Genomic DNA, 57671 nt, shown 5'->3' with positions numbered 1-57671 from the left:
AATATCGATGGAAGGTCGCATTGGGCGTATTAAAGCTCAGCTACATGAAGCAAGTTATAAATTAACGCCGCAACGGGAAGCCACTGTTCGTGTACTCCTTGAAAATGAAAAAGACCATTTAAGTGCCGAAGAAGTTTTTTTATGTGTAAAAGAAATTGCACCTGACACTGGGCTTGCGACTGTTTACCGTACGCTTGAACTACTGACGGAGCTTCGTGTGGTTGATAAGATTAATTTTGGGGATGGGGTTTCTCGTTATGATCTTAGAAAAGAAGGAGCGAAGCATTTTCATCATCATCTCCTTTGTTTAGAATGTGGTTCTGTTGAAGAAGTACAAGAAGATTTGTTAGAAGATGTTGAAAAAATCATTGAAGAGCGCTGGAATTTTTTAGTAAAAGATCATCGATTGACTTTTCAAGGGATTTGTTCTAGTTGTAAGAAGCAAACGAAAAAAGCATGAAAAAATGTAATAAAATGAGCGAAAAACACCTTTATTTTAAAAGTTTGGTAAAAGGCAATATGAAGGACTTCTTCATAACTTATCAAACGTCTGAAATGAACGTGCTTATCGCTCATTTTTTAAAATCCTTAAAAATTCACGTCAAGTAAAATTCATGTTAAAATGGAGTTTGTGGAGGAGAAACAATGAATGAATTAATTGATGATTTTTTACATTTTTTAACGGTTGAACGTGGTCTGTCAGAAAACACGTTAACAGCGTATAAGCGGGATTTGCATTATTTTACTTGTTATTTCAAAGAAAATAGCCATTCAGAAGATCCGGAAAAAATAAAACGAACGGATATTGTTTCTTTTCTTGCGTATGCACGAGAAGATGGGAAGTCAGCACGAACAATTGCACGTTATATTGCTTCTATTCGCTCGTTTTTGCATTTTTTATTGCAAGATCAAAAAATGACGCATGACCCGATGCTTCAAATCGAAACGCCAAAACAAGCGAAGGTGCTGCCAAAAGTACTGAGTTTTCATGAAGTTGAAAAATTGCTCGAAGCACCAGATACATCGACACCTTTTGGCATACGTGACTTAGCGATGTTAGAGCTTCTCTATGCGACCGGGCTTCGTGTCACAGAACTTGTGAAGTTAAAAATGGACGATTTACATCTTCATATGGGTTTTATTCAAACGATTGGTAAAGGGGATAAGGAGCGAATCATTCCACTTGGGAAAATTGCAACCACAGCGTTAACGAATTATCTTGAACACGCGCGTCCAAAATTAAGAAACAAAGCGTATCGCAGCGAAGAAGTTTTTTTAAATCATCATGGTAAAGGGTTAACCAGACAAGGTTTTTGGAAAATATTAAAGAAATTAGCATTAAATTCGGGTATTGAGAAGCCAATTACACCTCATACACTTAGACATTCTTTTGCGACACATTTACTTGAAAATGGTGCTGACTTGCGCTCTGTGCAGGAGCTTCTTGGTCATGCTGATATTTCAACAACGCAAATTTATACACATGTCACTAAACTACGCTTAAAGGATGTTTATAAAGAATTTCATCCTCGTGCCTAGTAGAATATAAATATAGAAAGGTGTTTGAAAAAATGGATAAATTTAAACGCATTCATATTATCGTTATGGATTCTGTCGGGATTGGTGAGGCTCCGGATGCTTCTGAATTCGATGACTTTGACGTGGATACATTTGGTCATATCGCTGAAAAAATGAATGGATTGCATCTACCTGAAATGAGTAAGCTTGGACTTTCAAATATTGAAGTTATTAAGGGCGTGCCAAAAACAGATCATCCGCTTGCTTATTATACGAAAATGCAAGAAGCTTCACGTGGTAAAGATACGATGACAGGGCATTGGGAAATTATGGGTCTTTATATTGATACACCTTTTCGTGTTTTTCCAGATGGGTTTCCAAAAGAGCTAATCGACCAAATTGAAGCACATACAGGGCGTGCTGTGATTGGGAATAAGCCTGCAAGTGGGACAGAGATTATTGATGAGCTTGGCGAAGAACAAATGAAGACTGGCGCGCTGATTGTCTATACCTCGGCTGATTCTGTGCTGCAAATTGCAGCACATGAAGATATTATCCCACTAGAAGAACTTTATGAGATTTGTGAATTTTGTCGCAAAATTACTTTAGATGATCCTTACATGCTTGGTCGAATTATTGCAAGACCTTACATTGGTAAAAAGGGAAGCTTTAAGCGCACTGCAAATCGCCATGATTATGCGTTAAAACCTTTCAAACCGACTGTCATGAACGCTTTAAAAGAGGATGGGAAAAGCGTTATTGCAATTGGAAAAATTAGTGATATTTTTGACGGGGAAGGCGTGACAGAATCGATTCGAACGAAATCAAATATGGATGGAATGGATCAGCTAATCAATGTACTCAGTCAAGATTTTAAGGGAATTAGTTTTTTAAATTTAGTGGATTTTGATGCGTTATTTGGTCATCGTCGTGATCCAATCGGTTACGGAAAAGCGCTTGAGGAGTTTGACGCACGCCTTCCTGAAGTATTTGCCAAACTAGACGAAAATGATTTATTGCTGATTACTGCAGATCACGGGAATGATCCAACTTATCGTGGTACGGATCATACACGTGAATATGTTCCATTACTTGTTTATTCGAAGCGTTTTAATGAAGGAAAAGAATTGCCACTACGTAAGACTTTTGCTGATCTCGGAGCAACGGTTGCTGATAATTTTTCTGTCAAAATGCCTGAATATGGTACAAGCTTTTTAGCAAATTTGAAATAAGAGAGGCTGGCTACAAGAGATGAGTATTGAAAAAGTAAATCAAGCGGTTTTGAAAATTAAAGATGCGTATCAAGGGAAACCTAAGATTGGCTTGATTCTTGGTTCTGGTTTAGGGGTTTTGGCTGATGAAATGGTGGGTTCAACAAAAATAGCTTACGAGGAAATTCCCCATTTTCCTGTTTCTACTGTAGAAGGACATGCGGGGCAGTTTGTTTTTGGAACGATTGAGCAAAAAGAAGTGGTTGCTATGCAGGGACGTTTTCACTATTATGAAGGTTATTCAATGGAAGAAGTTACTTTTCCAGTTCGAGTGATGAAAGCGTTAGGGGTAGAAATTTTACTTGTTACCAATGCTGCAGGTGGCGTTAATGAATTATTTCATGCAGGTGACCTGATGTTAATTGCTGATCATATTAATTTTACGGGAACAAATCCACTTATTGGACCAAATGAGTCGTATTTTGGGCCACGTTTCCCTGATATGTCAGAAGCGTATAGCTTAAGATTACGCGAAAAAGCACGCAAGATTGCACTTTCACTTGATATTCCAACTCGTGAAGGCGTTTATGCTGGATTTAGTGGCCCGACATATGAAACGCCTGCCGAAATTCGAATGATCAGGACACTTGGAGCAGATGCCGTTGGAATGTCAACGGTTGCTGAGGTCATTGTTGCTCGTCATGCAGGAATAGAGGTATTGGGAATCTCATGTATTACCAATATGGCAGCGGGAATTCTTGATCAGCCGCTTTCACATGAAGAAGTAATCGAGACAACAGACCGAGTCCAAAAAACATTTTTAACTTATGTGAAGGCAATCATTGCTAAACTTTAAGTGGATTTTTGGTCAATGAAATGAAGAGGATAAATGGGTTTCACCATATTTTCACTAAAAAATATGGTGAAACCCATTTATCTCCTAAGCTTTTGAATAGTAAAAAGCTTTTATGAGAAAATATTTTATTGTAGGGCGTAGCTTGTTGTGCTACTATAGAAAAGAATTGTAAAAAGTTGAAAATTCCGGTTGAAGAGGTGGGAATAAGTATGACATTTGAACGGTATGGTACAATGAATGTTAATGAAAAAGGACATCTTGAAGTTGGTGGTGTGGATACATTAAAGCTCGCTCAAAAATATGGTACGCCACTTTACGTTTATGATGTAGCGCTTATTCGTGACCGTGCACGGGGTTTTAAAAAAACTTTTGCAGAGATGGAAATAGATGCGCAAGTAGCCTATGCAAGTAAGGCTTTTTCTTCCATTGCAATTTACCAGCTGATGGCTGAAGAAGATTTATCACTGGACGTTGTTTCAGGAGGAGAGCTTTATACGGCAATAAAAGCAAATTTTCCTAAAGAACGAATTCACTTCCATGGAAATAATAAAACAGCCGAAGAATTAAAGATGGCTCTTGATTATGATATTGGTTGTATTGTTCTTGATAATTATGATGAGATTACTTTGCTACAAAAACTACTTGAAGAAAGAAAGCAAAAAATGGCCGTGCTTATTCGTGTTACACCAGGTATCGAAGCACATACGCATGATTATATTTTAACTGGACAAGATGATTCAAAATTTGGTTTTGGACTAACAAATGGTCAGGCTGAAAAAGCGATTCAAGAGGTTTTAGCGGCAGAGGAACAATTTGATTTAATTGGCCTGCATTGTCATATTGGTTCACAAATTTTTGAAACAACTGGCTTTGTTATGGCAGCACATCGTATTATGGAGCAACTTGTTTTATGGCGCGATTCGCTTGGCTTTGAGTCTAAAGTACTTAATTTAGGCGGGGGTTTTGGCGTGCGTTATACACAAGATGATCAACCATTAGATCCAAGCGAATACGTTAGACAAATTGTTCAAGAAGTTAAACAAATGGCAATAAATCATAGGCTAGAAATGCCAGAGATTTGGATTGAGCCTGGTAGGTCGCTTGTTGGTGAAGCAGGTACAACGCTTTATAAAATCGGCTCACGCAAGGAAGTCCCTGGGATAAGAGACTATGTTGCTGTAGATGGCGGCATGAATGATAATATTCGCCCTGCTTTATATGAAGCACAGTATGAAGCGGTTTTAGCAAAGAATCCACTTGGGAAAACAGAAGAGACCGTAGCGATTGCTGGGAAATGTTGTGAATCAGGAGATATGTTGATTTGGGATTTGCGATTACCGAAAGCGTTTAGTGAGGAAATTTTAGCTGTCTTTTGCACGGGGGCTTATGGTTATTCGATGGCAAGTAACTATAACCGGATTCCGCGTCCTGCTGTTGTTTTTGTAGAAGATGGGCAAGATAAGCTAGTGATTAAACGTGAAAGTTACGCTGATTTGGTGCGAAATGATCTTTCATTTATTGAGGTGTAATAGGAATGGTTGAAATAAATTTTAAAGTCGATGCATTTGAAGGTCCGCTTGATTTGCTCCTGCATTTAATCGGTAAGCTCGAAATTGATATTTATGACATTCCAATGGTCGAAATAACTGATCAATACATGGAATTTGTTCATGCGATGCAAATCCTTGAACTTGATATTGCCAGTGAATACTTAGTGATGGCTGCCACCCTTTTAGCAATTAAAAGCCAAATGTTATTACCAAAGCAAGAAATTGAATTCGCCGATGCTGAGTATGAGCTTGAGGCTGACCCACGTGATGAATTAGTAGAACGCTTAATGGAATATAAACGCTATAAAGATGCGGCGCTTGAACTGAAGGAAAAGGAAACGGAACGTAGTTTTTATTTCAGCAAACCGCCGATGGATTTAGCGGAATATCAAGATGAGACGTTGCCCGTAGAAATGAATGTTTCACTTAATGATATGCTTGGTGCCTTTAATAAATTATTGCGACGGCAAAAATTTAGCAAACCGCTTCATACAAGGATTACAACACAAGAGATTTCAATTGATGAGCGTATGAATGAAGTGATGAATCGACTAAGAGAAGCAAGCTGCAAGGTGAAATTTGACATGTTATTTGTTGAACAGAATACAAAAGAACAGATCGTTGTTACCTTTTTGGCGTTGCTTGAATTGATGAAGCGAAAAATGATTTATGTTGAGCAAGATCATAGCTTTGCTGACTTATATGTAGAAAATAGAGGAGAAGTCAAAAGTGGATAAAGAACAACAATTAGGGATTTTAGAAAGTTTGCTCTTTGCTGCAGGTGATGAGGGCATCAAAGTGAAACGAATCACGGAAGTTATGGAAATCACGCATATTGAAGCGCTTGATTTACTAGAAACCATAAGCGAAAATTATGCTCATGATAAAGCGCGAGGCTTGATTTTACTTGAACTTGCGGGATCATTTCAGCTCGCCACAAAAAAAGAAAATGCACTGTATTTACGTAAATTAGTAGAGACTCCTCAAGCAGGTACACTTTCACAAGCATCACTCGAGACACTGGCGATTATTGCTTATAAGCAGCCGATTACTCGAATCGAAGTTGATGAAATTCGCGGCGTTCAATCAGATGGACCAATCCGGACGCTAATCGCAAAAGGGTTAATCACTGATAAAGGTCGCACAGAAAGTATTGGACGTGCTAAGCTATATGTAACGACAACAGAATTTCTCGATGCTTTTGGCTTAAACTGCTTACAAGATTTGCCACAGCTTAAAGAAGCGAACGAGGAACCAGATCAAGATGAAGTCGATCTATTTTTTAATAAATTCAACCAAAAAAGCCAGGTGGAAGGAGAAAAACAGTGATGGAACGTTTGCAAAAAGTAATTGCGAATGCGGGAATTACTTCGCGTCGTAAGGCAGAAAAATTAATTACAGAAGGCAAAGTAACGGTTAATGGTAAAATCGTCACAGAACTTGGCATAAAAGTTTCTTCTTCAGATAAAATTGATGTTGGTGGAACTCCGCTGACAAAAGAAGAACATCGTTATTTTTTATTTTATAAGCCTCGAGGGATTGTTTCAACGGTCACTGACGATAAAGGGAGAAAGGTGGTTACTGATTATTTTATCGATATTCCCGAACGACTTTATCCAGTGGGGCGCCTTGATTATGAAACATCTGGACTTTTGTTGATGACAAATGATGGGGATTTTGCTAATTTGTTAATGCATCCACGTCATAAGATAACAAAAACTTACACCGCTCGCCTAAAAGGAATTCCTGAAAAAGAGGACCTTCGCAAACTAGAACGTGGTATCATCCTAGAAGGAAAAAAAACAGCTAAAGCTAAAGTGCGAATGCGCTCATTTGATAAGTCCAAAAATAAAGCGATTGTCACACTGACCATTCATGAAGGCCGAAATCGGCAAGTGAGGAAAATGTTTGAAGCGATTGGCACCCCTGTCCAAAAACTTGTGCGTGAAGAGTATGCCTTTTTAAATTTGCATGGCATGAATGCTGGAGAGCGTCGTGAACTTAGTCATCATGAAGTGAAACAGCTTAAAAATCTTGCGCAATTCGGTGGAAATAAGTAATATTTGTTAAAGATTAAAGTTAGTATTAGAATATTTTATTAAAAACATGTATAATTTATCTTGAAGCAGTATATTGTGTCAAAATGAGAGAAGTATATGAGTACTTTTTTGGCCATCTTGTCAGTCTGATTAGGAAAAGACACAGCAATGAAGATATAAATTGGGGGATGAGTTCTTATGAGTGATCAAGTAAAAGTGCTCGTTGTTGATGATGAAGACCGCATCAGACGTCTTTTAAAAATGTATTTGGAGAGAGAAAATTTTCAAATTGAAGAAGCAAGCGATGGGGATCAAGCCCTAGAAATGGCACTTGAAACTGATTATGATGTTATTCTGCTAGATTTGATGATGCCTGGAAAAGATGGAATAGAAGCTTGCCATGAACTACGAGAACATAAAGCAACACCGGTTGTTATGCTCACTGCAAAAGGCGAAGAAGCGAATCGAGTACAGGGATTTGAGGTTGGCGCTGATGATTATATTGTAAAACCATTTAGTCCAAGAGAAGTTGTTTTACGTGTCAAAGCTGTGCTTAGGCGAGGCAAACAATCAAATGAAAATCTTGTTGCAAGCGCTCCAGGGGATGTGCTCACATTCCCACATATTTCAATTGATAATGAAGCACATCGCGTGACGGTTGATGGACAAGAAATTCCTTTAACACCGAAAGAATATGACTTGCTCTATTATTTAGCAAGATCACCAGATAAAGTTTATGATCGGGAATCATTGTTAAAAGAAGTTTGGCGATATGAATTTTTTGGCGATTTACGAACGATTGATACACACATTAAGCGTCTACGTGAAAAATTATTAGAAGTTTCAGAGGCAGCTGCTAAGATGATCGTGACCGTTTGGGGATTAGGTTATAAATTTGCGGTACCGGAAGAATAAAGAATGGGCAGGTTGTGAAGGTTGTAAAAACAATCGCTACATAGCCTGTTTATTTATGCTAGGTCCAATTTGAGGTGAATGAATGAAACTCTGGAATAGTATCGTTGGTAAAATTTGGAGCACAATTATTTTGCTCTTGATAGGTGTTATGGTTATATGTGGTTTTTTGGTAGCCATGGTTTATGAAAAAAATAATTTTAGTGAAATTGAAAAAGAATTAGAGCATACTGCAAGTGGCATCATCTCCATTATGGAAGCGAAAAACCAAGTAATGAAAAATCAAGAAAGTGGTTCTGAAGCACTGAATTTGCTCAACAAAACAACAGGGGTGATTGTTGCACAAAATCAAAAAAGTGTCTATTATAACCCATCTCCGGATAAAATTTCTCGCAGTACCATTGATAAGTTGACAAGCGATGCCAAAATTCAAAAAGCTTTACAGTCAGCTGAAAAATTAACCATGAAGTATGATTTCAAAGATAACAGGCATGAGCTTCCTGTCGAACTTACGGTGAAGCCTTTTAAACTCACAAATGGGGAAACGGGCGTTGTCTATGTTTATAAGTCTTATATTGACATTTTAAATGTCAATAAAAAAACAACAAGAACCCTTCTTATTGCTGGGATTGGAGCGATTTTAGTTACATCATTGCTTTCATTTATTTTCTCTTCACGGATGGCTTTTCCGCTTAGGGAAATGAAAAAAATTGCTGTTGCTGTATCCCGTGGGAATTTTGATAATCGGGTACCGAGCTATACACATGATGAAATAGGAGACTTAGGGATTGCTTTTAACAACATGGCACAGCAGCTGAAATATAATATTACTGCTCTGCAACAAGAAAAAGAGCAGCTTTCGAATATTTTAGTTGGTATGGCTGATGGTGTGATTAAATTCAATATTGATAAAACCATTATTTTAAGCAATCCACCTGCGGAAGAATTTCTCCATAATTGGTTCTTTTCCAATGAAAATATTGAACGGGTCTTGATCCCAGAAAAGCTAAATACGATGTTAGATGCGATTTCGAAAACACAAGATGAACAAGTTGGCGAAATTACATTTGGGGATCAAACATATGTTACAATTTTAACGCTGCTTTATAACGGTGAAAATGTCCGTAGTATTGTCGCGGTTATTCGTGATGTAACGGAAGAAAAACGATTAGAAAAAATGAAAAGTGACTTTGTAAGTAATATTTCGCATGAACTTAGAACACCCATTTCGATGCTTCAAGGTTATAGTGAAGCGATTATTGATGGAATCGCTCAAAACGAAGAAGAAGTTCGTGAATTTGCACAAATTATTTATGAAGAATCACTGAGAATTGGCCGTTTGGTAAATGATATGCTCGATCTAGCTAGAATGGAAGCTGGTTTTAATCATTTAGACAAGAAAGAGCAGAAGGTTGTACCATTCATTAAAAAAGTTGTTTCAAATTTTGGTGTATTAGCGCGTGAAAACTTTGTTGAACTTAAAATAGATGCAAGAGATCCAGACCTTGTTTATCAATTTGATACAGATCGGTTGGAACAAGTATTAATTAATTTAATCATGAATGCGATTCGTCATACTGGAAGAAGTGGCTATCATGGTGTTGTCACTGTGAAGGAGTCAGTAGATGAAGTAAACGAACAACTCCTTATCGTCGTTCAAGATAATGGCGTTGGTATACCAGAACAAGATATTCCATATTTATTTGAACGCTTTTATAAAGCAGACAAAGCAAGAACTAGAAGTAAGGCAGGTACAGGGATTGGTCTGGCGATTGTTAAAAATATCGTCGAAGCACATAATGGGAAAATTACAATAGAAAGTGAGCTTGGTAAAGGTTCTTCTTTTATTATCAGCTTACCTCTTTCTACAAAGGAGTAAGGACATGTCTAATCGAGTACAAAAATTTTGTAAAGAGTCATTAGTTATTAAAACGAGTCGGGTTTTTCCGCAAGATACAAATAATCATAATACGTTGTTTGGCGGGAAATTGATGACATATATTGACGATACAGCTTCCATCAGTGCTTCTAGGCATTGTAGAGTAGGAATTGTTACGGCTTCAACCGATTCAGTTGATTTTTTAAAGCCAATTAAAAATGATCACTCGGTTTGTCTTGAATCTTATGTCGCTTCAGTTGGGCGTTCTTCAATGGAGATTTTTGTAAAAGTGATTTCAGAAAATTTGAAGACAGGTGAACGCTATCTAGCAGCAACATCTTTTTTGACTTTTGTGGCTATTGATGACACAGGAAAAACAGTCGAGGTTCCTGAAGTGATACCAGAAACATCCGAAGAAAAAATGATTTATGCAGGAGCCGAGAACCGTGCTCGTGCTAGAATGGAGCGCTTGAAAGGTAGTCGGATTTTAGCTGAATCATTATCTACGGATATCCCTTGGCAAAGGGCATAAACGAAAAAACGGTCTGGGATACTTTCGCTTGATTTGTATCCCAATCTTTTGGTAAACATATTTTAGTGAAAAATTGAACATAAAGTTTTGCTAAAATAAAATTTTATGGTAAAATGAATTGGCATTAAAAAATAATATTCGTTCATCTTCGGGGCAGGGTGTAATTCCCGACCGGTGGTAATAGTCCACGATCTGTTTTTACAGGTGACTCTGGTGTAATTCCAGGACCGACAGTATAGTCTGGATGGGAGAGGATGTTGACAGTCTTGTTTTGGCTTGTCTTCAAATGGACGTTTGGTGCGTTTATTCTTGTGCGCACTAAATTATAAATCCTCCCTAACTTTTTGGTTGGGGATTTTTTGTGGGCTAAGTTAAGGCAGCGCTTCTCTATAGGTGAACATCAAAGGAGAATGGAAAATGAAAAATTATTCGTTAAAAACATTTGTTGGGATTGCTGTATTTGGAACGATTGCGTTTGTCGTTATGCTATTTCAATTTCCACTACCAGGAGTTGCGTCGTTTTTAAAACTTGATTTTGGTGATATTCCTGTTTTAATTGGAGGATTATTATTTGGTCCATTAGCGATTATTTTAATGGAACTCATCAAAAATGTATTGGAGTTCTTAATGTCTGGTAGCCCAGTAGGCGTGCCAGTTGGAGAAATGGCGAATTTTTTATCAGGGCTTTGCTTTGTTTTGCCAATCTATTATTTGCTTCAATGGTCCCGCTCTACAAAAGGAATAATTGTTTCGACAATCAGTGGGACACTTTTGATGACAGTAGCTATGTCGATATTTAATTATTTTGTTTTATTGCCGTTTTATATTAAGCTAGGTGGATTACCAGCGAATACGGATGTTACAGCGATTGTGGTAGCAGGAATCGTCCCATTTAATTTACTTAAAGGAGTCATTGTCAGCATTGTATTTTTCCTTTTATATGCGCCTTTAAAAACCTGGATTTTTAAAAATCAAACACCTAAAGAACGGAAAAAATACCAAAAAAAACATCATGAAACAGCTTGATTCTTTTATCCTGAGAGCAAAAAGAGAGTGTCTGGGCATGATGCGTTTTAAAAAAATACGTAGTGTAGGCGTTATCTTTTGAACACAACAAATCGAGCGAAAGCGTTTGTATTGAAGAAGTCTGGCAAACTTCCTCAATGCAAACGCTTGTCGTTGATTTATTTTGTTTTCAAGGCTATGATGCAAATCAAAAATAGCTTTTTTATCGTTTATCAAAAGGGTAACTCGCTATTTTTATCGATAAAGATGGACAAGCTTGTTCAGCGAGAATAACGTTTTCAATGTCATCAGCGGGAATAGGCTGTGTGCCGGAATTACTATCTAATTGATTAAAAGCTAATCCGTAGACATTATAGTCAAAGACCTTTGGTGCATAAATTGCACAGGCTCCACAAGCAATACAAGTATCTTGATCGACTATTGTATATTTAGGCATAAAAACCAACCTTCCTGTTTAAAAGTTCAAAATTCATTTAAAATAATTATACCATATTTTCGTTAAAAAACGTGTGCGAACACACGTTTCATGTTATGATAGAGATGAGGTGATACCTATGGACTCACTTGACCAATATCTTCTTTTTCTATTAAAGAAGCTTGTGCGACCAAGAAAGTTGCCATTTTTACATGCAGTGATGACTGGTAGAAGGATAGGGCAAACCATTCAGGATATTCATTTGTTTAAAGCAGAAGCCTATTTTGGATTGCTGCCTAATCTATCTAAAGAATTGTTACAAGAGCGTTGCGAAAAATTATTAAGAAGCGGCGCGATCCTTCAAAGTGAAAATGGATTCATCTTAGCAATCGATTTCAGCACTCCTGATTTTTTGCGCAAAGATTGGAACGGATTCCGCGCTTGTAACCGACCACAACAGTTTTTTAAGCGGTTGATGTTACTTGTACAAGTACTAAGTAATAAAAAGTACGATAAAGCCCATTATTTGCCAATTATTCGTGATAAAGAAGTGCAGATCTTTATTAAGCAGTGGTTGAATAGGTACGGAAAAAACGAACAGATAAGAACAAATCTTCATGAAGAGTTATACCGTTTTAGCGCTAACCAACCCTATCCAGAATTATATATTTATCGGTTAAGCGGTGGAGATTGGATTGGTGAAACTGCTGCACAAATTGCTGAAAAATTAGCTTTACCACTTTATGAAAGTTACTTCGAGTGGCGATATGGCTTGGAGCAGCTTATTCTAGCACCGGCAGCCTTTCCTATTTTACAAACGCTGATTGCTCCAGTTTTTTCCAATTTAACCAATTCTAGCTATTTTACTTATGAGAAAATGAAGCAAGGGATGAGCTCTAAGCAATTGGCTAGCATCCGGAACCTGAAATTGAGCACCATTCAAGATCATATTGTTGAAATTGCTGCGACGCTACCTACTGAGTTTCCATTAACGATAAATCAAGAGATCCAAAAAGCGTTACAAGAAACAGAGTATACTTCACTAAAAGAAATTAAACAGCTATTTCCTGAATGGAGTTATTTTGATATTCGCTTAGCAGTGGTTTTGGAAAGGAGTTTAAATGAAGCTAGAGCAAGCACTTAATGAGTATCTAGGTTTTGAGACATTTAGGCCAGGCCAAAAAGAAGTAATTGAAGCAACTTTAAGCGGAGAGAATACATTCGTCATGCTGCCAACAGGTACGGGAAAAACCCTTTGCTATCAGCTTTCTGGACATTTGCTTGAAGGTCTGGTTTTAATTATCTCCCCGCTGCTTAGCTTGATGCAAGATCAAGTAGAGCGAATGAAAGCTTCTGGGGAAAAACGCGTAGTAGCTCTAAACAGCTTTTTGAAACCAGGAGAAAGAAACACTATTTTAAAATCGCTTACTGAATATAAATTTCTTTTTATGTCGCCTGAAATGTTGGCCATTCCGGATGTTAAAAAGCAACTACTAACACAAAAAATAGCACTTTTTGTCATTGATGAAGCTCATTGTATTTCAAAGTGGGGACATGACTTTAGACCAGATTATCTTTATTTAGGTCAGTTTAGAGTAGAGGCAGATAACCCGGTAACTATGGTCTTAACCGCAACAGCTACGCAAGCCGTTCGCGCAGATATTTTAAAACAACTTACATTATCACAATTTAAAGAAATCATTTATTCTGTTAACCGTCCGAACATTACATTGCATGTGGAATGTACAGCGAGTAAGCAAGAGAAAAGCGAGCAAATGCTAGCGCTGATTCAAAAAATAGCACCACCAGGTATTATTTATTTCACAAGCAAAAAACTGGCTGAAGATTTTGCTCAATTAATACGAAAGCAAACAATATTTACAGCTGCACACTACCATGCCGAGATGGATACAGTAGATCGGATTACAATCCAGCAGCAATTTATCAGTGGGCAAATCCAGATTATTTGTGCAACAAGTGCATTTGGAATGGGAATTGATAAAGCGGATATTCGCTATGTATTCCATTTTCATTTACCAGCTGATCTGGAGTCTTATATGCAAGAGATTGGGCGAGCTGGTCGTGATGGGCTTCCAAGTTTAGCTATTTTGTTTTATGCAGCAGGGGATGAACAGATTCAACGTCAACTATTTCATCGTGATCTGCCAAGTTTAGAAGCGCTGCATTTATCAAGCGCGTTAAAAGAAACTTTACCGATAAGCGAGCAGCGTTTTTTGAACTATTTTCTAAATAGTGGTTTGACTGAACAAGAAATGCAAAATAAATTAAGCGAACGCTTAGCTTCAAAAGAAGAAAATTTGCAAGTAATGGTGGGGTACATAAAAACAATGACATGTAGGCGTTCTTACATTTTGAACTACTTTAATGAAAAAAATATAACTGAAACGATGCCTTGCTGCGACATTGATGGGGCTTCATTAGAATCATTTTATATCCAAAACGAAAACATAGATTTACCACTTTATTCGTGGCAAAGTTATTTAAGCTATCTTTTACTATCTGAAATAAAAGATGAATAAATTTACGCTAATTGTTGTTGAATCGTGTATTTATGGGTATAATTAGTCTAAAGCTACTTCACTTCATGATTTTGACAATAAGAAAATAAAAAAAACAAAGTAGTAGCGTTATTGAAGGAGGATAACACTGAATGGCACGAAAAAGTAGAAATGGACGCAATTATCACTCATCCGAAGACGATCAGAAGACACAAAATGATTCTGAGAAAATGGATGAATTTAATAATGAATCACCTATGCTATCTCGATCAGACAGCAGGAGAGGTAAAAAGAAAACCGTTTTTCGCTATCCGTTACTTAATATATTAATCATTTTCTTTTTGCTCATTCCGATTGTCATTATTGTTGTTTTTCTTGCTGTACAACATGCTGGAACAAGCAGCAATGCAAGCGATGAACCAAAATCTAGTGTTGAAGTAAAGAAAAACGATAAAGCAAAAGAAAAAGCAGATCAAGAGAAAGCTGCTGAAGAAAAAGCGAAAAAAGAAAAAGCTGAAAAAGCAGACCAAGAGAAGAAAGCTAAAGAAGAAGAGAAAATAGCCGCTGAGAAGAACAAAGCAGACCAAGCGCAAAAAGAACAACAAGAACAAGCAGAACAGCGCCAAAAAGAAGAGCAACAACAAGCGGATGCTTTGAAGAAACAACGTGAACAAGAAGCAGCAGCAGAACAGAAAAAACAACAAGAAGCTGCACAAAATTCAGCAGGTAGTCATACTGTTCAACAAGGAGAAACATTGTGGCGTATTGCGACAAATGCTTATGGGGGCGCCGGTGCAAAAGCGGGTGTTGAAAAAATTAAGCAAGCCAATGGTTTATCCGGGAATTCTGTTCCAGTAGGGACAAAATTAAAGATCCCTAAATAAAATAAGATTCATTTAAACGCGACAAATCGAGCGAAGGGGTCTCGATTTGTTTCGTTTAAAAGGCTAATTTGAGGTGGAAAAATGGCAAAAGTAGCGCTAATAACGACTGGTGGTACAATTGCAAGCAAAAAAACAGCATCTGGGAAGCTTGCATCTGGCGAACTATCAGGTGAAGAGTTTGTTAGCTTATGTGAGCTACCAAAAGAAATTCAAGTGGATATTTATTCAACTTTTCAACTACCTTCTATGCACATTTCTTTCCATGATTTGCAAACACTAAAGCGACTAGTAGAAACGATTCACATGGATGAAAGTTATGATGGCATCGTTGTTACACACGGGACGGATTCACTAGAAGAAACAGCTTATTTCCTAGATTTAGTCATTGCTGATTCAAGGCCAATTGTCGTTACAGGCTCACAACGTGGCCCAGAAGAAATGGGTACAGATGCTTACGTAAACATTCGTCATGCCATTTATGCTGCTTGTGAGCCCCGTCTAGACAACGTGGGGACTGTTGTTGTGTTTAATGAAAGAATTTTTGCAGCGCGTTATGTTAAGAAGGTGCACGCCTCAAACATTCAAGGTTTCAGTGCTTTTGGATTTGGTTATTTAGGAATTATTGATAATGATCAAGTTTTTATTTATCAGAAACCGATTGAGCGTGATTATTATGATATGAATCTTGACTTGCCAGAAGTAGTGATCATTAAATGTTATCTAGGAGCAAATGAGCTTTTTATTGATGATGCGATTGAAAATGGTGTTCGTGGTATTGTTTTAGAAGGCGTTGGACGCGGGCAGGTAGCACCAAAAATGATGCCTGCTATTATTCGTGCGCTCGAGAAAAGGATTCCTGTTGTGATTACAACCAGTGCGGAAGAAGGGAATATTTATACCGCATATGACTATGAAGGAAGTACATATGACCTTTACAATCGTGGTGTCATTTTAGGGAAAGACTATGATAGTAAAAAAGCAAGAATGAAGCTAGCGGTTCTTTTAGCTTCCAAAGAGACAGTCACACAGGCCGATTTTAGCTAGTTAAAGAGAGGAAAAAAGATCATGAAAAAGATTTGTATTGCGATTGACGGTCCAGCTGCTGCCGGAAAAAGCACGGTTGCGAAAATTGTTGCAAAGGATTTACACTTTATTTACGTTGATACTGGAGCGATGTATCGTGCGGTGACTTTCGCTGCTTATGAGGCTGGAATTCAGTATCAAGATGAAAAGCAACTTTTTGCTTTGCTAAAAAAAATGATCCTTCGCTTTGAGCCGGGTAAAATTCAGCAAGTATTCATAAATGATAAAAACGTTACGGAACTGATTCGTAGTTTAGAAGTAACAAACCATGTTTCCATTGTCGCTGCCCATCCGCTTATTCGTGAGGAGCTGCAAAAAAGACAACAACAATTAGCTGAATTAGGTGGTATTGTTATGGATGGACGTGATATTGGCACGGCTGTTCTTCCATATGCCGAGCTTAAAATTTTCTTGCTAGCAAGTGTAGAGGAGCGTGCTGTTCGTCGTTTCAAAGAAAACCAAGCGAAAGGTTTTCCTGGTGACTTGGAGCAATTGAAAAAAGAGATTGAAGCACGGGATCATTTGGACTATACAAGAAAGCATTCGCCACTTAAAAAAGCTAAAGATGCTATTCAGGTCGATACAACGTCAATGTCGATCAACGAAGTAGCTAATGAAATTTTAACCTTAGCTAAAGTAAAAATGGCTTAAAAAAACTAGTGATATAAAATTCAACTAAATTTAATAAATTTGTATTATAGTTGTTTTTTTTATATAAATACAAGGAAAGTGTGCAAATATGTTGTTAAAAAAGCAATGATTATTTTGAAAATCGGATTTTTTAATGATTTATTTTTTGCCGGGGGCTTGACAAATAAGCCAATTTGTAGGAACTTAGAGTAGAGGATTTTTTCTGTTCCAGTAGTTAAAATTCTTACTAGGATTTCCTTGCAAGTAATCAGTATGACACATGCACGTAACGTTTTTCTAACTTTATGTTGATTATATTTGTTGGGACCACCCAGCTTTTGTCATGAAGGTTGATTAGAAGTGGAGTACTTCTTTTGCTGCGACAGGAAAGTCCTAAACTCGATAAACGAATTGAGGAGGGCTACACATGTCTGAAGAATTAAATAATGTGGAAGTTAAGAGCTTTGATGAAGGAGATAAAGTAACCGGTACAGTTACTAGCGTTGAGGATAAACAAGTTTACGTTGGAATTCCTGATAGCAAACTGGATGGTGTTATTCCGATTAGTGAACTTTCCAATGTACATGTGGAATCAGCTTCTGATGTAGTTAAAGTAGGCGATACATTAGATTTGATTGTTACAAAAGTAGAGGAAGATATTCTTGTTCTTTCAAAACGCAAGGTAGACGCAGAAAAAGCAGTAGATGAAGTAAAAGCAAAATTTGAATCTGGTGAAGTTTTTGAAGCTGTTGTAAGCGATGTTGTAAAAGGTGGACTTGTGGTTGATCTTGGTGTCCGCGCTTTTGTTCCAGCTTCTTTAGTCAGCAACCGCTTTATTGAAGATTTCACTGATTACAAGGGAAAATCATTAACGTTTAAAGTTGTTGAATTTGAACCTGAGAACAATCGAGTTATTTTAAGCCATCGCGCTATTGTTGAAGAAGAAGAAGCCGCTAAGAAAAAGGAACGATTAAGCGAGATTAAAGAAGGAGATATCATCGAAGGAACCGTTGAACGCCTTGCTAAATTTGGTGCGTTTATTGATTTAGGTGGTGTTGACGGGCTAGTCCATGTTTCACAAATCTCCTACCAGCATGTTGCATCTCCTAGTGACATCCTTTCAGAAGGTGAAAAAGTAAAAGTGAAAGTCATTAGTGTTGATCCTGAAAATGAACGCATTTCGCTTTCCATTAAAGATACGCTTCCTGGACCATGGGATAATATCTCTGAGAAAGCACCAGTTGGTTCTGTGTTAAAAGGAAAAGTGATGCGCTTAGTTTCTTTCGGTGCTTTTGTAGAAGTATTTCCTGGTGTTGAAGGATTGGTTCATATTTCTCAGATTTCACATCAACATATTGGCACGCCAAACGAGGTATTAGAAGAAGGCCAAGAAGTTGAAGTCAAAGTATTAGAAGTTGATGAAGCTGAGAAACGTTTATCTTTAAGCATTAAAGTACTTGAAGACGAGCCGGTTTCTGAACCAGAATACGAAATGCCTGAAGAAAACACTGGTTTCCAAATGGGAGACTTAATTGGTGATAAGCTTAAAGGGATTAAAGATAGTAGTGAAGATAAATAAAAATAAGATCCTTTCTGTCTAGGCAGAAGGGGTCTTATTTTTTATTGATCATAAGCAGCAATAAAGTGAGCACAAATCACAATAAACTTTAATTTACCAAAACGATGTACTTTGTGATAAGATAAAAAAGATAGATATAAGTTTGTGAAGGGGTAAAAGTATGGAACAAGTCGATAAAGAAAAAATTGCTCAAGCAGTTAAGATGATACTTGAAGCTGTTGGTGAAAATCCAGAGCGCGAGGGTCTGCTTGATACACCAAAAAGAGTAGCACGAATGTATGAAGAAGTATTTGCTGGACTTAAAAAGGATCCCACCGTTCATTTTGATACCGTTTTTGAAGAGGAGCATGAGGAACTCGTTCTTGTGAAGGACATTCGTTTTTCATCGATGTGTGAACACCACTTAGTTCCGTTTTTTGGCGTTGCGCACGTGGCTTATTTACCGCAAAATGGAAGAGTTGCTGGGCTTAGTAAGTTAGTACGCGTGGTTGATGATATAAGTAAAAGGCCACAATTACAAGAGCGGATAACAACGACTGTGGCTGAAATCATGATGGAAAAATTAAAGCCGCTTGGTTGCATGGTGGTTATTGAGGCTGAGCATATGTGTATGACGATTCGTGGCGTAAACAAAGCTGGGGCAAAGACAGTAACAAGTGCTGTTCGAGGTGCTTTTCGTACAGATGATAAGCTTCGCAGTGAAGTCATGGCGCTTATTAAAGCATAAATAAGTAAAATGCAGCAATCAGATGTCTAGATTGCTGTTTTTTTTGTTTTTTATGTTATAATTTATGTTAGATGAAATGAACAATTAAAGGAGAAATTCAAAAATGACCTATCAAGGGAGCAGAGTGCAGCTGAAGGAAGTGGAGCAATTGGTGGAAGATCAAACTTTATATCAATTTTTAAACGACCATTTTGAAGGACCTAAAACCGATAAAACGCAAATGCTGTGGCTGCATGAAGCAATGTGTGATCGTGATTCAGGACTCTCTGAAACAGAGCGGTATCGTGTGGTAAGCGCCACATTATACGTGATTTTAGCTCATGATACGCATGACGTCATTGATGAAATAAATGATACGCATAAATTAACAAGAGAACAACGAGAATTAACCGTTCTTGCTGGTGATTTTTATAGTGCACTTTATTACAAAACAATGGCTGAACTCAAAATGACTGATTTATTAGCTGTTTTGCAGCAAGGAGTCCAAAAGACAAATACAGCAAAGGCAAATGTGTATCAATTAAATGTTGCAACGGATGCGGAATTAATGGAACAACTTGTTGCAACAAAGGCGGCCATCTTTGCCGAATTTGCGCGTTATTTTAATAAAGATGAAGCATTTATCGATTTTGCAAGCAAGACCATTTTGCTCAAACGCTTGCTTCAAGATAAAGCTTTTTATGTGGAAACGAAAACAAGTTTATTATTAAAAGCATATGAACATGGTTATTTTGCTAAAGCAGGTGTAGCGCAATTTGAAGATTGGTTAACACAAATTATTGCAGATGTAAAGGTAGAATTAAACAAGCTCCTATCAGCATATGAAGGGTTTTCGCCTGCGCTTTTAACCCATTTGAACGAGCTTTTAAATGCTGAATGAAAGGAGGCGATTTAGCGTGACGGAAACAAAAGAGGAAAAAGTACATAAAGTGTTTGAAAAAATTTCAGCTGATTATGATGTCATGAACAGCATTATCAGCTTTAAATTACACATTCATTGGCGCAAACAAACAATGGAGCTTATGCGTGTGAAAAAAGGGGCCAAAGTACTTGATGTATGTTGTGGGACTGCGGACTGGGCGATGATGTCAGCTGAATATGTTGGTAGCAACGGTGAGGTTATAGGACTTGATTTTAGTGAAAACATGCTTGAAGTTGGTCGTAAGAAAGTAGCCCAAGCTGGTTATACAAATGTTAAATTAATTCATGGCAATGCAATGCGGCTTCCTTTTGCTGATGATTCTTTTGATTATGTTACAATCGGCTTTGGACTTCGGAATGTCCCTGATTATTTAACGGTTTTAAAAGAGATGTACCGCGTTTTAAAGCCAGGTGGAGAAGCGGTTTGTCTTGAAACGAGCCAGCCGAATATACCGCTTTGGCGGCCACTGTTTAATGGCTATTTCCGTTATGTTATGCCGCTTGTCGGCAAACTTTTTGCGAAAAGTTATCATGAGTATAGTTGGTTACAAGAATCGACGCGAGCATTTCCCAATATGGGAGCATTGTCGGATATGTTTTATGAAGCAGGATTCGCTCATGTTCGTTATATTTCACATAATGGTGGCGTGAGTGCCTCTCATTTTGGTGTTAAAAAGAAAGAACAAATTGGTGACCACAAATGAATGTTAATTTTTTATATGTAAATGCACAAAAGGACATTGAAAATATTGAGCGTGTGTTAACCAAAGCTGTCGGTGATACAGATAGTGATATGATTTCTGAAGCAGCACTACATTTGCTTAAAGCTGGTGGCAAACGTATTCGGCCGCTTTTTCTGTGCTTTTCATCTAGACTTTCAAAAGAAGCGGATCCTGAAGAAGTAAGGTACGGTGCGGCTGCGATTGAGCTTATTCACATGGCGTCCATTGTTCATGATGATGTAGTCGATGATGCTGCGGTACGAAGAGGGCGACCAACGATTAAAGCACTTTGGGGGAATCATATTGCTATGTATACGGGGGATTTTCTTTTTGCTAAATCGCTAGAATATATGACGCGATTAAAAGATCGACGTGCTCATTTAATGCTTTCGAAGGTAACGGTTGAGCTTGCTATTGGTGAAATTGAGCAAATTAAAGATAAATATAATTTTGAGCAAAGTGTAAAAACGTATTTGCGGCGAATAAAACGAAAAACGGCACTTTTAATAGCAGCTAGTTGTGGACTTGGAGGTATCATTGGTCAATTGCCAAATCGGTTCGATGAAAAACTCTATTTATTTGGCTATTATGTTGGGATGGCTTTTCAAATTTCTGATGATATCCTTGATTTTGTTGGAAGTGAAAAAGCAATCGGTAAACCAGCGGGGGAAGATTTACGCCAAGGGAATGTTACTTTACCAGTTTTTTTTGCGATGAAAGATCCACTTTTAGCTAAACGAATTGCTTGTGTAACAAGTGAAACAAATTCTGATGAGATGAAAAGAATCATTCAAGCGATTATCGACAGTGGTGCGATAAAAAAAGCAGAAGAAGTAGCAACAGCTTATTCGAATAAAGCACTTCAGATTTTGAACGAACTTCCACAAACGAAAGAATTAAAACCATTAAGACAAGTCGTAAGCGCATTAAATAAACGCAGTCATTAAAGGAGGTCTTTTGATGGAAAGAACTTATATGATGATCAAGCCTGATGGTGTTGAACGTGGTTATATTGGTGAGATTATTTCTCGCTTTGAGAAAAAAGGGCTCAAGCTGGTTGGGGCAAAGATGTTACAAATTACCCCTGAACTAGCGAAAGCGCACTATAAAGAACACGCAGGAAAACCGTTTTTTAATGATTTAATCACCTTTATCACGTCAAATCCTGTTTTTGCGATGGTACTTGAAGGTGACCATGCGATTGAATTCGCACGTAAAATGATGGGAAAAACAAATCCGGAAGAAGCAAGTGCTGGAACCATTCGCTTTGATTATGCACTTCATATGAATCGGAATATTATTCATGGCTCAGATAGCCAAACTTCTGCTGAAAGAGAAATTGCTCTTTTTTTCAATCCAGAAGAACTTGTACATTATCAAAAAGCGCTTGATGTTTGGCTTTAAAAAACAAGAAGATGCGAATTTTAGGTAGTAATGCTTTTTATTTCCTAATTCGTGTCTTTTTTGCGGTTTGTGATGCAAATTTTCTTCATTTTTTGCTATGATGGATAAAAGACTAGAAGGTTGTTTTCTTGATAGTGGTATGTTAAAATCGTACATATATACTTTAAAGTGCTAAAATATTTTTAATAAAAATAGCATTTAATCATGAAGGGATGAGGAAAAAATGAGATATTTGACAGCTGGGGAATCCCACGGGCCTGGACTTACAACGATTATTGAAGGACTGCCAGCAGGATTGCCACTTCTTAGTAAAGATATTGATCACGAGTTAAGACGACGCCAAGGTGGTTATGGTCGCGGTGCACGAATGCAAATTGAAAAAGATCAAGTACAGATTACAGCTGGAATTAGACATGGTAAGACACTTGGATCTCCAGTAGCGTTATTTGTTGAAAATAAAGATTGGAAACACTGGGAAAGTGTGATGAGTGTTTCCCCCGTTTCAGAAAAAAAAGAAGCCTCACGTAAAGTCTCACATCCACGTCCAGGGCATGCTGATTTAGTTGGAGGAATGAAATATGGGCATCGTGACATGCGAAATGTTTTAGAACGTTCGAGTGCACGGGAAACGACAGTACGTGTAGCAGCGGGAGCTATTGCGAAAAAACTTCTTCATGAACTTGGGATTGAAGTTGCTGGGCATGTCCTTGAAATTGGAGGAACGAAAGCTAATTTAACAAAAGATTATACAATAACAGAGATTAAGACGATCTCAGAAGCTTCCCCTGTTCGTTCTTTAGATGCGAATGCCGCGGAAGAAATGATGCAAAAAATCGATGAAGCGAAAAAAAATGGCGATACCATTGGTGGTGTCGTAGAAGTGGTTGTTAGCGGTGTGCCTGCTGGACTTGGAAGTTACGTGCAGTGGGATAAAAAATTAGACGCTAAAATCGCACAAGCGCTGGTTAGCATTAATGCGTTCAAAGGTGCTGAATTCGGCGTAGGATTTGAAGCAGCGCGTAAACCTGGAAGTGAAGTAATGGATGAAATTATTTGGTCTAAAGAAGCTGGTTATACACGTCGTACGAATAGTTTAGGTGGTTTTGAAGGCGGGATGACAAATGGCATGCCGATCGTTGTTCGTGGCGTGATGAAGCCGATTCCAACGCTATATAAACCGCTTAAGAGCGTTGATATTGACACGAAAGAAACGTTTAAAGCAAGCGTTGAACGTTCAGATAGTTGTGCTGTACCGGCTGCAAGTGTTGTTGCTGAAGCTGTTGTTGCTTGGGAAATAGCCGTTTCCGTTTTAGAAAAATTTGATGGCGATCGTTTTGATAGGTTAAAAGAACAAATAGCAGAATATCGGCAAATGACAAAGGAGTTTTAATCATGGCTGAATTAACAATCAAAACAAAGAGCAAAGCTTATCCTGTTTATATTGGGAAAAATATTTTCCAAGAAGTTGAGTTAGATTTAGCAGCTGAACTTTCTACTTATTCAAAAGTATTTGTCTTAACAGATCAACATGTTGCTGACCTTTATTTAGATAAAATAGAACATCTACTTGCAAGTAATGAAAATGTCGTCTATTATGTCACACCAAATGGGGAAGAAGCAAAAACGTTTGCTGTCTATGAAGACATTATCACAAAAGCCATTGAAGCGGGGCTTGATCGTAAATCTGTTTTACTTGCTTTTGGTGGCGGTGTAATTGGGGATCTTGGTGGATTTGTTGCTGCAACTTACATGCGTGGTATTCCTTTTTACCAAATCCCAACGACGATTTTAGCGCATGATAGTGCTGTCGGTGGAAAAGTAGCGATCAACCATTCACTTGGGAAAAACATGGTCGGCGTATTTTATCAACCAGAAGCTGTGATTTATGATACGTTTTTTTTGACTTCATTACCTATTCGCGAAATTAGATCTGGTTTTGCTGAATTGATTAAACATGCGTTGATTAGTAGTGCATCTTTGCTAGAAGAGTTGATGAAAACCTATCAAAGTGAAGCCGATTTTTATGAAAAAGATATGACGCCCTTTTTATTAAAGGGAATTCAAGTAAAAGCCGAGATTGTGGCAAAAGACGAGAGAGAAGAAAGCGTTCGTGCTTTTTTAAATTTTGGACATACATTTGGTCACGCGCTTGAAGCATATGGTAATTATGGCAGGTGGCTGCACGGGGAAGCTGTGATTTATGGAATGATGTATGCGCTCCATATGAGTAAGATCGCTTTTTCATTACCGTTTGACCTGGATCGTTTTATCGGTTGGCTTAAAGGATTAGGCTATATTACTGAACTCCCACAAGACGTTTCATTTAATGAGATTTACCAGCACATGTATCGCGATAAAAAAACAACTTTTGCTGAAATCAAAATGGTCCTTTTGCATGATATCGGACAAGTGGACATTTTACCAATCCAGACAGAATTAGCAGAAACAACATTTGACCAAATGGAACGAGGGGGAAACTAATATGCGGGCAATACGTGGCGCAACAACCATCACAGAGAATACGGCTGAAGAAATTTACAAAGCGACAAGTGAACTCTTTCAAACCATTTTATTAGAAAATGGGATTCAAGATGCGGAAGAACTTATTTCTGTTATCATTACGGTTACTGAGGACGTTACAGCAGCTTTTCCAGCACGTGCGGTAAGAGAAACAAAAGGCTACGAACTTGTACCAGTGATGGGAATGCAAGAAATAAAAGTTCCCGGAGCACCTCTTAAATGTATTCGTTTAATGGTTCAAGTGATCTCAGATAAAAAATTAACGGAGATGAAGCATGTTTATTTACATGATGCCGTCCGTTTACGTCCTGATCTTTCCAGAAAGAAGTGAATAAAAAATGAAATGGAAAAAAACATTGACCGGCTTGCATTCCTATAAACCAGGTAAGCGAGAAGAACAAGTAATGGCAGAACTTGGTTTGACAAAAATCACAAAATTATCTTCTAATGAGAATCCTAATGGTTGCTCAGAAAAAGTAAAAACATTACAATCTCAGCTCAATCGTTCCACTGAGATTTATCCAGATGGTTGGGCTACTGAACTACGCGAAATGGTTGCAGGTTTTTATAATGTTTCTGAAGAAGAGTTGATTTTTACTGCAGGGGTAGATGAATTAATTACGATACTTGCACGAACGCTTCTTTCACAAGAAACGAATACGGTAATGGCTGTACCTACTTTTGTTCAATATCGTCAAAATGCGCAAATTGAAGGTGCTGAATTACGTGAAATCAAATTATTAGAAGATGGATCTCATGATTTGCCTAGCATGCTTGCTGCTATTGATGAGAAAACAGCCATTGTCTGGCTCTGTAGTCCTAACAATCCCACAGGTAACTATATCACTTTAGCAGAAGTCATTCATTTTTTAGAAAAAGTCCCTAGTGATTGTCTTGTTGTCCTTGATGAAGCGTATATTGAATATGTTGATCCTGTGCCAGAGCCGCATGTACATTTAATTCGGCGCTATAAAAATTTAATTATTACCCGTACGTTTAGCAAAATTTACGGCTTAGCAAGTGCACGGATTGGTTATGGAATAGCGGATAAAGCCATTATTGGGCAGCTAAACATTGCAAGGCCAGCGTTTAACACGACGATGATTAGCCAAAAATTGGCTAAAGTAGCATTAATGGATCAAGAATTTGTCGCCAAATCTCGTAAAGAAAACCGTGCTGGAATTGCACAATATCAAGAATTTTGTGCTCAGTATGAAGAAGTTACAATGTACCCGGCATATGGAAATTTTGTCTTACTTGAATTGGATAGATCGGCTGAAGAAATTTTTAGTTATTTAGAGCAAAATGGCTTTATTACACGTTCTGGGCGTGGACTTGGTTTTCCGAATGCGGTGCGCATTACGGTTGGCAAAAAAGCAGATAATCAAGCAGTGATTGAATTGTTAAAAGCGTTGTTAGAAGAAGGAGGACAATCTAAATGGAGGGAAATGTATTGATTGTTGGCTTGGGGCTCATTGGGGGCTCCATTGCGCTTTCAATTAAAGAGGCTCATCAAGCAGCGCACATCATTGGGATTGATGTGAGTCATCGTTCGCTTGAAGCTGGGATCACGCTTGGAATTATTGATGAAATCGGAGAAAGTCTTATCATTGATGCAAAGCGAGCAGATCTCATTATTTTCTGTTGTCCGGTAAAAGAAACAGAAGAACTCCTTAAACATTTACCAAAATTGAAATTAAAACCAGACGTTCTCGTGACAGATACTGGTAGTACAAAAGGAAGCATCATGGAAGTAGCAAAAAACTTACAAGCATCAGGCATCCATTTTATCGGTGGTCATCCGATGGCAGGCTCGCATAAAAGTGGCATTACTGCAGCTAAGAGAATGCTATTTGAGAATGCTTATTATTTGCTCACACCAAGTGAAACCACTGACCCAAAACAATTAAAACAACTTAAGCAATGGTTGATTGGAACAAAGGCTAAATTTTTGACGCTTTCTCCTTGTGAACATGACCAAATTACAGGAATGTTAAGCCATTTACCGCATATTGTTGCGTCTGCTTTAGTGAATCAAACCAGGCGATTTACAGAAAAACATTCTGCTGCATTTCGCTTAGCAGCTGGTGGGTTTCGGGATATTACACGGATTGCCTCCTCTGATCCACGCATGTGGACAGATATTTCGCTTAGCAATCGTCTTGTCTTAAAAGAACAGCTTACGCATTGGCGAGATCATATGAATGAAGCTCTTTTGATGATTGAAAAAGCAGATGGAAAAGCGCTGTATCACTTTTTTGATCAAGCTAAGGAATTCCGTGATTCACTTCCCGTACATGAGGGTGGAGCCATTCCAGCGTTTTATGATTTATTTGTTGATGTTCCTGATATGCCAGGAATTATTTCAGAAGTAACAGGATTTTTGGCAGAAGAAGAAATTAGTTTGATTAATATTAAGATTTTAGAAACACGTGAAGATATTAATGGAATTTTACAAATCACATTTCAAAATGAAGAAGACAGGCAAAAAGCGAAAGATTGTATTGCGAAAAGAAGTAACTATCCATGCCATTTTGAATAAGGAGAAAAAACAAATGAAATTAATAACAAATAAAATTGCTTTAAATGGAACGATTGAAGTACCAGGAGACAAATCGATTTCACATCGAAGTATCATGTTTGGTGCGCTTGCAAAAGGAAAAACAACGATCCGCCATTTTCTCTTAGCAGAAGATTGCTTAAGCACGATAAAAGCTTTTCGCAGTTTAGGCGTGGCGATTGAAGTTAGTGAACACGAAGTAACGATTGATGGCGCTTCTTTTTCGCATTTAAAAGCGCCAAAAGAAAGCCTTGATGTCGGGAATTCAGGCACAACGATTCGCCTTATGATGGGGATTTTGGCTGGACAACCTTTTAAAGTAGAGCTTTTTGGTGATGATTCGCTTGCTAAGCGTCCTATGAACCGCGTTATGCTCCCTCTTAGAGCAATGGGTGCAAAACTAGATGGCAAAAATAATTCTGAATTTGCTCCTATTACCGTTTTAGGGACAACGCATTTAAAGCCGATTGAATATACGATGCCTGTTGCTAGTGCTCAAGTAAAGAGTGCTCTTATTTTTGCAGCGTTACAAGCAAGCGGTGAAACAGTGATTTATGAAAAAGAAAAAACACGTGATCATACAGAACAGATGATTCGTCAATTTGGCGGGAAAATTACGACAGAAGGATTAACAATTAAAGTAGAAGGTGGCCAAACTTTTATTGGGCAGAATGTTACGGTGCCAGGAGACATTTCATCTGCGGCATTCTTTCTTGTCGCAGCGTCTATTGTGCCACACTGTGAAATCAAGTTAATTAACGTTGGTTTGAACCCAACGCGGACAGGTATTTTAGATGTTTTAAAAGAAATGGGTGGGGACTTCACCATTCATCAAGGGGAAAGCGACGTCAGCGAACCAGTTGGAGATATTATCATAAAAACTGCCAAACTGAAAGCTACAACTATTTCTGGTGAGATGATTCCGCGTTTAATTGATGAACTACCAATCATTGCGCTTTTGGCCACACAAGCTGAGGGAACAACGATCATTAAAGATGCTGCTGAATTAAAGGTAAAAGAGACGAATCGAATTGATGCCGTTGCAACCGAACTTACCAAAATGGGTGCAGTCATTACACCAACAGAAGATGGCTTAATTATTCACGGAAAAACGGCACTTAAAGCTGCCAAAGTGACGAGTTATGGTGATCATCGTATTGGTATGATGCTCCAAATTGCAGCGCTTCTTGTTCAAGAAGGTGAAGTTGAATTAGAGCAAGCTGATGCTGTCAATGTATCTTACCCAGCGTTTTTTGATGACCTTAAAAGTTTGTCCTAGAGCGTGCTTGTAAACGAATGTCACAATAGCTTCATTAGTTCATGTGAAATGATGAAGCTAGACGGTTTTTTAAAATACAGAAAATTTTGGCGAATATGGTGAAAAATGAAATGCCATATTGTGGTTACATGATTTTTTTCGTTAAAATAAAAGCTTTCTGAAGTTAAATGCTTCTTAAGTTTCATCTTTAAACGACATAAAAGGCACTTTCTTTTTTTTCATTCCAGTTTAATGCTATAATAAAAACTCATAACTGATAATAATGAGGGATGGATTAATGGAATTTGCTGAAAAAATGCTCCATGCTTTAGAACATGAAGACATGCAGGCTGCAAGAAAATATTTTGATCAAGCCATTCAAAATGGAACAGATGAAGAACAATTTTTCTTAGCTGAACAGTTGTTTAGCTTAGGTTTTTTAGATGAAAGTGAGGATTTATATGAATTGCTTTTAGCTAAATATAAGGATGAAGGGGAGCTACTTGTTCGTTTGGCTGAAGTGGCTCTTGAAAAAGATGAGTTGGATAATGCACAAGCTTATCTTGAAGGTGTAGCTATAGAGGATGCGGCATATTTGGAAAGTTTGCTTGTCTTGGCTGATTTATATCAAATCCAAGGGCTGTTTGAAGTAACAGAGCAAAAGTTATTAGAAGCGAAAGACTTAGCACCAAATGAGCCAGTGATTGACTTTGCTTTAGGTGAGTATTATTTAACGCAAGGGCGGTTTGCTTCTGCTGTGACTTATTACCGCGCTGTTTTAGCGTCAGGCGTGACAGAATTTGGTAGTAGGGGTATTTCCGTTTATGAGCGGATTGCAGAAGCGCTCTCTGCAAGTGGTGCTTTTGAAGAGGCCTTGCCTTATTATGAAAAAGCACTTGCAGAAGTTGAATCTCTTGGTACTTTATTTGGTTTTGGGCTTACAGCTTATCAGGCAAAGGAATATGTAAAGGCGATTCATGCCTTAGAAAAGTTAAAAGAGCAAGATCCAAGTTACACGACACTCTACCCTTACCTTGCAAAAAGTTACAGCGAGAATGGGCAAAAAGAGCAAGCTTTAGAAATATTTAAAGAAGGTCTGAAGCAAGATGAATTTAATAAAGAACTCTTTTTCGAAACAGGAAAAATGGCAGAGACTTTAGGGGATTTATCTTTAGCAGAAGAAGCTTACCGCCAAGCCTTAGTGCTCGATGAAGAATATATTGAGGCCATTCTTGCATTAAATAAGCTTCTCCTTTTAAAAGAAGATTATACTGGTTTAATTGAAATCAATGAAGCCCTTAGCCAAGAAATGATTACGGACCCTCAGATTTTTTGGGATTTAAGTATCTCTTATCAAGAAAATGAACAATATGATCAAGCAAGCGAAAATTTTGCCTTGGCTTATCCATATTTTAAGGAAAACAGCACATTTTTAAGAGAATATGGTTTATTTTTACGAGAAGAAGGGGAAATTCTTAAAGCTACACAAATTTTGAAAGAATATTTGCAGCTAGTTCCGGAAGATGAAGAAATCATTGATCTTATCCGCGAAGAGAACTAGTTAATCATGCTGAAAGGGGCTTAAATCATTATGAAGGCATCTATTTCGATTGATGAGAAAAAAGATTTTATTCGTTGGTTGTTAAACCATTATCAAATGAAGATGCGCGAAGCTATGTGGGTGTTAAATTACGTTTCAGGTCATGATCAAATCATCCAATATGTTCATTTTGTTGATGATTTAAGTGGTGTTTCAAGAGGGCTTATTTTAGCGGCAGAAGGTTCTTCAGGGGAGCCATTCCGTTTCTTTAAAGGCAATCTTGCTACATCTGATCCGGAGAAGGCTTTTCATGATATTCGTTTAAACTGGAATGAAGACTTGTATATTCAGTTAGATTTTGAAAATGCAATGAATTCACCTGAATATGCTTTGGTTAGAACAGATAATCCGCATTTAGGTTTACAACTTAACGATGAGGAAAAAGAGCTTGCAAAGAAATTTTTAGATCAAACGAGTTTATTTTTTTCGAAAAAAAATGTGTTAGAGAAGATTGATCAGGCGTTAGATGAGAAAGACCGAGATGCCTTTTTTAAACTAGTGCGTATTTATCATTCTTTAACGAACAAGAAATAAAAAATTAAAGTCAAGATTGCTTTCTTATTTAGGGCGATGTTGACTTTAGTACTTTTTAGAAGAGGAGAGTCTTGTATGTATGCGCTACTTGTCAATCGTGCTTTTTTACGATTGCTACTTGTCATTAATTTTTTAGGTGCGATTTATGGTTATATTTGGTATCTGCCACAACTTCAAATAACGCCGCTTAGATATTGGCTTTTTGTGCCTGATAGTCCAACTGCGATATTATTTTTCTTTTTTACGTTGGTCGCTTTTTTAGCAAAGAAGCACTGGCCATTGATGGAAGCTTTGGCTTTTGTTTGCTTACTTAAGTATGGGATTTGGGCAATTGGTATGAATATTGCGCTGATGATTCAAGAACATGCTCTTATTTTTGCAAGTATCATGCTTTTAATTAGTCATGCTTTTATGGCAATTCAAGGTTTTGTTTATGCTCCTTTTTATCGTTTTCGCCTAAGTCATTTTATGATTGCGGCAGTATGGGTGTTACATAATGATGCGATTGATTATTTATTTGGGCAGATGCCTATTTATATGGGGATGGAGCACTTCTCGGCAATCATTGGCTACCTAACATTTTGGCTTACAATCGCTGTTCTTTACCTCGTTTATGAGAAATGTCTAAAAAAAGACCATCTAAAATTAGAGTTTCCTCATAATAAATAAAGAAGATTGAGTGTTTACTTATCATGGATTATAATAAAACTAATGGCAATTAGGTTTACTAATTGAAGATTTTATTTAGGAGGATATTTACTTATGTCATTGACAGCCTATCTTATTTATTTTGTTATTGTTGCTGCCATACCGCTTTGGGCACAACTTCGAGTAAAATCGACATACGCAAAGTATTCGCAAATTGGTGTTCAAAACGAAATGACAGGAGCAGAAGTGGCGCGTATGATTTTAGATCGCAACGGCTTAACTGATGTTCCAGTTCGAGCAACAAGCGGTGTTTTAAGCGATCATTACGATCCGCGTAAAAAAGCCGTTTATTTATCAGAAGACAATTATAAGAAGCATTCGATTGCTGGGGCGGCAGTTGCTGCTCATGAAGTTGGGCATGCTATTCAAGATAAAGAAGGTTATTCTTTTATGCGCTTGCGTTCGGCTTTAGTCCCTGTGACAATGTTTAGCTCAGGTGCTTCGTGGATTTTCCTACTGATTGGATTGATTGCCACATTACCTAATATGCTGTTAATAGGTATTGTATTAATGACAGCAGGTGTGCTTTTCCAAGTGATCACACTTCCAGTTGAATTTGATGCAAGTAAGCGAGCACTTGTTCAATTAGAAGAAGGTGGCTTGGTCCATTCAAGTGAGCTACCACAAGCAAAGAAAGTGTTAAGTGCTGCTGCGATGACTTACGTTGCTGCAATGGCAGTTGCTATTCTTGAATTGCTTCGTTTATTGCTTTTATTTATGGATATGGTTCGAGATTAATTGCTATCGGGGCCGAGATATCAAACGATTTATCGCTTAGAACGCTTTTTTAAGCACAATAAAACGTGCTCATGCGAGTCTGAAGGCAGATGTTTCTTGCTGATTGCGATCGTTCATATCTCTGCCTTTTTATATTACATTAAAAAAGGGGTCTTTAAATGAAATTTGATGTCATTGTTGTTGGCGGCGGTCCTTCTGGCTTAATGGCAGCGATCCAGGCAGCTAAACGCGGTGCTGCCGTTTTACTTATCGAAAAGGGGCAGAAGTTAGGCCGGAAGTTAATTTTATCTGGTGGCGGGCGCTGTAATGTAACGAACAGACGGCCTGTAGACGAGATTATCAAGCATATTCCTGGGAATGGTCGCTTTTTATACAGTGCTTTTCATGAATTTAATAATGAAGATATTATTCGTTTTTTTGAAAATTTAGGGGTTTCGTTAAAAGAAGAAGATCATGGTCGAATGTTTCCGGTATCGAATGACGCTCGGTCCGTTGCAGAAGCTTTAATCCATCGCTTAAAGCAGTTAAATGTTAAAATATACACAAATACAACTGTTAAAAAATTGATTTACGAAAAATCTGCTACTACAGGTGTTATCCTTCAGTCAGGCGAAAAAATTTCAGCTAAAGCCGTGATCGTTGCTGTTGGTGGAAAAGCTGTACCGCGAACAGGTTCTACTGGTGACGGCTATGCTTGGGCAAAGGATGCGGGTCATACAATTACAGAACTGTACCCAACGGAGGTCCCGCTTATATCAGAGGAAACGTTTATTAAACAGCGCTTACTGCAAGGTATTTCGCTGCGTGATGTTTCACTTTCTGTCTTAAATCAAAAGAAAAAACCGGTGATTACACATCAGATGGATATGATTTTTACACACTTTGGCATATCTGGTCCAGCAGCGCTTAGATGCAGTATGTTTGTCCAACGGGAATTAAAAAAACAACAGCCAGTTATGATGAAACTGGATCTTTTTCCAGAACTGTCATCTGCAGAAATCATGCAAAAGGTTCTTTCATTGTTAAAAAACAGCCCTAAAAAAGCTTTGAAAAATGCCCTTCATTCTTTGGAGCAAGAGAAGCTATTATTATTCTTACTTGCGCAGGCAGAACTTGATCCAGAGCAAGTTTGTCAACAAGCCAGTCCTAAACGGTTAGAAGTCTTTTGTGCTTTGCTTAAAGATTTCCGCTTTTTTGTTTCAGGAACGCTTAGTTTTGATAAAGCATTTGTTACTGGTGGAGGTGTTTCAGTTAAGGAAATCATTCCGCAAGAAATGGCTTCAAAATGTAAGGATGGGTTATATTTTTGCGGAGAAATTCTTGATATTAATGGGTATACAGGTGGTTATAACATTACTTGTGCGCTTGTTACTGGTTACGTGGCAGGAGAACATGCGGGGGAGAGAGCATACACGAAATAAATCGGCGACAAGCGCTCGCATTGAAGCGGTTTGCCAGACTTCCGGTTCTTACGTACAGTCGTACGCTCCGCTTCCGGGTTCTGGCAAATCGCTTCAATGCAAACGCTTTCGCTCGATTTGTCGTATTCGGAATGTAGAGCTTACGCTATATTTTTAGCTGAATTGCATGATGTTCGGGATTTTTTTGCATTGAAATTAAATGAAGACGAGTGCTAATTCTTCTGTTAACATGGCTTATTTGTGGCGTCTTCATTTTTTTGAATAGGATTCTGTTTCTTTGAGGAAGGTTTCGGCAATGATGTCACGCTTTTCATTAAAAAGGTTATTTTTTCGTGTAGGATGAACTCGATTTGAAAGCACAATTAAACCATTTTTTGTTTCCAAATCAAGCGTGATAAATGTTCCTGTAAATCCTGTGTGATAAAGGGCATAACCATGGTTTGTTTTCTTTAAATCAAATCCCAGACCACGACTGCGATTTAAGCTAGGCGTATAGTTTTGCGCAAGGCGTTTGGTCATTTCTTTGGAAAGAATAGGAGTCCCATCATTTAGGAGGAGTGCTTGGGCAAAAAGTGATAAATCAGTCATCGTGCTAAAAAGACCGGCATGGCCTGTATTTTCTTTGGCAATAAAAGCTTTGAAATCATGGACAACCCCTTGAATGAGACCACGATTGGGATCGATTTCTGTTGGAATCGATTGGTCTTTATTCATTGCTTGATAAAAGGTTGTATCGTTCATACATAAGGGGCCTAAGATATGCTTTTTAATGCTTTTTTCAAAGGCGCCATCAAGAGTTTCAATCAGATAACCTAATAGTAAAAAATTAACATCACTATATTCCACAAATTCGTGGCGTGCTCGGACTTGCTCTGTTGAAAAAACGTACCGACGTAAATCAGTGCGATTTTCAATTTTAAAGCCAGGAATGCTTTTAGCGAGCCCTGAGCTATGTGTGAGTAAATCGAGAACAGTTATATCTGGATAGCGGAACTCGGGTAAAAAGGATTGTACTAAGCTTTCTGTCGTTAATTTTTTTGATTCAATTAGTTGGCAGATACGAATCGTTGTTGCGATAACTTTTGTTAAAGAGGCGATATCATAGTAATTTTTTTGATCCGCAGTTAGCGGCTGTTTAGAAGGAACAAGTTGTTTTGCGCCGATAAGCTTTGTTTCATGCTGCTTTTTGGTGATGATTTGGTAGGTAATGCCGGGAGCTGCTTTTTCGGTAATGATTTCGTTTAATAATGATCTCGTTTTTGGAAACATTTGTTTTTAGCTCCTTTAGCGATAGTTTGGTTCCCAGATGAGTTTTTCAAGTGCTTTTTCGAGATGGTTGATGGAGCTGTTTGCTAAGTTTTCAGCTATTGCTTGTTTGGCAACAGCCAGTGCAACTTGATAACTGGTTTTTCTTAATTGTTCAATCGGTGGAAGGAGAATATCGCCTTGTTTTTTTAAATGGACAGTTTCACAAACGGCATGGCTTGCAGCAAGAAGCATTTTATTTGAGATGTGTTTTGCACGGATAAGAATGGCGCCTAAGCCAAGTCCAGGGTAAAGCAAGGCATTATTTGCTTGGCCAATATAGTAGGTGGTATCGTTATAGGTCACAGGTTTTGTGGGGCTTCCTGTTACAATGAGAGCTCGTCCCTCTGTCCAATGAATGAGATCGCTGGCTTTGGCTTCTGCTAGTTTTGTTGGATTGGATAAAGGTAAAATAGCGGGCCAATCAACATGTTTTGCCATCGTCCGAACAACGTCTTCAGAAAAAGCACCAGCGACACCACTTGAGCCAATTAGCATGTGTGGTCTGACTGAATGGATGGTTTCTGCTAAAGTTGTAGGGCGTTTTTCGCTAAAGAGACTTGCTTTTTTTGCAAAACGCTGTTGACCAGTAGTTAAATGGGTAAGATCATCAGTAATCAGACCTTCTTTGTCTACTAGGAAAAAACGTTCTTTGGCTTCATTTTCGGAAAGGCCTTCGCGCATCAATTCAGAAACGAGCTGTTCAGTAATTCCAATTCCAGCAGTTCCAGCACCAAAAACAACAATACGTTGATCTTTAAGTGGAATTTTTGAAACACGTGTTGTCGCAAGAGCTGCTGCAAGGACCATTGCGCCTGTTCCTTGGATATCATCATTAAATGTACAAATCTTTGAACGATATGTTTCCAAAATACGTGCGGCGTGATTGCGTCCGAAATCTTCCCAATGGAAAACTGCATTAGGGAAAATTTTTTTGGCTTGTTCAACGAAATGAGCGATAAAGTGATCATAGGCTTCTTCACTTAGACGCGCTTTTTTATTACCAAGGTATCTCGAACTTTGGATGAGCTCTTGATTATTGGTTCCGGCATCAATAACAATTGGTAAGACGCGATCTGGGGCAATGCCAGCAGCAACCGTATAAACGGCAAGTTTTCCAACAGCAATTTTAACACCATTTACACCCCAGTCGCCTAGGCCAAGTACACCTTCACCATCTGTGATGACCATCATATCAATTGATTCTGGATGAGAAGCAGCATGTTTTAATGTTGTGCCCAGTTGTTCACTGTTAAAAGCATCAATGTAAAGCGCTTCTTCAGGAGTTTTGTAATCTAAATGGTAATTAACTACAGCATCACCAATTGTTGGCGTATAAATTAAGGGCAAGATTTCAGTGATATTTTTTGAAACGACGTAATAATAAAGTGTACGATTCTCGTGATATAGGTCACCAAGCAAATAATGTTTGGCCAGTGGATCTTCTAGCTTATCAAGTTGCTTAAAAACACGTTCTGCTTGTTGGGCAATGGTTTCATAAACGGGTGGCAAGCATCCTGTAATGCCATGTTTTATTCGCTCTGCTTCAGTAAAAGCGGTTCCTTTGTTGAGCAGTGGCTTTTTTAATATCGTCATTGTATTCGTCTCCTTTAACCTTCTTCCTTCTTATCTTACAATGTAAGGTGCTTAAAGTACAACTTAAAGGGGTACGAAAAAAAGCTAGTTCCTGAGATGCTAAAATTTTTTAGAACTCAGGACTAGCTATTTTTTTAAATTAAAAATTTTGCGCAAGTTCGCTAGCTTCTGTTATGCCTGTTGCAATAAGTTCTTTGGCTTGGTTAGGCTTGGCATTGTGACCTTCCACGACAATAAGCTCAGGATTTTTAATGCCAAAATGTGCGAGGACGTTTTTAACATAAGTAGCAGACATTTCATGATCAGTTAATGGGCCTTCAGAATAGACGCCTCCACGAGCATTTAAGAGTGCTACTTTTTTGTTTGGGATTAAACCAACTACCCCTTCTGCTGTATATTTGAACGTTTTACCAGCCTGACTTAAATAAAATAAATAGGTTAAAAGTTGTGCTGGAATACTGAAATTCCATAAAGGAAAAGCGATAATCACTTTGTCTGCAGCTAGGAAGCCTTCAAGATAACTATTCGCAATGTCTGCCAAGCGTTTTTCTTCAGGTGTTACCGCTTCGCCATTTGCTTCTTTGTATAAGCCATTCATCATAACGGCATCATAATAAGGTAAATCTGCTTCAAATAAATTGAGTTCGGTGATGATGTCATCAGGATGCCTTTCTTGATAACTTTCTAAAAATGTTTCATATAAAGTGACGCTAACAGAGCGTTCTTTAGGCAAGCCATTTGCTTTAATAAATAATACGTTTTCCATGTTTTTCCCTCCTAAGTAAGATATCTATTTTAGTTTAGCTGATATAGGGTGGTTATATCAAGTAACTTGCTTACAAAAAATTAGTTATTTATTTTTTCGACAATTTTTAATTGAAGATGTTACAATGAGAAAGAAGTAAATGAGGAGGCATGTGATATGTATTATCAAGAGGTTATTGATTTCTGGTTTAAAGAATCTACACCAGACGAATGGTTTACCAAAAACAAATCCTTTGATGAACTGATTAGAAAACGTTTTTTAAAAGTTCACAAGCAAGTGATAAAAGGTGAAAAAGTCGATTGGCGATTAGCGATTCAAGGGCGCCTAGCTGAGATTATTGTTTTAGATCAATTTTCGCGAAACCTTTATCGTGATGATCCGCGGTCGTTTGCTTATGATGGGATGGCGCTTATTCTTGCTCAAGAAGCGATCTTACATTACCCAATTGAACAGCTTTCTGTAGAAGAGAGATCATTTTTATATATGCCACTTATGCATTCAGAATCCTTACTAATTCACGAGGAGGCAGTAAAATGTTTTTCTGAAAAAGGGATGGAGAAAAACCTGCAATTTGAACAGCAACACCGTGATATTTTAGTAAAGTTTGGCCGATATCCACACCGTAATAAAATAGTAGGGCGCGCTTCAACTGAAGAAGAACTTGCTTTTTTACAGACGCCAGGATCAGCGTTTTAGCAAAACGCTGAAGCTTGTTTTTGTAATTTATTTGGGTTTTCAGTAAAATAGTGATAACAAATCAAAAGGGAAGTGCAGTATGGAGATTCCAACTGAGTTAATAGAGATGGTGAAAAAACAAAGTGCACATTATGCGTTAGAGGGTTTTGTCGTGGGGCAAGGTTCTGATAATCCACGAGTGATGTTTGTCGGGGAGGCACCAGGTGAAACGGAAATACATAATCATATCCCTTTTAGTGGGCGAGCTGGGAAAGAATTGATGAAGTTTTTTGAAATAGCTGGGCTTTCGCGTGGAGATGTTTATATTACAAGTTCTGTTAGAAGTAGACCTTATCAGCTTCGTGAAAAAATAGATCGAAAAACAGGAAAAAGTTTAGCACGAAAATATAATCGTACGCCTTCGCAAAAAGAAATCCTTATCCATGCGCCCATTTTGGATTATGAAATTAAGAAGCTTAAACCGCGTATCATTGTAACGCTAGGAAATATTGGCTTAAGAAGAATACTAGGGAAAAGGATCAAGGTTAGCGAAACGCATGGTCAATTTTTTCAACATGAAATCCTAACTTTAACAGAAGAAGCGACATTGCAATTTGGGAAAAAGCAGTATATCGTAATGCCCACTTTTCATCCCGCCGCTATCTTTTATAATCGCCAGCTACTTCCTTTAATTGAAGCTGATTTTCAAATTTTAGCGCGTTGGTTGAAGGAGAATAAGATATGAAAATTGTGATCATCGGTGGTGGAATTGTTGGCGCTAGTGCTTGTTATCATTTAGCTAAAGCAGGTCATGATGTGACTTTGATTGATGATGAAAGAGCTGGACAAGCCACAAGGCACGCAGCAGGAATTATTTCACCATGGCTTTCTAAAAGGCGTAGTAAGACTTGGTATCAGCTTGCTAAAATGAGTGCTTGGTATTATCCTATACTTCACCGTGAGCTTTTAGAAAAAGAACAGTTAGAATCAGGGTATAAACAAGTTGGTGCGCTCTATATTCATAAAGAAAAGCACGTTTTAGCGGACCTAGAAAAAAGAGCCTTGGAAAGAAGGCAAATGGCTCCGGAAATGGGTAAAATCATTTGGCTGAACGAAGAGGAAGTAAAGGCTAAATTCCCAATTATTGCTCCTCGATATGAAGCGATTTTTGTTTCAGGTGGAGGGCGTGTGAGTGGTTCGGTACTAGTTAGTACTTTAAAGCTAGCTGCAATAAAAAACGGCGCAAAATGGTTGAATGGAACAGCAAGATTAGCAAAAAAAGGCCAGACATTAAGCGTATATCATTTACAACAAAGCATTCCATTTGAAAAAATCATTCATGCAGGTGGTGCCTGGATGCGTGAAAGTTTACAAGAAATCAGTTATGATTTAGAAGTATTCCCGCAAAAAGGTCAAATCATTGAGGCCAAGCTTCCTATGAAAAAAACAAATGATTGGCCTGTCATTTTACCACCGAGCGCTAAAAGTATTGTGCCATTTGACGAGGGAAAGTTAATGCTTGGAGCCACACATGAAAAAACGGCTGGTTTTGATTTAACGCCAACAAATGCTGGTGAAAAAGAAATTATTCAAGCTGTTCAGCCTTTTTTAGCGACCGAATTAAGAGATTTACCGAAAAGGTTAGCCGTCGGGACAAGGCCGTATACTTCTGATTTTATCCCGATGATCGGTCAGTTAGCGAATGAGCCTATTTTTGTCGCTAATGGATTAGGTGCATCTGGCTTAACAACAGGTGCTTATGTTGGTAAAATATTAGCTGATTTAGTAATGGAGGGTGAAATCATGATTCCACTTCAAAATTATGATCCTAATCACTATCTTTATAAAAAGTGAAAAATAAGCGTTACGTGAAAGGAGCATGAATCGTGGCAAAAACAATGCAGGAAATTCAGCAAGATGTCGATGATTATATTGGACAATTTAAAGAAGGCTATTTTTCACCACTTAGTATGATGGCGCGCATCACTGAAGAAGTAGGAGAACTTGCGCGTGAGGTCAATCACTATTACGGCGAAAAGCCTAAAAAAAATAGTGAACAAGAAAAAAGCATGATAGAAGAGTTGGGTGACTGTTTCTTTGTGCTGACTTGTATGGCAAATTCACTTGAGATTGATCTGGAAAAAGCAATGGAAATCGTGCTTGAAAAATTTAACCAGCGTGATCAGAATCGCTGGACAAAAAAGGAGAATAGCCATGATTAAAGTAGCAGTATCAGGATTTAAAGGAAAGATGGGGCATGAAGTAGTTAAAACCGTTTTACGCGAGAAAGATATGGAATTAGTTGCTGTTTTAGATAAAAAACCAGATGAAAAGAACATCAATGAGCTGGTAGAGTTTAATCAGTTAGATGTACCGGTATACAGAGAATTAACGGATTTAATCAAAGAAAAAAAACCGGAATGTGTCGTTGATTTTACGGAACCAAGCGTTGCGTATTCACATGCGAAGACGATTATTGAAGCTGGTGTTCGAGCAGTGATTGGTACAACTGGTTTTAAACCGGAACAAATTGAAGAACTAAGTGCGCTTTCTAGCCAGAAAAAAATAGGTAGTCTAATTGCTCCAAATTTTGCTGTGGGCGCTGTTTTAATGATGCAGTTTGCCGAAAAAGCAGCAAAATATTTTCCCAATGTGGAAATTATTGAATTGCATCACGATAATAAATTAGATGCTCCAAGCGGAACAGCAATTAAAACAGCTGAAATGATGGCAAAAGCACGTGAAGCCATAAATCAGGGGGCAAAAGAGGAGCAAGAAACAATTCAAGGGGCGCGTGGTGCAGAATATGAGGGCATGCGAATTCATAGTGTTCGTTTACCTGGGCTTGTAGCGCATCAAGAGGTGATTTTTGGTGCTGAAGGGCAAGGTTTAACCCTTCGCCATGATTCATATGATCGGCTTTCATTTATGTCGGGTGTGGCGCTTGCTATTCGTGAAACGGCGAACTATGAAACGCTGGTTTACGGCTTAGAAAATATTCTCTAAGTGGATTGGAAGGAGTTTTTATGAAAGAAGTTTTTAAACAAGCTTCACCGATACTAAAGCAGCTTCAAGAGGCTGGATATGAAGCTTATTTTGTAGGGGGAGCTGTGCGGGATTTTATTTTAGAGCGTACAATTTCTGATGTGGATATTGCGACGAGTGCTTTTCCAGAAGAAGTCAAGCAGGTTTTTCCTGTTACTTATGACACGGGAATTGCACATGGGACGGTGACAGTACGTTATCAACACGAACTTTATGAAGTGACTACTTTTCGAACAGAAGGAAAATATGAAGATTTCCGCAGACCAAGTGAAGTCACTTTTATTCGCTCATTGAAAGAAGATTTATTACGGCGTGATTTTACGATGAATGCCATCGCTATGGATGAGAAATTTCATTTTGAAGATCCATTTGCTGGAATAAAAGCAATTCAAGAACGCGAAATTAAAGCTGTTGGTATTCCAAATCAGCGTTTTCAAGAAGATGCTTTACGAATGATGCGCGCTGTCCGTTTTATGAGCCAGTTAGATTTTACAATTGAGGAAAAAACTAAAGCGGCGCTAAAACGCGAAATTAAATTGCTTGAACATACATCGGTTGAGCGAAAAACGATAGAATGGGAAAAAATGATTCGTGGAAAGGCGCGTAAACAAGCAATGGATCTCTTAGTTGATGTGCATCTGCATCATTACTTACCGGGGCTAAAACAAGCAAAAAGTGGCTTGCAAAATCTTGCTGATTGGCATTTTGCTGAAACGGCTTCAGCTGACTTAATTTGGCTTGCTTTAGTTACGGCGATTGAGGTTAATGATATTCAAACATTTTTAAAAGCTTGGAAATTGCCTAATAAACTTATTACTCATGTAAAGCAAGCGGTTTATTGGTATCAACTAAATGAGCCTTGGACAGATTATACCCTTTATTTAGCAGGAAAAGAAATCTATTCTCTTGTTGAGGAGCTGCGTTTTTTAGTGACTGGAAATTCTGCGCAGTTGGAATGCGATAAGATGTACGAAAGGCTACCAATTAAAAGTATCAGTGACCTTGCTATTAATGGTAAGGATTTGCTTAAATGGTATGACAAGAAACCTGGTCCTTGGTTAAAAGAAAAATTAATCTCTGTTGAACAAGCTGTTTTAAACAAGAAACTTCCAAACAATAGAGAAGCAATAAGGAGATGGCTTGTTAGTGGGAAATAAAAAGCGTGAACAATTACTTGCACTTTTTTCCGAAAAAAGAGGAGAATTTATTTCTGGAGAACAAATGGCGTCATTTCTTGGGTGTTCACGAACAGCTGTATGGAAATATATGAGTGCTTTGCGAAAAGAAGGCTTTATTATCGAAGCCGTTCGTAACAAGGGCTATCGTTTAGAAGCCTCTACTGACCAGTTTTCAAAAGATGCCATTTCATTAGGTTTAAAAACAAAATTAATTGGGCAAGAGCTGACCGTATTAAATGTAGTCGAATCGACACAACAAGTTGCACATCTTGCTGTTTCAAATGGCGCTTGTTCTGGAGCTGTAATCATTGCTGATGAACAAAAAGGTGGCAAGGGACGCCTGAAAAGATCGTGGGATTCACAAAAAGGACAAGGAATCTGGATGAGTATTATTTTAAAACCAGATATTCCCCTTCAAAAAGTACCACAATTTACATTTATTGCTTCACTCGCTGTGACAGAGGCCATCACGCAATTAACAAATTTAAAAGCAGAAATTAAATGGCCAAATGACGTTTATATTGGTAAGCGCAAAGTTTGCGGCGTTTTAACAGAAATGCAAGCAGATGCTGAATCTGTCCATGCGGTGATCCTTGGAATTGGTGTCAATGTTAACCAAGTAGAATTTCCAGATGAGCTCGTAAATAAAGCGACCTCCCTTAAACAGGAATTAGGAACTAAAGTTTCTAGACGGAAGGTAATTCAAGCCATTTTATTTTATTTAGAAAAGTATTATCTCCTTTTTATCGAACAAGGTTTTGCACCTATTAAAATTTTATGGGAAGAACGTGCCCTTTCATTTGGAAAAACACTAAGGGTGACGACCATGCAAGAAAAAATTACAGGAGTGGCACTTGGCATTTCTGATACTGGTGTTTTACTTGTACAAGATGATACTGGAAAAATTCATCATATTTATTCTGCGGATATTGAAATGAATTAATGGGTAGCAGTTTTAGCCGGAAAATTTTATTTTCTGGCTAGTTTTGTGCCTAAAAGTGATTTATTAGCCGTTAAAATCTTGTTTTACTTATTTTTCAGATCATACTTTGTTCGTTATAATAGTGTTTGGGAGGGTGAGAGAATGAAACAATTTATAAGCATTCCATTTTTGTTTATCATCAGTATCATTTTAGTTTCATGTGGTGGAAAAGAAGAACTAGAAGACAAGATGGTAGCAACAAAGATACAGGCCAAGACTTTTTTAAAAACCATTTCAACTGCCGATTTTAAAAGAAAAATAAAGCAAAAAGAAACAGGCGCTATTTATATTGGAAGAGCAAGTTGCACAGATTGCCAAGCCTTTCAACCAGTTTTACAAAAAGAGTTAAAAGCTAGACAAATAAAAAAGATGGACTATTATGATGTTGAGATAGCGGCTAAAGCAAATCAAACAGAGATGATTAGTTTTTTGAAAGGGATCGATGTTGATTCGGTACCAACGCTTGTCTACCTTGATAAAGGAAAGATAACGTCGATTTACAAGGCTTCTAGCAGTAAGCAGGACTTGCAAAAATGGCTTGATCAACATGCGCATTAAAGACTTTTTTGAAATTTAAAGTTATGGTAACATAGCAGGAGGGATAAAAGAATTGATTGTATTTATGTTGATAAAACAATACATTTATCCTAATTTATTTTATATTTTTGCCGTGATTTGAATAAACACGGACGAAAAGGAGACGAAATGATGAAACAACCACTTGAATTTTTAGAGATGAAACAAGCGCAAGAAAAGATTGCGATGATCACAGCTTATGATTATCCTTCAGCGAAAGATGCTGAAAAAGCGGGAGTAGATCTAATTTTAGTAGGAGACTCCCTTGGCATGGTTGTCCTTGGATATGATTCAACGATCCCTGTAACACTGGCGGATATGATCCACCATACAAAAGCTGTAAAAAGAGGGGCACCAAATACGTTTATCGTAACAGATATGCCATATATGAGTTATCATGCTTCAATCGAGGATACGATTTGGCAAGCTAGAAAATTAATTCAAGAAAGTGGTACAAATGCAATTAAGCTAGAAGGAGCAGGCCGGGTTGTCGAAAAAATTGCAGCTTTGACTGAAGCAGGAGCCCCAGTTGTAGCGCATCTTGGCTTGACACCACAAACAGTGGGTTTAACTGGGAGCTATAAAGTACGCGCTAAAGCAAAAGAAGAGGCAGCAGAGTTAATGGAACAAGCTTTAAGAATAGAGCAAGCAGGGGCTATTATGCTTGTGCTTGAGGCGATTCCGAAACAACTAGCAGAAAAAATCACAAATAGATTACATATTCCTGTAATTGGTATCGGCGCTGGGGTGAAAACAGATGGCCAAGTTTTAGTATTTCATGATGTAATCGGATACGGGATTTCAAGACGCGCTAAATTTGTTAAAGCTTATCTTGATATTGATGAACCGATTATCTCTGCGCTTATTCATTATGTTTCCGATGTGAAAAAAAGTTATTTTCCAGAAGATAAGCATTCATTTACGATGAAGGCAGAAGACATCATTGATTTATACGGAGGCGAAAATAAGTGAGAATGGTTCGAACCAAAGCAGAGTTAAAAGAGGCTTTACAGAAGGTTTCTGATTTAGAGATTGGTTTTGTACCGACAATGGGCTATCTACATGAAGGGCATCTAGCGCTTGTGAAAGCTGCAAAAAATGAAAATGATTATGTCGTTATGAGTATTTTTGTCAATCCAAAGCAGTTTGGACCAAATGAAGATTTTGCGTGTTATCCGCGTGATGAAGCAGAGGATTCATTGCAAGCAGAACGAGCGGGTGTAGATTTGTTATTTTTACCGACAGTGAATGAAATGTACCCACAAGAATTATCTGTACAATTGCACGTCGAAAAGCGAATCGACGTATTAGATGGAAGCGCAAGACCAGGGCATTTTGATGGTGTTGTTACGGTCTTGTTAAAGTTATTTTCGCTCATGATGCCAACGCGTGCATATTTTGGACAAAAAGATGCACAACAAGTTGCTATTGTTGAAAGCTTTGTAGCCGATTATTTTTTACCAATTGAAATCCGCAAAGTAGCTACAATCCGTGAAAAAGATGGTCTGGCAAAAAGCAGTCGCAACGTCCGATTAAGCGAAGCCGAGCGAAGGGATGCTGCTAAACTTCATCAAGCGCTACTCCTTGGGCGAAAACGAATAGAAGAAGGTCATCTAGACGAACAAAAAGTTTATCAAGTGGTTAAGGACCGGCTTTTAGGAACGGCTAACCAAATCGATTATTTAACATTACTTGATTATCCTAGCTTTTTAGCAGCTTCAGCTAGGAGTAAAGCGCTTATTTTAGCCATTGCTGTGAAATACAAACAGACACGGCTAATTGATAATGAGATCATTCCACTGAAAAGCAAGTGAATCTCTGTTTTGGAAGTATTTTAGGAGGGTGAAAAGATGGGGCAAAAACATAAGCGCTATATGGTTGTCGATTTAGAAACAACTGGGAACCAAGCTAATCGCTCCGATCGAATGATTCAATTTGCAGCGGTGCTTGTTGAAAACAACCAAATTATTCAAACCTACTCTAGCTTTGTAAATCCCAATCGACCAATTCCTGCCTTTATAAAAGAGTTAACAGGGATCACAGAAGAAGATGTTCGGAATGCTCCTGAATTTCAAGATATTGCTCCGGTGATCAATTCGCTTTTGGAAGATACCATTTTTGTTGCTCATAATGTTAATTTTGATTGGACATTTTTACAAAAAGAAATGGAGCGTGCTGAGATTGAGATTGCTTCAGTTCATAAGCTTGATACAGTAGAGCTTGCTCGGATTTTATATCCGGGCGTTGACAGCTATAAATTACAAGATTTGAGTGATGAATTTGGTTTAACCCATAATGATCCACATAAAGCGGATAGTGATGCACTGGTTACTGCTGAATTACTCATTCAATTATTACATAAGCTAGAGAGCTTGCCACTTGCGGTTATTCAAAAAATGTCCTCGATTTCACAATCATTAAAGAGTTACTTGCCATCTTTAATTTTTGAAATCGAGATGCGAAAAGGGCGTAAAGTGGAAACACTTCCTGCTCATTTACTTGAGTATCGTGGCCTTGTCATCCAGCGTAAAAGTATTGAAAAACCAAGCTATTCTCACTTCTCGGCGCATGTTTTTCCTAAAACAAATCAAGCAAAAATGAAACTTTTTGGAAAGGCTAACGCACCACTTTATGTAAGAAACGGTCAATTTGAAATGATGGATTTGGTGCATCAAGCGATGGAAAGTAAATCTCATGCACTTATTGAAGCTGGAACAGGGATTGGTAAGTCGTTAGGCTATTTTTTGCCTGCCCTTTATTTTGCAAAGGGAGAACGTTTACCTGTTATTATTAGCACATATACCAATCTACTTCAAAGCCAACTATTTCAAAAAGATGTCAAGCTTGTGGAGCAGCTTACGGATCTTCCAGTAGTTGCTACTTTATTAAAAGGAAGAGATCATTACCTTAACTTATTTAAATTTGAGCAGCTTCTTTATGAAGTAGATACACAGTACGATGTTGTTGTTACGAAATTAAAATTACTTGTTTGGTTGATGGAAACAAAAACGGGAGATATTGATGAAGTTAATTTATCGAGTGGTGGTAAGCTATTTTGGAACCGGATGAAGCATACTGGTTGGTTTTTGCCAGAAGATAAAGATCCATGGTTGGACTATGATTTTTACAAGTTCAATGTAGAGCAAGCAAAGCATGCTGATTTGGTGATTGTCAATCATGCGCTTCTTTTACAAGATCATTTCACTAAAAAAAGCCGTTTGCCAGAATATAGTTATGCTGTGATCGATGAGGCGCATCATTTTGCTGATAGTGTAAGAGACCAGTGGAGCTTTAGTTTGACGTATCGGAAAATGAAATATTTCTTAAATCAATTAGGGTCACTTGAAAAATATTCACTCTTAAGCCGTTTAGAAATGATCTTTGAGGGTGAAAGTAGTTTATTTGATTTAAATATTGCAGCGTTTAAATTAGGTTCGGCCATCGACGCGTTTTTTACTGAGCTTAAAACGCTTTTGTACAATAAAAATAAGCAGCAAGTGGAAGTCACATTAACTGATGATTTGTTTTACACAGCGGAGAACCTAGTGACTTTATTATTTGAAGTCGTTAAAAACATGACAGCATTACTGGAAAAAGGAAAGCAGAAAAGCAGATCTTTTTCAGAGCAAGAGATTGCTTTTATTGAGGAGACCTATTCTTTTTTGCTTGACTGGGAGCACATGGCAGCAGGGTTAAAACAAATGATTAACCAACACCAAGCGTTTAGCATTGTGATTTTAGAATGCGACAAAAATTATTCATTATCCAGCCTTAAAATAACAAATATGTCAGGAGGAATCGAGAATAAGCTTGCTGATCATTTTTTTGATACAAAAGATAGCGTAGTGATGACCTCAGCTACACTTACTGTTAAAGACTCTTTCGACTATATTAAAAAAAAGCTTGGCCTAAATCGACTTGCTGATCGATTGATTGAAGCAAAAATCGCATCTCCATTTAAGTATGCCAAACACGCTAAAATACTGATTCCAAATGATATGTCACCTATTAAAAGTACGCCTCTTTTAACATACACTGAACAGCTAGCCAATTATCTTTCACACATTGCTGTAAAAACGAGTGGCCGGATGCTGGTCCTTTTTACCGCATCTGAAATGCTTGATGAAACTTTTAAGATACTGAAATCCAATCCAGTATTGGCCGAGTTTGTCATATTAGCACAAGGGAGGTCAAGTGGTAGTACGGATCGTTTAACAAGACAATTTCAATTATTTGATAAAGCGATTTTACTTGGAACAACAAGTTTTTGGGAAGGGATTGACATTCCTGGGGAGGCACTTAGCTGTTTGGTGATTGTAAGACTTCCTTTTGCACCACTTGATGATCCGTATACGAAAGCGCAAATTGAACTTTTAAAATCACAAGGGGAAAATGCTTTCCAAAATTATTCTTTACCAGAAGCGATACTACGCTTTAAGCAAGGATTTGGTCGTTTAATTCGCCGCGAAACAGATCGAGGGCTGATTTTTATTTTTGATAACCGCATTGATACAACGCATTTTGGCAAAGCATTTTTAAGCTCAATTCCAGATGTACCCATCATTAAAGCGAACCAATCTCAGCTTCTTGACGAAACAGCAGAATTTTTTAAGGGAGATCAAGATTAAGACTTCAAAAAATAAAGCTGAATTGCTATAATGGATCTATGCCTAAAGTGTAGTCCGGCAAATATAACAGGAAATGAGAGAATTTATTTTGCATAGAAAAAAGAAAGGACGTAAGATCGGTCTTTGGATACTGGCCATTATTAGCGTTGTTATACTTTTACTTCTTGCTTTCTTTCTTTATGCGAGAAGCGCTGAAAGGCCTGTACAAGAAGCAAAAAAAGAGGCACTAGCAAGGATTAGTGGTAGCGTTGATTTAAAGGACCAAGGGAAGTTCTACTTATATACTGGCATTAAATCAACTTATTATGTATTAACTGGCAAAAATAAAGAAAATAAAGAGATCATTATTTGGGTTCCTAAAAAGAAATCAGATAAAATTTATGTAAAGTATGCGTCAGACGGAATTTCTGCTCAAAAGGCGAGAAGGATTGTTGAAGCAGCTAAAAAACCGAAGAAAATTTTAAATGTAACACTTGGTATGGAAGGTGATTTGCCGCTTTATGAAGTGAGTTATCTTGATAAATATAATCGTTTAAATTATTATGACATGACATTTAGAGACGGTGAATGGTTGCGAGAAATCGAAAACTTGTAATTTAGGAGGAAGTAAAATGGACATTTCCTTATCAGAACGCGTCAAAAGAGTGGCGCCTTCAAAAACGCTTGCAATTACTGCAAAAGCTAAGAAAATGAAAGCTGAAGGAATTGATGTGATCGGCTTAGGTGCTGGGGAGCCCGATTTTAATACACCGCAAAATATTATTGATGCAGCGATTCAATCAATGGAAGCTGGTTTAACAAAATATACACCCTCAACGGGAATTCCTGAATTAAAGCAAGCTATTTGTGATAAGTTAAAGCGTGATCAGCACTTAACTTATACGCTGGATCAAATTTTTGTTGGAACTGGCGCTAAGCATGTGCTTTATTCTATCTTTCAAGCCATTTTAAATCCAGGTGATGAAGTAGTCATTCCAGTCCCTTATTGGGTAACTTATCCTGAACAAGTCAAGTTAGCAGGAGGCGTTCCTGTTTTTGTTGAAACTGATTTTGATACTGATTTCAAAATTTTAGCAAAAGATTTCGAACGCGCCATTTCTGAAAAAACAAAAGCCATCATTTTGAACTCCCCAAATAATCCAACTGGAATGTGTTATTCTGAAGAAGAATTACGCCAAATTGGAGAGGTTGCAACAAAGCACAATTTACTGATTGTTTCAGATGAGATTTATGAAAAGTTATATTATGGCAGTGGTGTTGTAACCTCTATTGCAAGCTTGAGCGAGGATCTTTACCTGCGAACAATTGTGGTTAATGGTGTATCTAAGGCATATTCAATGACGGGATGGCGAATAGGTTATGCCGCTGCAAATGCAAGTCTCATTTCGGGAATGGGGAAACTTGCTGATCATATGACGAGCAACCCAACTGCAAATGCCCAGTATGCTGCTATTGAAGCTTATAATGGTAGTCAAGCTATACCGGAGAAAATGTACGAAGCTTTTGCTGAAAGGATGGAGCGTTTTTATCCTGAGTTAGAAAAAATACCAGGATTTTATCCAAAAAAACCAGACGGCGCTTTTTATTTCTTTGTTGAAGCAAAAGAAGCAGCGGCATTAAAAGGATTTAATCATGTTGACCAGTTTGCTGAAGCGCTACTTGAGGATGCAAAGGTGGCTGTTATTCCAGGTTCAGGATTTGGTATGCCAAATTATATTCGTCTTTCTTATGCAACCGAAGCCGCTTTATTTGAAAAAGCATTACAACGAATTCAAGAATTTATGAAAAAATAGGGAGTGAACTTAAGAAGTGAAAATAACAATTAATCAATCAAAAGATTATGTCAATCAAAAAGTAACAATCGGCGCATGGCTAGCCAACAAACGTTCAAGTGGTAAAATTGCTTTTTTACAACTTCGTGATGGCACAGGGTTTATGCAAGGTGTTGTTGTAAAAGCAGAAGTAGCTGAAGAAATCTTCCTCCAAGCAAAAGGATTAACTCAAGAAACAAGCCTTTATGTAACAGGGACTATTCATGAAGATACACGTTCTAAATTTGGTTATGAGATGGCTATCGAGTCACTTGAAATCATCTCAGAATCACACGATTATCCAATCACACCAAAAGAGCATGGGACAGAATTTTTAATGGATCATCGTCATCTATGGTTGCGTTCTAATCGCCAACATGCCATTATGAAAATCCGTAATGAAATTATTCGTGCAACATATGAGTTTTTCAACAATGAAGGTTTTATAAAAATTGATCCACCAATCTTAACAGGAAGCGCGCCAGAAGGAACAACCGAATTATTCCATACGAAATACTTTGAGGAAGATGCTTACCTTTCGCAAAGTGGGCAATTATACATGGAAGCTGGTGCAATGGCATTTGGGAAAGTCTTTTCATTTGGTCCAACTTTTCGTGCTGAAAAATCGAAAACACGCCGCCATTTAATTGAATTCTGGATGATTGAACCAGAAATGGCTTTTTATGAGTTAGAAGATAGCTTAAAAGTTCAAGAAAACTATGTGGCTTTCTTAGTAAAATCTGTGCTTGACCACTGTTCGCTTGAACTTGAAAGACTTGGACGTGATACAACGCATCTTGAAAAAATGACAGCACCGTTTCCACGGATTACGTATACAGAAGCGATTAAGTTATTGAAAGAAAAAGGTTTTCATGATATTGAATGGGGCGAAGACTTCGGAGCACCACATGAAACAGCCATTGCTGATAGCTTTGAAAAGCCAGTCTTTATTACACATTATCCAAAAGCAATTAAGCCGTTTTATATGCCAGAAGATCCGACTAATCGTGAAGTCGTTCTTTGTGCAGATTTGATTGCACCAGAAGGTTATGGTGAGATTATTGGAGGATCTGAGCGTATTCACGAGTTAGAAGCACTTCTTAAACGTGTTAAAGAGTTTGGCTTAGACGAAGAAGCCTATCGTTGGTATATTGACTTAGCCCGTTATGGCTCTGTTCCACATTCTGGTTTCGGACTTGGTTTAGAGCGTACAGTTGCTTGGATTTCAGGAACTGAGCATGTTCGTGAGTCCATTCCATTCCCACGTTTGTTAAATCGCTTATATCCTTAAATAAAAGGAAGTCAAAATAAATCAACGAAAGCGCTCGTGATTGAAAAAGCTTGCCAGATTTCCACTTCCGGATTCTGGCAGACCTCTTTAATCACGAGCGCTTTCGCTTGATTTATCGCAATTTTTTCTAATAAAAAATTGCGCTGAACTCCGAGCCCCTTTAAATATAAGTACCTCTACCGCTTTTCCTTCTAGACAATTACACCATTTCTAAACGTTAATTGTCTAAAACTCTTTCCTTTGATTTTGTCTTCTGGTACTGCTTTTTCAATTCGTGAGATCTCTTCATTTGATAATTTAACTTGGCGCGCTTGGATCGAATCTTCAAATTGGCTTAGCTTGCTTACACCGATTAAAGGGAGGATATCCTCGCCTTTAGAAAGTGCCCAAGCATGAATAAGCTGTGATAGGGTTAGTTGTTTTTCTTCAGCGATTTTTCTTAGTGCTTCTACTCGTAAGATATTTTCTTCAATATTGTCTTTATCTAGGAGTGAGGTAGTCTTATTTTGAGCTCTTTTTCCTTGCGCTACTTTTTCTTTTGTCCACGCTCCGCTTAATAAACCATGCGCTAAGATACCGAATGCGACCATATTAATCCCCAGTTCTCGTGCTACTGGTACGATTTCTTTTTCCATTGATCGGTTAAAAAGAGAGTATTCCATTTCTACATAAGAAATAGGATGGGTAGCGTGCGCTTTTCTTAAGGTTTGGGCATCTACTTGTGTTATTCCGATTTCCTTTACATAGCCTTCTTTTACCAAGTCAGAAATGGCACCGATTGTTTCTTCGACTGGGATCGCTAAATCTATTCGAGCAGGTTGATATAAATCGATATAATCTAGTTTCAGTCGTTTTAAAGAATGTGTTAAATAATTTTTAATTCGATCTGGGTGTACATCTAAACCATACATCATTCCATTTGGTGCCATGAGGGCTCCAAATTTTAAAGAAAGATAAGTTGCATCTCGTTGTTCATGATAAAGTGCATGAGAAATAGCCATTTCGCTTTCGCCAGCACCATAAAAATCAGCAGTGTTTAAAAAAGTAACATTATGTTCCATTGCTGAACGAATAATGGCTGTACTTTCGGTTAATAAATTTTTATTTGCTGTAGAAAAACTTCCACATCCGAGCCCAAAATTAGTAGTATTCATCTTTTTTCCTCCTCTATAAAAGCTGTAATTGCTCTATTTTTTTTGAATTTAAGAATGGGTAATGATGAAAGTCGCCCACTAATGCTGTAAATGTTACAGGCATTTTTCCTTGTTTGATAATCTGTGTGGTTAAAAATTCTTTTAATATCCATGGATCTTCTAAGGAATTGGTTTTTAAGTGCAAAATAGAATGGATGTTGTTTTCATGTGTATCGAGTTGATTGGCCACTTCAGCGATGGTTAAGCCTGAGATTTCTAAGCTTTTTTTTAATTCTTGGATCGTATTTTGTCTTTGCGCGAATGTTAACGACATAATTTGGTTTCCTCCTTTAAACTTGTTTATGAAATAGTTGTATTTACAACTTTATGATACTACTTTATTAAAACTTGTCAATCAAAAAGTTGTAATTTATACTATAAAGAAGCATGCATTATCGGAGGGAAAAGATGGTAACCAATAAACAGGATTTATCTGATAAAATACATCAAATTAGTTTGTTGCAACAAGCATTTATTGCAAACCGCCTGAAACAACTACAATTAAATACACAGCAAGCAAGAACACTCAGTTTTGTATTCGTTTATCCAGGAACCATTCAAAAGAAGTTAGCCCAATATTTAAGTAAACAAGATGCTACCGTTACCAATCTTTTAAAAGGACTTGAAAAAAAACAATACCTTTATCGCGAAATTCCTCGTGACAACGAGCGCCAAAAAAAAATTTATTTAACAAAACAAGGGGAGGAAATTGCTAAGCAAGTCCAGCTAATTTTTGCTGATTTGAATAAGGAATTCCTTGCGAATATTTCAAATGAAGAAAAAATAGAAGCTGAAAAAGTTCTTGAAAAAATCATTCAAGGATTTCGTCCTTAAATAACTCTTTGTTACGCAAAGTTTTATTTTTACCGATTATCGTAACTTTTTCATGACGATTTAATATTTTTGTAGAAGAAATCATGCTATACTTCTAGTGAGAGGTGTTTTAAATGGATCAAAAAATTATGCTGGAATGGATGAAAGTAGGTCAGCTTCCTGTTTCGCAAGCATTACTTATACACTATACTGATCTTTCGCTAGATGAGAAAGAACTTCTTCTTCTTTTACAAATCGATTCTTTTCATGCGCATGGCAACTCTTTTCCGATGATAGAAGAGTTATCAGAACGAATGACATTATCGCTTTCTGAAACAGCAAAAGTGCTTGAATCCTTGTTACAGAGAGGTTTTGTCACAATTGAGCGCAGCGGAGAGCAAGTTATTTCAGAAAGTTATTCACTTGAATCCCTGTGGAAAAAGTTATGGCATTACTATGAAAGTAAAAATTTAGCAGCAAAGGCAGAGCGTGTTGTGACGGAAGAGACGAATTTATATTGTCTATTTGAGACAGAATTCGGTCGCCCACTTTCACCATTTGAAGCTGAAACGATGGCTGCTTGGTTAGATCAGGATCATTTGCCAGTCGAATTAGTAAAAGAAGCTTTGAAAGAAGCCGTCATTTCAGGTAAGCTTACTTTTCGTTATATTGATCGTATTTTGCTTGATTGGAAGAAGCTGAATATTAAAACGGTTGAAGAGGCACGGAACCGAGCAGAAGGTTTCCACGGGAAAACAAAGCAAAATTTTTCAGAGACAGATCGTGTCAAACAAAGTGAACATCGCGTTCCTTTTTATGATTGGCTTGAAAAAAGAAAAGGGTGAAGACGGTTGTGCTAAATAAAAAACAAACGGTGATGTGCATAGAAGAAATGGCAAAAATGTTTCCAGCAGCACATTGTGAACTGGTGCATAAAAATACATTTGAACTATTGATTGCTGTTGTGCTCTCAGCGCAGTGTACAGATAACCTTGTCAATAAAGTCACCGCATCGTTGTTTGAAAAATATCAAACACCAGAAGATTATTTTAGTGTGCCTGTTACAGAGCTCGAAGCGGATATTCGCTCGATTGGACTTTATCGGAATAAAGCAAAGAATATTCAAGCATTATCACAAAAGCTTGTCACAGATTTTAATGGGAGTGTTCCGAAAACCCATGCTGAGCTTGAAAGTTTGCCAGGTGTAGGTAGAAAAACGGCGAACGTGGTCATGTCGGTCGGTTTTAATATTCCAGCGATTGCTGTAGATACACATGTTGAGCGTGTCAGTAAACGCTTGGGGATTTGTCGGTATAAAGATTCGGTGGCGGAAGTTGAAGAGACATTGAGGCGAAAACTACCAGAAGAAATGTGGTCGGATGCGCATCATTATCTGATTTTTTTTGGTCGTTATCACTGCAAAGCACGGAGACCAGAATGTCCGACCTGTCCGTTACTTTTTATTTGTCGTGAAGGAAAAAAACAAGCGAAAGTGAGAGGGTTTGATGGCTGAATTTGTTTATGCACTTGAACTAAGGCATCCTACGTTTAAAACACCAGAAGTTGTTAGTGCGGATTTTGATCCGGCGTCTATTTTTGTTAGTGGTGTCCCGTTTTGGCAAGAACAGCTCTTTTATACTGAAGCTTCTGGGGTTATGCCTTGGAAAGATAACAGGGAGCAAGCTTGTCGTCATTTAAATAAGAATATGAATGTCTTATTGGATGAGATTTATGCGTCACTTGAAAAAAAAGAAAAACCGTCTAGTTCAACTGTTCGAGATGCGTTGGGCATTTTCATTTCGGTTCTTTTTTGGAGTAATGGGCGCCCTGTGCAACTTATGGACTTATGGGATCAAATTGAAACACTTGTTATACAGCCATTAAATTTAGCTGAGCGTCTGGCTTATGTTCTTGAACGTGGGGACACTTTTTTAGGCTATAGTCAACTAAAGGAATTAATGCTTGAGCAGCGAAAGTTAATTGTCAAAGAGCATAATAAAGATGTTTAAAAAAGCGTCTACGTGTTTCAAGTTATATTAATTTAAACAATCGAGTGTAGGTGCTATGTTTTGAACACGAGAAATCGAGCGAAAACGAAGCTTGCCAGAATCCGGAAGCGTAGAACCGGAAGTCTGGCAAGCTTCTTAAATGCGAACTGCGAGCGCTTGTCGCCGATTTATTTCTAAACTCATTTTTTATTGTTCTCTTGAAGTAGCGTCTCGATTCGTATTTTCTTGCTCGTTTGCATTTTCCTGCGGGATGGTTACTGTCGTTGAAGATACAGGGCTTCTGTTGTTATTTTTTATAGCTACAACTGAAATGGTAATCGTATCACCAGGATTTCCGCCACTTAAGCTAGTCGAAGTGCTGGTAACGGTTATTTTTTGTCCATTTGCTATGACTTCATAAGAGGTGGCGTCCCTCACAGAGCTCCAGCTGACATTAATTTGTTTTGTTGTTGCATTGTAGTTTGCACTAACGCCAGTAGGAGAAGCAGGTGGTTCATTTTGTTTAGCTTCTTCTTCTCGTCTTTTCTTCTCCGCTTCTTTTTGTTTTTCAAGTTCTTCTTTCTTTTGCTGTTCTTGTTCTTTCGTATCATTGTTGTTAGCGTTGTTATCAGAGCTAGAATCAGAGGCGCTACGTCCAGGTGTTGTTCCAGCGATAAAGAGCTCATTTGAGATCATACTACTAGGTGTGCCAGCAGCTGCTTGGGCGATAGGATGACTACCAATTAGAATGGGAACAGAAACGACATTGCTTGGCTGTTTAAAATCAGCTGTATTTTTTCCTTCTGAAACATGTGCCATTAGTTTGCTAAACATACGTTGTGAAATCTTTTGTTCAGGGCTAGATAAATAATTTTTTAAGCTATCGTATCCGGTCCAAACGGCAATGGTATAATTTGTTGAATAACCAGCGAACCAAGCATCACGTGCAGCCCCTTTTGGATAATTGTACATTGACGCAGCTTTTTCGTCGAAGTTGGTTGTTCCTGTTTTACCAGCAACCGGAATGCCAGACACAGCCGCTGCTGCCCCTGTTCCGCGACGAATGACATCTTTTAAGACATCAGTGATCATATAAGCCGTTGATTCTTTCATGGCTACTCGACTTTCTGGTTCGGTGTCAATTTCTGTATCATCACTTAGGATAATCTTTGTAATGGCGTGCGGTTTATTGTAAATTCCTTTATTACCGAATGCGGCGTAAGCTCCAGCCATTTGCAGTGGGCTAGACGGGTTCGCACCAATTGCATATGATTCATGGAAATCTTTATAATCAAAGCCAAGTCTATTTGTAAAATCTTTGGCATTATTAAGGCCCACAGATTGCAATGTTTTTAGAGCTGGGACATTACGTGAATTGTAAAGAGCTTGGCGTAATGAGATGTCTCCTTGGTAATTGAAATCCCAGTTATTGATTTTTTGACCACTTGAATAAGTGTACGGGGCATCAGATAGAACATGCGCCGTTGACCAATTTAGATATTCAATCGCTGGTCCGTAATCAGAAATGGGTTTCATTGTGGAGCCTACTTGTCGTTTTAGCTGGGTTGCATAGTTATAGCCTCGCGTTACATCTTGATTGCGGGCACCGCCAATGGCTTGAATGCGACCATTTTTCGTATCGGTTAATACAATTCCTGTTTGCATTTTATTGTCTGAAAAGGCTACGATTTCATTTGAGTTTAGCATTTTTTCAGTGTATTTTTGTGCATCTTGATCAAGTGCTGTTTGGATCGTTAATCCTTCGCGATAAACATCATATTCTTTTGGAATTTCTTTTAAAACCTCAGTCACGTATGCATCGTATTTATATGTTTTTTCTTCGCGTTGTTTTTGTGAGCGAAGACCATCTTTAATACTTTTGCTTTGGGCTTCGTTTAAAGCTTCTTTGGTGATTTTTCCATTGGTATACATATTTGTTAAAACAATATCACGACGTTTTTTAGCTAGATCGGGATGTTCATAAGGATTATAGTTATTAGGACTTTGTGGCATGCCTGCGATAAGTGCAATTTGTGGCAGCGATAATTCCTTTAAGCTTTTGCCAAAATAGTGCTCTG

The 57671-nt window shown here is 37.9% G+C and carries 59 protein-coding genes and 1 riboswitch (1 of these 60 only partly in view); of the genes, 52 read left to right on the top strand and 7 right to left on the bottom strand.

The features are described 5' to 3' along the window. Nucleotides 1-7 precede the first annotated feature (7 nt). From G6Q10_RS06165 to G6Q10_RS06110, 12 genes are all read left to right on the top strand, one after another. Entirely contained in the window at nt 8-460 is a 453-nt protein-coding gene (locus G6Q10_RS06165) for a ferric iron uptake transcriptional regulator (protein ID WP_163654253.1), read from the top strand. 185 nt (nt 461-645) lie between these two features. Continuing rightward, nucleotides 646-1539 (top strand): site-specific tyrosine recombinase XerD, encoded by an 894-nt coding sequence (gene xerD / locus G6Q10_RS06160; protein WP_163654251.1) that lies wholly within the window; start codon nt 646-648, stop codon nt 1537-1539. A 32-nt stretch (nt 1540-1571) separates the two neighbouring features. Further along, nucleotides 1572-2750 (top strand): phosphopentomutase, encoded by a 1179-nt coding sequence (gene deoB, locus G6Q10_RS06155; RefSeq protein ID WP_163654248.1) that lies wholly within the window; start codon nt 1572-1574, stop codon nt 2748-2750. 19 nt (nt 2751-2769) lie between these two features. After that, complete coding sequence (locus G6Q10_RS06150) at nt 2770-3585, top strand: purine-nucleoside phosphorylase (RefSeq protein WP_163654245.1); 816 nt, start codon at nt 2770-2772, stop codon at nt 3583-3585. Nucleotides 3586-3794: 209 nt separating this feature from the next. After that, nucleotides 3795-5114: a diaminopimelate decarboxylase gene (gene lysA / locus G6Q10_RS06145; RefSeq protein ID WP_163654243.1), complete on the top strand. Its 1320-nt coding sequence runs from the start codon at nt 3795-3797 to the stop codon at nt 5112-5114. 5 nt (nt 5115-5119) lie between these two features. Next, nucleotides 5120-5872, top strand: coding sequence for a segregation/condensation protein A (locus G6Q10_RS06140; protein ID WP_163654240.1), 753 nt, complete (start codon nt 5120-5122; stop codon nt 5870-5872). Then, nucleotides 5865-6464 carry an SMC-Scp complex subunit ScpB gene (gene scpB / locus G6Q10_RS06135; protein ID WP_163654238.1) on the top strand — a complete coding sequence of 200 codons (600 nt, stop codon included), beginning with the start codon at nt 5865-5867 and terminating at the stop codon, nt 6462-6464. Before G6Q10_RS06140 ends, scpB begins: the two co-directional genes overlap by 8 nt. Beyond that, nucleotides 6464-7195, top strand: a complete 732-nt coding sequence (locus G6Q10_RS06130) for a pseudouridine synthase (protein ID WP_163654236.1) — start codon at nt 6464-6466, stop codon at nt 7193-7195. The genes scpB and G6Q10_RS06130 overlap by 1 nt, the downstream gene beginning before the upstream one ends. A gap of 177 nt (nt 7196-7372) precedes the next feature. Next, nucleotides 7373-8089, top strand: a complete 717-nt coding sequence (locus G6Q10_RS06125) for a response regulator transcription factor (RefSeq protein ID WP_163654233.1) — start codon at nt 7373-7375, stop codon at nt 8087-8089. 82 nt (nt 8090-8171) lie between these two features. Beyond that, a complete protein-coding gene (locus G6Q10_RS06120; protein ID WP_163654231.1) occupies nt 8172-9965 on the top strand; it encodes an ATP-binding protein in 1794 nt (597 codons plus the stop codon). A 4-nt stretch (nt 9966-9969) separates the two neighbouring features. Next, nucleotides 9970-10497 carry an acyl-CoA thioesterase gene (locus G6Q10_RS06115; RefSeq protein WP_163654228.1) on the top strand — a complete coding sequence of 176 codons (528 nt, stop codon included), beginning with the start codon at nt 9970-9972 and terminating at the stop codon, nt 10495-10497. A gap of 140 nt (nt 10498-10637) precedes the next feature. Then, nucleotides 10638-10757, top strand: a riboswitch (FMN riboswitch). 157 nt (nt 10758-10914) lie between these two features. Continuing rightward, on the top strand, nt 10915-11523 hold the full coding sequence (locus G6Q10_RS06110) for an ECF transporter S component (RefSeq protein WP_163654226.1): 609 nt from the start codon (nt 10915-10917) through the stop codon (nt 11521-11523). A 202-nt stretch (nt 11524-11725) separates the two neighbouring features. Here G6Q10_RS06110 and G6Q10_RS06105 read toward each other — a convergent pair whose 3' ends face one another. Beyond that, the gene (locus tag G6Q10_RS06105) at nt 11726-11959 is read right to left on the bottom strand and encodes a ferredoxin (protein WP_163654223.1); all 234 of its coding nucleotides are present in this window, start codon (nt 11957-11959) and stop codon (nt 11726-11728) included. Nucleotides 11960-12077: 118 nt separating this feature from the next. Between G6Q10_RS06105 and G6Q10_RS06100 the strand changes: the two genes are divergently transcribed. The 22 genes from G6Q10_RS06100 (at nt 12078) to G6Q10_RS05995 (ending at nt 33746) form a co-directional block, all read left to right on the top strand. After that, a complete protein-coding gene (locus G6Q10_RS06100) occupies nt 12078-13082 on the top strand; it encodes a YpbB family protein (RefSeq protein WP_163654220.1) in 1005 nt (334 codons plus the stop codon). Beyond that, nucleotides 13060-14478: a RecQ family ATP-dependent DNA helicase gene (locus G6Q10_RS06095; RefSeq protein ID WP_163654217.1), complete on the top strand. Its 1419-nt coding sequence runs from the start codon at nt 13060-13062 to the stop codon at nt 14476-14478. The genes G6Q10_RS06100 and G6Q10_RS06095 overlap by 23 nt, the downstream gene beginning before the upstream one ends. A gap of 131 nt (nt 14479-14609) precedes the next feature. Then, nucleotides 14610-15341 carry a LysM peptidoglycan-binding domain-containing protein gene (locus G6Q10_RS06090; protein ID WP_163654215.1) on the top strand — a complete coding sequence of 244 codons (732 nt, stop codon included), beginning with the start codon at nt 14610-14612 and terminating at the stop codon, nt 15339-15341. 81 nt (nt 15342-15422) lie between these two features. After that, a complete protein-coding gene (locus G6Q10_RS06085; RefSeq protein WP_163654213.1) occupies nt 15423-16385 on the top strand; it encodes an asparaginase in 963 nt (320 codons plus the stop codon). 18 nt (nt 16386-16403) lie between these two features. Next, nucleotides 16404-17075, top strand: a complete 672-nt coding sequence (gene cmk / locus G6Q10_RS06080) for a (d)CMP kinase (RefSeq protein WP_163655779.1) — start codon at nt 16404-16406, stop codon at nt 17073-17075. Between the two features lie 406 nt (nt 17076-17481). Next, complete coding sequence (rpsA, locus tag G6Q10_RS06075; RefSeq protein ID WP_163654212.1) at nt 17482-18633, top strand: 30S ribosomal protein S1; 1152 nt, start codon at nt 17482-17484, stop codon at nt 18631-18633. A gap of 160 nt (nt 18634-18793) precedes the next feature. Further along, a complete protein-coding gene (folE, locus tag G6Q10_RS06070) occupies nt 18794-19360 on the top strand; it encodes a GTP cyclohydrolase I FolE (RefSeq protein WP_163654211.1) in 567 nt (188 codons plus the stop codon). A 103-nt stretch (nt 19361-19463) separates the two neighbouring features. Further along, the gene (locus G6Q10_RS06065; RefSeq protein WP_163654210.1) at nt 19464-20240 is read left to right on the top strand and encodes a heptaprenyl diphosphate synthase component 1; all 777 of its coding nucleotides are present in this window, start codon (nt 19464-19466) and stop codon (nt 20238-20240) included. Nucleotides 20241-20256: 16 nt separating this feature from the next. Next, nucleotides 20257-20985 (top strand): demethylmenaquinone methyltransferase, encoded by a 729-nt coding sequence (locus tag G6Q10_RS06060; RefSeq protein WP_163654209.1) that lies wholly within the window; start codon nt 20257-20259, stop codon nt 20983-20985. Then, entirely contained in the window at nt 20982-21950 is a 969-nt protein-coding gene (gene hepT, locus G6Q10_RS06055; RefSeq protein ID WP_163654207.1) for a heptaprenyl diphosphate synthase component II, read from the top strand. The genes G6Q10_RS06060 and hepT overlap by 4 nt, the downstream gene beginning before the upstream one ends. 13 nt (nt 21951-21963) lie before the next feature. Then, nucleotides 21964-22407 (top strand): nucleoside-diphosphate kinase, encoded by a 444-nt coding sequence (gene ndk, locus G6Q10_RS06050; RefSeq protein WP_163654205.1) that lies wholly within the window; start codon nt 21964-21966, stop codon nt 22405-22407. A gap of 223 nt (nt 22408-22630) precedes the next feature. After that, a complete protein-coding gene (aroC, locus tag G6Q10_RS06045; RefSeq protein WP_163654203.1) occupies nt 22631-23797 on the top strand; it encodes a chorismate synthase in 1167 nt (388 codons plus the stop codon). Between the two features lie 2 nt (nt 23798-23799). Next, nucleotides 23800-24888, top strand: coding sequence for a 3-dehydroquinate synthase (gene aroB, locus G6Q10_RS06040; RefSeq protein WP_163654200.1), 1089 nt, complete (start codon nt 23800-23802; stop codon nt 24886-24888). 1 nt (nt 24889) lies between these two features. Continuing rightward, nucleotides 24890-25258 (top strand): chorismate mutase, encoded by a 369-nt coding sequence (gene aroH / locus G6Q10_RS06035; protein WP_163654173.1) that lies wholly within the window; start codon nt 24890-24892, stop codon nt 25256-25258. Nucleotides 25259-25265: 7 nt separating this feature from the next. After that, the gene (hisC, locus tag G6Q10_RS06030) at nt 25266-26384 is read left to right on the top strand and encodes a histidinol-phosphate transaminase (RefSeq protein WP_163654170.1); all 1119 of its coding nucleotides are present in this window, start codon (nt 25266-25268) and stop codon (nt 26382-26384) included. Further along, nucleotides 26366-27469, top strand: a complete 1104-nt coding sequence (locus G6Q10_RS06025) for a prephenate dehydrogenase (protein WP_163654167.1) — start codon at nt 26366-26368, stop codon at nt 27467-27469. The genes hisC and G6Q10_RS06025 overlap by 19 nt, the downstream gene beginning before the upstream one ends. A 13-nt stretch (nt 27470-27482) precedes the next feature. Continuing rightward, nucleotides 27483-28766 (top strand): 3-phosphoshikimate 1-carboxyvinyltransferase, encoded by a 1284-nt coding sequence (gene aroA / locus G6Q10_RS06020; protein WP_163654165.1) that lies wholly within the window; start codon nt 27483-27485, stop codon nt 28764-28766. A 277-nt stretch (nt 28767-29043) separates the two neighbouring features. Beyond that, a complete protein-coding gene (locus tag G6Q10_RS06015) occupies nt 29044-30306 on the top strand; it encodes a tetratricopeptide repeat protein (protein WP_163654162.1) in 1263 nt (420 codons plus the stop codon). Nucleotides 30307-30336: 30 nt separating this feature from the next. Then, nucleotides 30337-30879, top strand: a complete 543-nt coding sequence (locus G6Q10_RS06010) for a ReoY family proteolytic degradation factor (protein ID WP_163654159.1) — start codon at nt 30337-30339, stop codon at nt 30877-30879. A gap of 75 nt (nt 30880-30954) precedes the next feature. Then, a complete protein-coding gene (locus tag G6Q10_RS06005) occupies nt 30955-31548 on the top strand; it encodes a DUF1405 domain-containing protein (RefSeq protein WP_163654156.1) in 594 nt (197 codons plus the stop codon). Nucleotides 31549-31641: 93 nt separating this feature from the next. Beyond that, entirely contained in the window at nt 31642-32325 is a 684-nt protein-coding gene (locus G6Q10_RS06000) for a zinc metallopeptidase (RefSeq protein ID WP_163654154.1), read from the top strand. Between the two features lie 158 nt (nt 32326-32483). Beyond that, on the top strand, nt 32484-33746 hold the full coding sequence (locus tag G6Q10_RS05995) for a BaiN/RdsA family NAD(P)/FAD-dependent oxidoreductase (protein ID WP_163654151.1): 1263 nt from the start codon (nt 32484-32486) through the stop codon (nt 33744-33746). A gap of 249 nt (nt 33747-33995) precedes the next feature. Here the strand turns inward: G6Q10_RS05995 and G6Q10_RS05990 are convergent, their stop codons facing one another. The 3 genes from G6Q10_RS05990 to G6Q10_RS05980 form a co-directional block, all read right to left on the bottom strand. After that, complete coding sequence (locus tag G6Q10_RS05990) at nt 33996-35015, bottom strand: serine hydrolase domain-containing protein (protein WP_163654148.1); 1020 nt, start codon at nt 35013-35015, stop codon at nt 33996-33998. A gap of 15 nt (nt 35016-35030) precedes the next feature. Further along, entirely contained in the window at nt 35031-36647 is a 1617-nt protein-coding gene (locus G6Q10_RS05985; protein WP_163654145.1) for an NAD-dependent malic enzyme, read from the bottom strand. Between the two features lie 139 nt (nt 36648-36786). After that, entirely contained in the window at nt 36787-37413 is a 627-nt protein-coding gene (locus G6Q10_RS05980; RefSeq protein WP_163654142.1) for an FMN-dependent NADH-azoreductase, read from the bottom strand. 156 nt (nt 37414-37569) lie between these two features. Here G6Q10_RS05980 and G6Q10_RS05975 point away from each other — a divergent pair, with 156 nt between their 5' ends. The 14 genes from G6Q10_RS05975 (at nt 37570) to asnS (ending at nt 51599) form a co-directional block, all read left to right on the top strand. Further along, on the top strand, nt 37570-38109 hold the full coding sequence (locus G6Q10_RS05975) for a DUF924 family protein (protein ID WP_163654139.1): 540 nt from the start codon (nt 37570-37572) through the stop codon (nt 38107-38109). Nucleotides 38110-38188: 79 nt separating this feature from the next. After that, nucleotides 38189-38833 (top strand): uracil-DNA glycosylase, encoded by a 645-nt coding sequence (locus G6Q10_RS05970; RefSeq protein WP_163654136.1) that lies wholly within the window; start codon nt 38189-38191, stop codon nt 38831-38833. After that, complete coding sequence (locus G6Q10_RS05965) at nt 38830-39942, top strand: NAD(P)/FAD-dependent oxidoreductase (protein WP_163654133.1); 1113 nt, start codon at nt 38830-38832, stop codon at nt 39940-39942. The genes G6Q10_RS05970 and G6Q10_RS05965 overlap by 4 nt, the downstream gene beginning before the upstream one ends. Nucleotides 39943-39974: 32 nt before the next feature. Continuing rightward, nucleotides 39975-40310: a nucleotide pyrophosphohydrolase gene (locus tag G6Q10_RS05960; protein WP_163654130.1), complete on the top strand. Its 336-nt coding sequence runs from the start codon at nt 39975-39977 to the stop codon at nt 40308-40310. Then, nucleotides 40306-41094, top strand: a complete 789-nt coding sequence (dapB, locus tag G6Q10_RS05955; protein ID WP_163655777.1) for a 4-hydroxy-tetrahydrodipicolinate reductase — start codon at nt 40306-40308, stop codon at nt 41092-41094. Before G6Q10_RS05960 ends, dapB begins: the two co-directional genes overlap by 5 nt. A gap of 20 nt (nt 41095-41114) precedes the next feature. Next, entirely contained in the window at nt 41115-42290 is a 1176-nt protein-coding gene (locus G6Q10_RS05950) for a CCA tRNA nucleotidyltransferase (RefSeq protein WP_163654127.1), read from the top strand. Further along, entirely contained in the window at nt 42280-43254 is a 975-nt protein-coding gene (locus G6Q10_RS05945) for a biotin--[acetyl-CoA-carboxylase] ligase (RefSeq protein ID WP_163654125.1), read from the top strand. The genes G6Q10_RS05950 and G6Q10_RS05945 overlap by 11 nt, the downstream gene beginning before the upstream one ends. A 141-nt stretch (nt 43255-43395) precedes the next feature. Continuing rightward, the gene (locus G6Q10_RS05940; RefSeq protein ID WP_163654122.1) at nt 43396-43851 is read left to right on the top strand and encodes a thioredoxin family protein; all 456 of its coding nucleotides are present in this window, start codon (nt 43396-43398) and stop codon (nt 43849-43851) included. 150 nt (nt 43852-44001) lie between these two features. Continuing rightward, entirely contained in the window at nt 44002-44841 is an 840-nt protein-coding gene (gene panB, locus G6Q10_RS05935; RefSeq protein WP_163655775.1) for a 3-methyl-2-oxobutanoate hydroxymethyltransferase, read from the top strand. Beyond that, nucleotides 44838-45683 carry a pantoate--beta-alanine ligase gene (gene panC / locus G6Q10_RS05930; RefSeq protein ID WP_163654119.1) on the top strand — a complete coding sequence of 282 codons (846 nt, stop codon included), beginning with the start codon at nt 44838-44840 and terminating at the stop codon, nt 45681-45683. The genes panB and panC overlap by 4 nt, the downstream gene beginning before the upstream one ends. Nucleotides 45684-45719: 36 nt before the next feature. Next, nucleotides 45720-48497 carry an ATP-dependent DNA helicase DinG gene (gene dinG, locus G6Q10_RS05925; protein ID WP_163654116.1) on the top strand — a complete coding sequence of 926 codons (2778 nt, stop codon included), beginning with the start codon at nt 45720-45722 and terminating at the stop codon, nt 48495-48497. Between the two features lie 73 nt (nt 48498-48570). Further along, nucleotides 48571-49092 carry a cell wall elongation regulator TseB-like domain-containing protein gene (locus tag G6Q10_RS05920; RefSeq protein ID WP_163654113.1) on the top strand — a complete coding sequence of 174 codons (522 nt, stop codon included), beginning with the start codon at nt 48571-48573 and terminating at the stop codon, nt 49090-49092. Nucleotides 49093-49108: 16 nt separating this feature from the next. After that, nucleotides 49109-50290 (top strand): pyridoxal phosphate-dependent aminotransferase, encoded by a 1182-nt coding sequence (locus G6Q10_RS05915; protein WP_163654110.1) that lies wholly within the window; start codon nt 49109-49111, stop codon nt 50288-50290. Nucleotides 50291-50306: 16 nt separating this feature from the next. Beyond that, nucleotides 50307-51599: an asparagine--tRNA ligase gene (gene asnS, locus G6Q10_RS05910; protein WP_163654107.1), complete on the top strand. Its 1293-nt coding sequence runs from the start codon at nt 50307-50309 to the stop codon at nt 51597-51599. 191 nt (nt 51600-51790) lie between these two features. Here the strand turns inward: asnS and G6Q10_RS05905 are convergent, their stop codons facing one another. After that, nucleotides 51791-52753 carry an aldo/keto reductase gene (locus tag G6Q10_RS05905; RefSeq protein WP_163654104.1) on the bottom strand — a complete coding sequence of 321 codons (963 nt, stop codon included), beginning with the start codon at nt 52751-52753 and terminating at the stop codon, nt 51791-51793. 13 nt (nt 52754-52766) lie between these two features. Further along, nucleotides 52767-53066 (bottom strand): DUF2316 family protein, encoded by a 300-nt coding sequence (locus G6Q10_RS05900; RefSeq protein ID WP_163654101.1) that lies wholly within the window; start codon nt 53064-53066, stop codon nt 52767-52769. A gap of 134 nt (nt 53067-53200) precedes the next feature. Between G6Q10_RS05900 and G6Q10_RS05895 the strand changes: the two genes are divergently transcribed. From G6Q10_RS05895 to G6Q10_RS05880, 4 genes are all read left to right on the top strand, one after another. Further along, nucleotides 53201-53626 carry a MarR family winged helix-turn-helix transcriptional regulator gene (locus G6Q10_RS05895; RefSeq protein WP_163654098.1) on the top strand — a complete coding sequence of 142 codons (426 nt, stop codon included), beginning with the start codon at nt 53201-53203 and terminating at the stop codon, nt 53624-53626. Between the two features lie 113 nt (nt 53627-53739). Beyond that, the gene (locus tag G6Q10_RS05890; RefSeq protein ID WP_163654095.1) at nt 53740-54450 is read left to right on the top strand and encodes a DnaD domain-containing protein; all 711 of its coding nucleotides are present in this window, start codon (nt 53740-53742) and stop codon (nt 54448-54450) included. An 8-nt stretch (nt 54451-54458) separates the two neighbouring features. Further along, a complete protein-coding gene (nth, locus tag G6Q10_RS05885; protein WP_163654091.1) occupies nt 54459-55118 on the top strand; it encodes an endonuclease III in 660 nt (219 codons plus the stop codon). Continuing rightward, nucleotides 55111-55614: a YpoC family protein gene (locus G6Q10_RS05880; RefSeq protein WP_163654088.1), complete on the top strand. Its 504-nt coding sequence runs from the start codon at nt 55111-55113 to the stop codon at nt 55612-55614. Before nth ends, G6Q10_RS05880 begins: the two co-directional genes overlap by 8 nt. Before the next feature lie 186 nt (nt 55615-55800). On the opposite strand, the gene G6Q10_RS05875 is transcribed toward G6Q10_RS05880, so the two are convergent. Then, nucleotides 55801-57671: the 3' portion of a transglycosylase domain-containing protein gene (locus tag G6Q10_RS05875; protein ID WP_163654085.1), read on the bottom strand. It continues 637 nt past the right edge of the window; 1871 of the gene's 2508 nt are visible here — the last part of the coding sequence; its start codon lies beyond the right edge, outside the window; it ends in the stop codon at nt 55801-55803.

It is taken from the genome of Listeria sp. PSOL-1, from assembly GCF_902806445.1.
Taxonomy (GTDB): domain Bacteria; phylum Bacillota; class Bacilli; order Lactobacillales; family Listeriaceae; genus Listeria.
Note: the sequence above shows the minus strand (reverse complement) of the source record. Positions and strands in the feature narration are given on the sequence as shown.

What these genes read in the sequence shown, in the direction of transcription:
- G6Q10_RS06165 (WP_163654253.1), top strand. Translation starts at nt 8, where the DNA reads ATGGAAGGTCGCATTGGGCGTATTAAAGCTCAGCTACATGAAGCAAGT.
- xerD (WP_163654251.1), top strand. Translation starts at nt 646, where the DNA reads ATGAATGAATTAATTGATGATTTTTTACATTTTTTAACGGTTGAACGT.
- deoB (WP_163654248.1), top strand. Translation starts at nt 1,572, where the DNA reads ATGGATAAATTTAAACGCATTCATATTATCGTTATGGATTCTGTCGGG.
- G6Q10_RS06150 (WP_163654245.1), top strand. Translation starts at nt 2,770, where the DNA reads ATGAGTATTGAAAAAGTAAATCAAGCGGTTTTGAAAATTAAAGATGCG.
- lysA (WP_163654243.1), top strand. Translation starts at nt 3,795, where the DNA reads ATGACATTTGAACGGTATGGTACAATGAATGTTAATGAAAAAGGACAT.
- G6Q10_RS06140 (WP_163654240.1), top strand. Translation starts at nt 5,120, where the DNA reads ATGGTTGAAATAAATTTTAAAGTCGATGCATTTGAAGGTCCGCTTGAT.
- G6Q10_RS06130 (WP_163654236.1), top strand. Translation starts at nt 6,464, where the DNA reads ATGGAACGTTTGCAAAAAGTAATTGCGAATGCGGGAATTACTTCGCGT.
- G6Q10_RS06125 (WP_163654233.1), top strand. Translation starts at nt 7,373, where the DNA reads ATGAGTGATCAAGTAAAAGTGCTCGTTGTTGATGATGAAGACCGCATC.
- G6Q10_RS06120 (WP_163654231.1), top strand. Translation starts at nt 8,172, where the DNA reads ATGAAACTCTGGAATAGTATCGTTGGTAAAATTTGGAGCACAATTATT.
- G6Q10_RS06115 (WP_163654228.1), top strand. Translation starts at nt 9,970, where the DNA reads ATGTCTAATCGAGTACAAAAATTTTGTAAAGAGTCATTAGTTATTAAA.
- G6Q10_RS06110 (WP_163654226.1), top strand. Translation starts at nt 10,915, where the DNA reads ATGAAAAATTATTCGTTAAAAACATTTGTTGGGATTGCTGTATTTGGA.
- G6Q10_RS06105 (WP_163654223.1), bottom strand. Translation starts at nt 11,959, where the DNA reads ATGCCTAAATATACAATAGTCGATCAAGATACTTGTATTGCTTGTGGA.
- G6Q10_RS06100 (WP_163654220.1), top strand. Translation starts at nt 12,078, where the DNA reads ATGGACTCACTTGACCAATATCTTCTTTTTCTATTAAAGAAGCTTGTG.
- G6Q10_RS06095 (WP_163654217.1), top strand. Translation starts at nt 13,060, where the DNA reads ATGAAGCTAGAGCAAGCACTTAATGAGTATCTAGGTTTTGAGACATTT.
- G6Q10_RS06090 (WP_163654215.1), top strand. Translation starts at nt 14,610, where the DNA reads ATGGCACGAAAAAGTAGAAATGGACGCAATTATCACTCATCCGAAGAC.
- G6Q10_RS06085 (WP_163654213.1), top strand. Translation starts at nt 15,423, where the DNA reads ATGGCAAAAGTAGCGCTAATAACGACTGGTGGTACAATTGCAAGCAAA.
- rpsA (WP_163654212.1), top strand. Translation starts at nt 17,482, where the DNA reads ATGTCTGAAGAATTAAATAATGTGGAAGTTAAGAGCTTTGATGAAGGA.
- folE (WP_163654211.1), top strand. Translation starts at nt 18,794, where the DNA reads ATGGAACAAGTCGATAAAGAAAAAATTGCTCAAGCAGTTAAGATGATA.
- G6Q10_RS06065 (WP_163654210.1), top strand. Translation starts at nt 19,464, where the DNA reads ATGACCTATCAAGGGAGCAGAGTGCAGCTGAAGGAAGTGGAGCAATTG.
- hepT (WP_163654207.1), top strand. Translation starts at nt 20,982, where the DNA reads ATGAATGTTAATTTTTTATATGTAAATGCACAAAAGGACATTGAAAAT.
- ndk (WP_163654205.1), top strand. Translation starts at nt 21,964, where the DNA reads ATGGAAAGAACTTATATGATGATCAAGCCTGATGGTGTTGAACGTGGT.
- aroC (WP_163654203.1), top strand. Translation starts at nt 22,631, where the DNA reads ATGAGATATTTGACAGCTGGGGAATCCCACGGGCCTGGACTTACAACG.
- aroB (WP_163654200.1), top strand. Translation starts at nt 23,800, where the DNA reads ATGGCTGAATTAACAATCAAAACAAAGAGCAAAGCTTATCCTGTTTAT.
- aroH (WP_163654173.1), top strand. Translation starts at nt 24,890, where the DNA reads ATGCGGGCAATACGTGGCGCAACAACCATCACAGAGAATACGGCTGAA.
- hisC (WP_163654170.1), top strand. Translation starts at nt 25,266, where the DNA reads ATGAAATGGAAAAAAACATTGACCGGCTTGCATTCCTATAAACCAGGT.
- G6Q10_RS06025 (WP_163654167.1), top strand. Translation starts at nt 26,366, where the DNA reads ATGGAGGGAAATGTATTGATTGTTGGCTTGGGGCTCATTGGGGGCTCC.
- aroA (WP_163654165.1), top strand. Translation starts at nt 27,483, where the DNA reads ATGAAATTAATAACAAATAAAATTGCTTTAAATGGAACGATTGAAGTA.
- G6Q10_RS06015 (WP_163654162.1), top strand. Translation starts at nt 29,044, where the DNA reads ATGGAATTTGCTGAAAAAATGCTCCATGCTTTAGAACATGAAGACATG.
- G6Q10_RS06010 (WP_163654159.1), top strand. Translation starts at nt 30,337, where the DNA reads ATGAAGGCATCTATTTCGATTGATGAGAAAAAAGATTTTATTCGTTGG.
- G6Q10_RS06005 (WP_163654156.1), top strand. Translation starts at nt 30,955, where the DNA reads ATGTATGCGCTACTTGTCAATCGTGCTTTTTTACGATTGCTACTTGTC.
- G6Q10_RS06000 (WP_163654154.1), top strand. Translation starts at nt 31,642, where the DNA reads ATGTCATTGACAGCCTATCTTATTTATTTTGTTATTGTTGCTGCCATA.
- G6Q10_RS05995 (WP_163654151.1), top strand. Translation starts at nt 32,484, where the DNA reads ATGAAATTTGATGTCATTGTTGTTGGCGGCGGTCCTTCTGGCTTAATG.
- G6Q10_RS05990 (WP_163654148.1), bottom strand. Translation starts at nt 35,015, where the DNA reads ATGTTTCCAAAAACGAGATCATTATTAAACGAAATCATTACCGAAAAA.
- G6Q10_RS05985 (WP_163654145.1), bottom strand. Translation starts at nt 36,647, where the DNA reads ATGACGATATTAAAAAAGCCACTGCTCAACAAAGGAACCGCTTTTACT.
- G6Q10_RS05980 (WP_163654142.1), bottom strand. Translation starts at nt 37,413, where the DNA reads ATGGAAAACGTATTATTTATTAAAGCAAATGGCTTGCCTAAAGAACGC.
- G6Q10_RS05975 (WP_163654139.1), top strand. Translation starts at nt 37,570, where the DNA reads ATGTATTATCAAGAGGTTATTGATTTCTGGTTTAAAGAATCTACACCA.
- G6Q10_RS05970 (WP_163654136.1), top strand. Translation starts at nt 38,189, where the DNA reads ATGGAGATTCCAACTGAGTTAATAGAGATGGTGAAAAAACAAAGTGCA.
- G6Q10_RS05965 (WP_163654133.1), top strand. Translation starts at nt 38,830, where the DNA reads ATGAAAATTGTGATCATCGGTGGTGGAATTGTTGGCGCTAGTGCTTGT.
- G6Q10_RS05950 (WP_163654127.1), top strand. Translation starts at nt 41,115, where the DNA reads ATGAAAGAAGTTTTTAAACAAGCTTCACCGATACTAAAGCAGCTTCAA.
- G6Q10_RS05940 (WP_163654122.1), top strand. Translation starts at nt 43,396, where the DNA reads ATGAAACAATTTATAAGCATTCCATTTTTGTTTATCATCAGTATCATT.
- panB (WP_163655775.1), top strand. Translation starts at nt 44,002, where the DNA reads ATGAAACAACCACTTGAATTTTTAGAGATGAAACAAGCGCAAGAAAAG.
- dinG (WP_163654116.1), top strand. Translation starts at nt 45,720, where the DNA reads ATGGGGCAAAAACATAAGCGCTATATGGTTGTCGATTTAGAAACAACT.
- G6Q10_RS05920 (WP_163654113.1), top strand. Translation starts at nt 48,571, where the DNA reads ATGAGAGAATTTATTTTGCATAGAAAAAAGAAAGGACGTAAGATCGGT.
- G6Q10_RS05915 (WP_163654110.1), top strand. Translation starts at nt 49,109, where the DNA reads ATGGACATTTCCTTATCAGAACGCGTCAAAAGAGTGGCGCCTTCAAAA.
- G6Q10_RS05905 (WP_163654104.1), bottom strand. Translation starts at nt 52,753, where the DNA reads ATGAATACTACTAATTTTGGGCTCGGATGTGGAAGTTTTTCTACAGCA.
- G6Q10_RS05900 (WP_163654101.1), bottom strand. Translation starts at nt 53,066, where the DNA reads ATGTCGTTAACATTCGCGCAAAGACAAAATACGATCCAAGAATTAAAA.
- G6Q10_RS05895 (WP_163654098.1), top strand. Translation starts at nt 53,201, where the DNA reads ATGGTAACCAATAAACAGGATTTATCTGATAAAATACATCAAATTAGT.
- G6Q10_RS05890 (WP_163654095.1), top strand. Translation starts at nt 53,740, where the DNA reads ATGGATCAAAAAATTATGCTGGAATGGATGAAAGTAGGTCAGCTTCCT.
- G6Q10_RS05880 (WP_163654088.1), top strand. Translation starts at nt 55,111, where the DNA reads ATGGCTGAATTTGTTTATGCACTTGAACTAAGGCATCCTACGTTTAAA.